Genomic DNA, 45,511 nt, shown 5'->3' on the forward strand with positions numbered 1-45,511 from the left:
ACCTGCTTTCAAACGACGATCATGTGATCTTCCCTATTATGCGGGAATAGCCCCGGGTTCCCGGAGGTATCCCAAGCTGCAGGGCAGGTGGCCCACGTGTTACTCCCCCGTCCGCCGCTAACTTGAACAGAGCAAGCTCCGTCAAGTCCGCTCGACTTGCATGTATTAGGCACGCCGCCAGCGTTCGTCCTGAGCCAGGATCAAACTCTCCAAAAAGCAGTTTGACTTGCTCATTTGTTTTCTATCGAAATGACGGGCATTTCATAATAGAAAGTTTAATTCTAAAACGTTGACGTTTTTATTGATTTTGTTCAGTTTTCAAAGATCAATTTAACTCGCTGTTTTTTGTGACAGCTATAACATAATATCACCCTTTGATTAATCAGTCAATATCCTTTACAAAAAAATATTTTCAAAGTTTCAAAGATTGATTGTCTAATGGGGAATTTGTTATCCCATCCATATCAAAGCGATCATTAATTTAACAAGCAAGTATCAATGTAACATTTCCAAAACATAAAGTCAATATGTTTTGAAGGGATAATTATTTTTCAATCAAAAAAATGAGTCTTTTCAAAACACCGACATTATTAGCGGCGAAGACTAATATAGCATGTTATTAAAAATAAAGTCAATTAAAATTTATAACCAATATAGTATCGAACTACATTATTAATGAATATATCATCACCTAATATAATATCCTGCTTGCAACAGGCACAACAAAATGTCATCTGAAGAGTCGCTGCCTGTTAAACCGACACTCTTTTTTGACGTGTATCTTCTATACAAAAGTAGTAAAAGCCATCAGCCTAAACTGATGACTTTTCTCACTAAGCCGATGCATGAGAATGAACTTCTTTTCTTACTTCCCATCCATGAAGCAGTTTGTATATAGGCGGCATCACGAGACAGATGGCGATAATCCGAAGCACCTGCACGGCAACGACAAATGTCGAGTCCGCATCGAGAACAACTGCGGTTGTTGCCATTTCAGCAACACCTCCTGGCGCAAAAGCGAGTGCAGCTGTTATAAAAGCGATTCCCGTCACCTTTGACACGACATATGCACACACAAACATCGCAGCAATAAATACGATTGTACCAATGAAGGCGACGCTTAAGGTTTGCTTTAAACCAATAAACATTTCTTTTCGGAAATGCGAGCCGATTGAAACGGCAATAATGACTTGTGATATGACCATGACGCTGTGCGGCCAAAAGGCAACCATATCATGTCCGACGAATGTGGAGCTGATCGATTGGACGATCGCAACAGCCACCATGCTTCCAATCAGCCATGGTGCGGGGGATTTTAACTTTTTACCAAGATGATAGCCCCCATACGCCATAACAGCCAAGATAGCCGTCCATAAGAGCTGGTTCCATTCAAATGGCGGAGCAGCCGTTTCAACAACAGGCTGTGCCGGCGGATGGAAAATAAGTGCGGACATAACGATCGGAATGATAAAAATGACAAGAAAAACGCGCATCGTTTGAATAATACTGACAATAGCCGTATTTGCATCAACTTCTTCCGCCATTGCCGGCATCGCGGACATTCCACCCGGTGCGGTCCCCAAAAAACTGGTCATCATATCGGTTCGACTAAACTTCCATAAGGCAAAACCGGATATTAGTGAAAATACGATCGAAAGCAATAACATGGCGACTATGACCGCCCAGTGCTGCTGAAAAACCGTTATAACAGATAAATTTATTTTTTGACCAAGCTCTATGCCTAAAATACATTGCCCGATGTACAGCCAATATTTCGGCGTTCCTTTCGCTCCCAGAAAATTTGGCTTCACGAAAGAAATGAGAGCCGCAGTGATCAATGTTCCGAGCATCCAGCCAATCGACAAGCCCGTTAACGACAACAAGAATCCGCCGGCGCTGCTCATCGCAACAAACAACCATTTATTTACTTCCATTCATCCAATCCTTCTTTCTGTTCCTTGTACAATTCACTATAATATACATATAGAAATAAATAAAATATCGTTTTAATATGATCAACCATAAACAAAATTTATGTCTAATGGAGGTATCTTTTATGGACGAACGGGACTGGCTTGTTTTACAAGCGCTTTATGAAGAGAAAAATATCACAAACGCCGCAAAATTGTTATACATTTCTCAGCCCGCTTTAACGAATCGGTTGAAACAAATCGAAAAAGAATTCGGTGTCCAAATTGTCAATCGCGGCAGACGAGGTGTTCAATTCACTCCACAAGGGGAATATTTGGCCAAAAGCGCTTATGATATGATTCACCGCATCCAGCACATAAAAGAAAACGTACTTAATATGGAGAATAAAATAACCGGTACGCTAAGACTTGGTGTATCGACTTTTTTTACCGACTATAAACTGCCGGGATTGCTGAAATTATTTAAAGACGAATATCCGGATATCGAATTTAAAGTGACGACCGAGTGGAGCAGCCATATTACTCATTTAATTCATAACGAGGATGTTCACGTCGGATTTGTAAAAGGGGATTATGGCTGGAAAGATCAAAAACGGCTTCTATTTGAAGAAAGAATTTGTATCGCCTCAAAAGAACCGATTAATATGAGCCTTTTGCCGGATTTGCCCCGGATCGATTACCGTACTGATCAAAACTTAAAAATGACTGTCGACAAATGGTGGGCTGAAAATTACGCGAAGCCTCCCCTTATCAGCATCGACGTCGACAAAGCCGGCACATGCAAAAACATGGTCGCAAACGGCCTCGGCTATGCGATTTTACCAAGCATGATTTTAGATGATCTGGAAGACTTGCACAAAATTGAGCTTACAACGCCGGACGGCGAACCTATCATTCGCAAAAGCTGGATGTTCTTTCACAAGGAATCACTGCAGCTGAACATCGTAAAAGCATTTGTCGAATTTATCGAGCGGATCGATCTTGAAGACATTCATTGAGACCAATTCACTTACATTCAACGGCACGATTTCCTCGCGAATACGAAAAGGCCTTCCTCAAAATGGAAAGACCTTTACATTTAAATATTTTTCAGCGCTTCACTTATGGATTTCCCGCCTGATATTAAGTCAAATGAGCGGTTAAAGGTGTGCGCTGTGTCGAGCGTAGTGTAAATGACCGCAGCAACGTCTTCACGCGGGATTGAACTTCTCTCTAATCTTTCACCCGCTTCTACTTTTCCGGTCCCCGGCTCGTTTAACAGTCCGCCCGGGCGGATAATCGTATAGGCAAGGGAGCTTTGCTCGACGGCACGATCAGCGTAATGTTTTGCGACATAATATGGACGGATCGCTTCATTCCAATTTTCCCGGTTATTCGCCTGCAATGCGCTTATCATAATAAACCGCTTCACGCCCGCCTGTTCTGCTGCTTCCACCGTTTTCACTGCCCCATCAAGATCAATAAGCAGTGTTTTATCCGGTCCTGTATGGCCTCCTGATCCTGCTGTAAACACAACAGCATCGCATCCAAGCATCGCCTTCGCCAGCTGGTCAACATGGCCTTCAAGATCAGCAATCACAGCCTCGACCCCTTTTTCTTTAAAAGCAGCCGCCTGTTCCTCTTTTCTCACCATGGCACGCACTTCATGTTTATCACTATTTTGTAAAAGCTCAATCAGCTTCTGTCCGATTTGTCCGTTTGCTCCAACCACGAATACTTTCATTTTAATTGAGCACCTCTTTCCAAATCATTTCCTGTCTATTATTTCAAACAAATACATAAGAAGCAAACAAGACGGCTGGCTCGAATTTGATTACCATAAACAAAAGTGATTTGGCGTTATCAAAAGTCAAGATGATAATTTGTCATTTTCTAATCCTAATCTGTTCATTTTGTCAATATCTATCTCGAATAAAAAATGGTAAAATAGAATTGTAAACCGTCTACAGTTTACAATACATAATCGGGTGGAGGAAAAATCATGGTTAATCCATTTAAAATCGCTGTCATTCCCGGCGACGGCATCGGGCCGGAAGTGATAGCGGAAGGTGTTAAAGTATTAAAGTATATTGAAAGTGTTGATGAAAATATTTCGTTTGATTTCGAATATTTCCCTTGGGGCTGTGAGTACTATGTCCAGCATGGAAAAATGATGGATGATGATGGCATTGAGCGCCTGCAGCAATTTGACGCGATTTATTTAGGAGCGGTCGGCTATCCCGGTGTACCGGACCATATTTCGTTATGGGATTTACTGCTCCGTATTCGTAAATCCTTTGATCAGTATGTAAATGTGCGTCCGATTAAATTACTGAATGGCGCGCCGACTGTGCTGAAAGATGTGACACCGGACGATATTAATATGCTGGTCATCCGCGAAAACAGCGAAGGCGAATATGCCGGAGCAGGAGACCGCCTTTTCCAGGGAAAACCGCATGAAGTCGCACTGCAGACCGGTGTTTTTTCACGAAAAGGAACCGAGCGCATTATCCGCTATGCGTTTAATATTGCACAAAAAGAAAATCGCTCCCTCACGAGCATCAGTAAAGCAAATGCGCTCAACTATTCGATGGTGTTCTGGGACGAAGTGTTTGAAGAAATCAGCAAAGAATACCCGGATGTGGAAACGCATTCGTATCTTGTTGACGCAGCCAGCATGTTTTTCGTTATGGATCCTAAGCGTTTTGAAGTTGTGGTCACATCTAATTTATTCGGTGATATTATTACCGACCTCGGCGCAGGTATTACAGGCGGCATGGGGCTTGCAGCCGGCGCAAACTTAAATCCGGAACGCAATTTCCCATCTATGTTCGAACCCATTCATGGCTCCGCACCGGACATTGCCGGTAAACAAATCGCCAATCCACTTGCGACATTATGGTCAGCCAGTCAAATGCTCGAATTTTTCGGACAAGCAGAGTGGGCGGAAAAAGTGTTAACGCTCATCGAAAAAATGCTCGTCGACAAAACCGTCCTGACACCAGATCTCGGCGGCAATGCTTCAACAAGTGAAGTGGGAGATCATATGGTGGAATTGTTGAAACAACTATAAAATCAAAGAAAAAGAGCCGCCGCCAGAAGTCTAATTCTCCTGGCAGCGGCTCTTTTATGTTGTCATTTTTTCAATAATATACGCAACGCCATGTTCGTTATTTTTCAACGTAGTCATCATCGCCTGTTCCTTTACACCATCCAGCTCATTTCCCATCGCCACACTTGTGCCCGCGATTTTAAACATTGAGACATCGTTGAAATTATCCCCGATAGCCATAACGTCCTGCTGTTCTATGCCAAATTGATCTGCTAATTTTTGCACAGCGTTCCCTTTCGATACATCGCGGTGCATAATATCAAACACGCGGCTGGCTGACGCTGTCAATGTCAGATCTTCACGATCCGCATAGCGGTCCCACGCTTTTTGCAGCTTCTCATCATGAAATGAAAAAGCAAGCAAATTATAATATTGGTCCGTCTGCTCCAAGATATCTTTATATGTAGCGACAAATTCAAACGGCTCCTGGCTGAATTGACGTTCGGCCGCTTCTTCCATTTCTGCAAAATCGGCATTTGGATTCGCTGTTTTAATACGGTCGATTTCAATATTCAATAGTTCCCGTCCATTGTTCGGCGAATACAATGTATGATCAGAAAAGACCTCATAATAAAAGCCGTGTTCGATAAAATAAGTGAGAATTTCTTCCGTGTCTTCTTTACTGATGGAAATGGACTGTACTCTTGTCCCATCCTTATCATGAATAGTCGCGCCATTCGCACTAATAATCCACGTCGACAAACCGGCATCTTTCACGAGTTTGGCAGCATCAAATTGAGCACGCCCGGTCGCAATCACAACTTCAATCCCTTTTGACTGGGCCGCTTTAATGGCTTTGATATTTTCCGGACTGATTTCATTGCGGCTGCTCAAGAGCGTTCCGTCCATATCAATCGCAATTAATTTCATTTCGATCCCCCCAGCAAGTTTTGCAGACCGGATGCCACCTGCTTTTGCCCGAACATTGTATACGGACCGGCAGCTGCCATGACACCGCCTGCTTCTGTCACAAGCAATTGGCCCGCTGCGATATCGTAAAACGCCGGACTCATATACAGTGCGGCATCCCAGCGCCCTGCTGCAATGTACGCCAGTGTGACTGCCGCTGTGCCGATAATGCGTACTCTGTATACATCATTTACAATTTTCGCAAGCAATTCAAGCCGCTGCGTATTCGCTTCTTTATTTCCATCTTTCGCAAAATCACTGTGTGATACGAACGATTCTGCCAAACTCACATCCCGTACACGAATGGGCTCGCCATCTTTGAACGCTCCGCCGCCTTTTGACGCCCAATATGTTTCGTTTAATCCAGGCAGTGAAATGACGCCAACAATCGGGTCCCCTTTGTATGTGAGCGCGATCGACACACCATACTGCGGCACCCCGATACTGTAGTTAATCGTGCCGTCAATCGGATCGATCACCCATTCAAATTCGCTGACACTCCCAATCACCCCCGCTTCTTCACTAAAAATACGGTGATCTGGATATTTTGCCTGAATACGTCCAATAATAAGTGCTTCTACCTGCAAATCCATTTCTGTTACGAAATCTTTTGCAGCTTTCAGTGTCTGACCGCCTGCTTTTCCCGCCCTCGGCAATAAAAATCTGCCAGCTTCTTTGCCAAGTTCAATCGCAAAGGACAAATATTCGTTATACAATTAACCTCTCCCTACTTGTATGTATGCTCATTCCATCATAACGCATTCAAATGGCAAGGTCATATAAGTCACTTCGCTGCCATGGTTGTTTTTGGAAGAAGGAAGCTCATGACAGCGGCACCGATCAATAAAATGATGGAAGCAATAAATGAAATCTCATATCCGCCTGTCGCATCGAACAATAGACCCGGAATAAATGAGCCGATCGCAGAACCGAATTGATGACTTAAATAAATCCAGCCGATAATAGCCCCAACCGAAAAATGCTTAAAGTATTCTGTTGCCAATTTAATGGTCGGTGCGACAGTTGCAAAATTCACCACACCGAAACTAATCGCGAAAATGATCAATAAATGAGACTGCTCAATAAAGAAACCAAATAAAGAGGCATCGTTAATAATCAGCAATAATAAAATGATTGTCAACGCGCGAACACCATATAAAAAAGTGAGTATTTTTTTACAGCTCCAGCGGTCGGATAAATAGCCGGATAAAACGGTACCCATAATATTAAAACCGGCCAATAAACTAACAGCCGCTCCGGTTACGGATGGTGAAAATCCGCAAAGCTGCGCAAACGGAATCAGATGTGTATCCATCAGCCCGGTCGTTGTGACACCGCAAATAAAAAACGGAATCATCAAAAATAAAAACTCTTTCTTTTTCAGCAGCTGCATAAACGATAGGGTTTCCTTTGTTTCAGGCTTTTGTCCGCTATATTGCGATTGTTCCCTTTCTTTCTCTCCATAGGCACGCATCTTTTTTTCAGCCGGAGAAGTCCTCATAAAGAGGAATAAAATCGGGAACACGACGATCGTTAAAAAAAGACCGAAGATCAGAACCGTATCTTTCCATCCAAATTGACCAATGAAAAATAAAGACAATGGCACGAGCAACAGCTGGCCTCCTGCTGTACCTGCTGATACTAAACCGAAAGCAAGGCCTCTTTTTTCAACAAACCAGTTAGCGACTGCAACAGAGCTGACAACGTTAGAAGCTCCGCCAAAGCCGATTGAGGCGATCACGCCATATATGATCATCAGCTGCCATGGATTTTGCACGAAAAATGTCACAATAGTCGATAATCCGATAATCAGCATGCTGAATGAAAGGACGGATCTTACGCCATAGCGGTCAACAAGTTTCCCCACGTACGGCTGCGACAATGCATAAACGACGTAACTGATAAACGCGACAAGGGAGATGATCCCTCTATTCGTCGTAAATTCTTCTTCCCACGGTTGAATAAAGGCTCCGAATGAGAGCCTGACTCCCTGTGCGGAGAGCAATGCAAAAAATGAAAGCAATAAAATGATCCACGCATAATGCACTTGAAGCTTCACAATTTCCACCTTCTTCCCAACATGATCGTATCAATATTTCGCCAAAAAGAGAAGACACCTTTGCCTCTTCAGCTGAAGGTGTCTTCTCTTTTTTGTTACATTTCACATCTTTATACAGCGCAGGCTGCGTGATTGCTTAGACTCTACCATCAAACTTTTGACAGTTTAAATTTATCGACTGTCCTTCTAAGTGCAGCTGCAACAAACGAGCTTTGTTCCGAATCGAAACGGACTTCTTTTATAAGACCGGCCATTTTATCGGTGGACTGATCGACATTTTCAACAGTCCGTGCATTTTGTTCATTAATAACCGCAATATTACCGATAATGCTCTTCATTTGATCTGTTATATCCGGATGGGAGTCGGATGATTTCGCCATCGACACAAGTACATTTTGCACGCTGTGAACCACCTCTACCCCACTCTCTACTTCGCCGCTGCTTTCTTGAATCGCCGTGCGGACGAACGTTGAGCTGCTTTCAATTTGATCGAGCGTGTCACTTATTTCTTTCGTCGCCAGCGTTGTCTGATCGGCCAGCTTTCGAATTTCGAGTGCGACGACACCAAATCCTTTTCCATATTCACCGGCACGCGCCGCTTCAATCGCGGCATTTAGCGCCAGCAGGTTCGTTTGATAGGCAATCGCATTAATCGTTTCGACTATCGTACTAATATTATTGGAAAGTTCTTTAAAGTCATCTGTCAGCATTAATGCTTCATTTACTTTATTGACGATCACTGTCATTTTTGAATCAATACCGGCCACTTCACTTTGAGCATGTTCAACCTGTTCCTGCGACAGCTGCTCCAGTCCGGTCAGTGTATGACCTACTTCATCAACCTGCCTCATTGCCTGCTGAACATCTTTTAACTGAAGTTGAATGGCCTCCAGCATTTCACTCATCTGTTCAATTACCGCAACCGAATCACGTTCAGCCAGCATTGTTTTTTCACGGAGAGACTGATTGGTCTCTTCCACATCCAGTGCCGCGGCCTTTACTTTGCTCATTAACTCATCCTGACTGTCAATTAAGTTGTTCACCCACCGGCCGAGCGCACCTGTTTCATCAGGAAATAATAACTGGGAATCCAGGCGGTTTGTTAAATCACCGCCCCCTTCCGCTATTTCCCGGGTAATATCCGTCATTTTTTGAAGCCGTTCCACAATCGGTTTCAATCCCTGTTTATAAAAAATAACAGAAGCAAGTGCCCCATAGGCAAGATCGATAATAACCGTCGTCCATCCAGGAATAAACGAAGCCGCTGCAATGGTATGCTGAAGAATGATCCCCACCAGTAAAAAGAACATAAAATGTTTCAAAAGCCGCCAGCTGATCGAACGCGTACGGTAAACCTCTTCCAGGTCCCCTTCACACATCATGCCCCATATGTCTGGGGAACCAGGCATTTGAAATGTGACCCCTTTGCCGATGACCGGAATATGCCGGTAATCCGAGTAGCCGGGAAACTCCACAAACAAATTGCTTCCGTTTTGAATCGTGTTCGCGACTCCCGGATGAAGTTCTTTTGTCGCCGGGTCGGTAAAACGAATTTCAAATTCTGTATGCTTCTGAATTTTCACCGTTCCCCATTGCTTCGTATGAACGCCGTCCTTTAAATTTTCACCAAACGTAAATGTCCTGTCTTCAAAACGGCTGCGTGACAATGCTGTCCCCGGCGCGATCGCTGCATCCATATTTGACTTTGCCATAAATAAATAATTATCGCCTGAATCCGGATAAATATGACCCGCTTCACGCTGGATCAAATCACCGAGCACATCGTTTGGAATGCGGCCGGCCAAAAGTGACACAACCCGGCCCCCATCCATAACCGGCTGTAAAAATAAAAGCGTCACTTCATCATGAAAAGACGATGTTCGCGGCCCGATTTCTTCCGTGATGTCATCTGTATACGGCCCAACCAACAGCTTTTCTTTCCTGTCAAATACATGAACAGCGGCTCGCTGCACCTTGTCATTTCCATAATGACCGATTTGTTTTGCGTATGTAGAATGTGTAATTTGCCCATCTGGATTAATCAAAAATAACTCTGTCAGGTAACGATTTTTTTCCCATTTTTTCATTAAATAGCCGCTTACGTGTTCATCCGAAGTGAACAATAATTCCTGCGCCGCCTTCTCCAAGAAATCCCACTGTTCATTTGCCCATTCCGTCAGCAGCATCACCCTCGTTCTGGCAATCCCTTCAAACACTTCTTCAACCGACCCTTTTGTATGCCGATTTAATCGATACGACCACCAAAGAGGCAGTCCTTCCCGCACATCAAGCCATCCAAATACACCCATTTCCCTCACCACTTTCAATCCTTGTAATAAAATATAACATGGATTTGTTATAAAAATTATTATATTCTGAATTCTCTTTAATTTCAAGACTTTTCACAACTTTTTTCCTATAAAAACGGACAATCCAGTGACGCAATACTGAATTGTCCGTTTTTATCGTTAAAATGATACTTTAAATGATCAATTGAGCGTATTCATTAACCCGCTTGCATCAACATTCATTTGGATTACTCAGGAAACTGGTTCTGCCATTAAAAATGGCGGAAGCGGATCTGCGAATGTTGACCAGTCCATGTTCATTTCTTCATCCGTTAATATACAACGATCAAGTGATGCTTCAATTGCTTCTTTGTCCATATCAAGACCAATCATGACGATTTCAGTGATACGGTCACCATGCTCGTCGTCCCACCGTTCCAACAATTCCGGTTCTTCATTTAACATCTGTACGCGCTGGTCCTCAGGATAAGCAGCGATCCATTCGCCGGCACCTTGAATCATTAAGGAAGGACCTGCCTGGGAAATCATGCCGGTCATATCATTGCGCGTCGACAGCCAAAAGAATCCTTTTGCCCTGACAACATCCACCGGCCATTCTTCCAGCCATTCCATCCACCTTTCTGCATGAAACGGGCGGGTTCGGCGGTACACGAACGATGAAATACCATACTCATCTGTTTCCGGCACATGCTCTTCATTTAACTCTTTTATCCAGCCCGCCCCCTCGCTCGCTTTATCAAAATCAAATAGGTGTGTATCGAGTACGCGGGCAAGCGGTACTTGACTGAACGAACTTTTGATGATTTGCGCATCGGGATTTAATTTGCGAAGGACCGCATATAACTCATCAATGTCTTCTTCTTCCAGTAAATCGGTTTTATTCAGTAAAATGACGTTTGCAAATTCAATTTGATCAATTAACAAATCAACCACTTCACGCGTATCCGTTTCATCCGCTGCTTCTTTCCGGTCCAGCAATGATTCTCCCGAAGCGAAATCATGCCAGAAACGGTTGCCGTCCACGACTGTCACCATCGTATCAAGGCGGCAGTAATCCGATAAGTTAATGTCCAGTTCTTCATCAACATACGTAAACGTCTGCGCCACCGGAATCGGCTCCGAAATGCCGGTCGATTCAATTACAATATAATCGATGTCTCCATTTTTCACGAGACGCTCCACTTCTATCATCAAATCTTCTCGCAAAGTGCAGCAAATACATCCGTTTTGCATTTCCACCAACTTTTCATCTGTCTTTGAGAAACCGCCTTTTTTGACAAGGGCTACGTCAATATTGATTTCGCTCATATCATTGACGATGACAGCAATTCGCTTATTTTCTTCATTAGCTAAAATATGATTTAAAAGCGTTGTTTTTCCTGATCCTAAATATCCACTTAAAACCGTAACCGGTATTTTTTTCATTATTCCTTCTCCTCTTCTGAAAATCATTATCATTACGATTATAAACTTGTCGCAATTCGTTCTGCCGCATGCCGGACCCCGGAAATGTTACGGGCAATCGGTCCGATTTCCAGTTCAGCGAGCGGCCCTGCCATAAATAAATGCGGACACCATTCCAACGATTCGTTTACAATTGGATAACCGCATTTTGCACAATTCAGTTTCTGTTCCATTATCAATTTTTCAAGCCACGACTGGGCGGGCAATGCCGGCTGAAATCCTGTTGCCAATATGACCGTCTTCGCCTCAAGCTGTGAGCCGTCCTTAAGATCAATGGTGCTGTCTGTCATAGTAGCAGGCTCTCCGTCCAAGATAAGCAGCTCTTCGTTTTTTTGAAGAAGCATCAGCTTATGAAACAGCTCTTGCGTAATCGAGCCTTTATGGCGGGCGTCTTTGATGATTTCACGCCGTTTTTTATAATCCTTTGATGCCAAGCTTTTTTTATATCGAAGTCACGCAGTACAGAATCGGAATGCTCGTTAAATAAATCAAGCTTCGGGCGTTTGTAGTAGCCGTAAAAATCCCTGCTGTCACCTGATGTGCTGTATTTTTGCAGACTGAACGGATGAATATCGATATGATGAACGACCGGAGAGCGCAAATATTCCATGCCAATCCGGTTCGTGTTACGCTTCCACCTGGCCATCGGTTCTGCGTGAGGATCAATGAGACGAATATCATCGATCACCGTTTTCCCGCTTTTCACTAAAAAGTTCGCGACTGTGCAGCCATGAATACCGCCGCCAATAATGACCCATTCGTACACAATGACACCTCCCTTTTCTTAAATCGTAATAATTACGATTTATAGTATAGATCATTTGTATTCATAGTTCAAGATAAATTGACTTCTCTTTCCTGCAGAGTGAGAAGCTATTTTTCTCTTGAATAGTGTATAATTTATAAAATAGAAGGCAGATAAACGGAGATGAACGCATGAACACGATTGCAGATATAGCACGGCTTGCCGGCGTTGCGAAAAGTACGGTTTCCCGTTATTTGAACGGCGGCTCGGTCAGCGAAGAAACAAAAAAGAAAATTGAAATCGTCATTGCAGAAACCGGATACGCGCCGAATGCATTTGCACAGAGCTTGAAGGCGAAAAAAACAAATATAATCGGCACGATCATTCCCCGCCTCGATTCTTATGCGACTTCGCGGACATTGATCGGCATTGATGAACGGCTTCGCGAACTCAATTTTCATATGCTGGTTTCGAATACGAACCAGGATTTAGAGCGGGAAATTGAAAATATTTATACATTGGCGAAACAAAAAGTGGCCGGAATCATTTTGCTGGCAACACAAATTACCGATGATCATTTAAAAGCATTCAAACAAATTAACATTCCCGTTCTACTTGTCGGTCAGCAGCACGATGATGTGTACAGCCTCGTTCATGATGATGAAACGGCCGGCTATGCGATCGGAAAGTATATCATTCAGCGCGGCCATAAAAATATCGCTTTTCTCGGCGTCGGGGAACACGACATTGCGGTTGGCGTCAATCGCAAAAAAGGGGTTAAAAAGGCTGTGGCGGATCATGATGATATTGACGCCCGCTTTTTTGAAACCACTTTTAATATGAGTGAAGCGGCCATCCGCGCGCAGTCTTTATTCGATGAATTCTCTCCTTCAGCACTCGTCTGTGCAACGGATAACATCGCGATTGGCGCGGTCAAAGCGGCCTACCAAAAAAATCTGCGGGTGCCGGAAGATGTATCCATTACCGGATTTGGCGGCTATGAAGTGACAGCGATGATGCACCCTTCGTTAACAACTGTACAGATTCATTTCGTCGATGCCGGGCGCACAGCAGCCAGCCATATTGTCAAACTGGTAAACGGAGAAGACATTCCAAAGCTGACTTACTCAAATTTTGAAATTATTTTGCGGGAGAGTGTTGACATTCGAACAGATCATCCAATATAATCAATGTGAAATCGGTTCCTAAAACCGTTTTCACTTTTATATCAATTTGGAACCGGTTCCTAAAGTGCCGGGTTTTTATTTAGTTATTTCCGGAACCGGTTCCTTTCATCGATACTTCACTAAATTCTTTGTGAAAAACGCTTAAATACAAAGGAGGATTACTCATGAATTACAATGAAATTGCCCGTGAAACACTGGAGGCGATCGGCGGTAAAGAAAACGTAGCTGCCGCAGCCCACTGTGCGACCCGCCTTCGTCTTGCCTTACATGATGAATCAATCGTCGATCAGGAAAAATTAGATAAAATGGACAGCGTTAAAGGAACATTCTCGACAGGCGGCCAGTATCAAATTATTTTCGGCTCCGGCACGGTCAATGAAGTCTATAAAGAATTTGCCAAAATGACTGGTACAGATGGCATGTCCACAACGGATGTGAATAATGCCGGCGCGAAAAAAATGAATCCCCTGCAGCGTTTTGTCAAAATGCTGTCTGACATTTTCGTCCCGATTATTCCGGCCATCGTAGCCGGCGGTTTATTGATGGGGATCAACAACCTGTTAACCGCGCAAGGATTGTTTATCGACGGCAAATCACTCGTTGAAGCATACCCGGACATGGCGGATCTTGCTGCCCTGATTAACACATTCGCGAATGCCGCATTTGTCTTCCTGCCTATCTTGATCGGTTTCTCGGCCACACAGCGGTTTGGCGGTAATCCGTATCTTGGTGCGACACTTGGTATGCTGATGGTCCACCCGGATTTATTAAACGGCTGGGGCTACGGCGGCGCGCTTGTCAGCGGCGAAATTCCAGTCTGGTCTATTTTCGGATTTGAAATTGAAAAAATTGGTTATCAAGGAACTGTATTGCCGGTTCTAGCAGCATCCTTTATTCTCGCTAAAATTGAAACATCTTTACGAAAAGTCGTTCCATCTGCACTCGATAACTTATTAACACCGCTATTAACGATTTTCATTACAGGGATTTTAACATTTACACTAGTCGGGCCGATTACACGTGCAGCAGGTAACCTCTTGTCTGACGGTATGATCTGGATGTATGATACAACCGGCTTTATCGGCGGGGCCATTTTTGGTCTTCTTTACGCACCAATTGTTATTACAGGAATGCATCATAGCTTTATCGCAGTGGAAACACAATTGCTTGCTGACATGGCGAAAACAGGCGGTTCATTCATTTTCGTTGTCGCAACCATGTCAAACGTGGCACAGGGTGCCGCCACTCTTGCTGTTTTCATGCTGACGAAAAACAAAAAATTAAAAGGAACAGCTTCTGCTGCCGGTATTTCCGCCCTTCTTGGCATTACAGAGCCCGCTATGTTCGGAGTGAACTTAAAACTGCGCTATCCGTTTATTGGTGCTATCGTCGGTTCTGCTGTCGCAACAGCCTATGTTACCTTCTTTAAAGTAAAAGCGATCGCACTCGGCGCAGCCGGACTTCCTGGTGTCATTTCTATTCATCATGAAGGGCTCCTTCAATACGTGATCGGAATGGCCATCTCCTTTGCCGTCGCGTTTGTGGTCACAATGATTCTCGCAAAACGTGATGCCAAAAAAGAAGCTGTTCAAGAAGCTGCTTAAAACAGTCAATGGTGGAGAGGGTCCAGGATACGGGCCCTCTCCACCTATTTATCTTTAAAGGAGCGATTCACCTTGGAATGGACAACGGAACAACGCTATAAACGCATTGAAGAGGTTACGCCGGAAGAGCTGCAGGCGCTGGCAAAGCAGGTTAATGAAAGCCCGTGGCGGCAGACGTTTCATATACAGCCGGTAACCGGTTTATTAAATGACCCGAACGGCTTTTCTTTTTATAACGGAGAATATCACTTATTTTATCAATGGTTTCCCCTCGGTCCTGTACACGGATTAAAATATTGGTACCATACGAAATCAACAGACCTTGTCCACTGGGAAAACGTTGGCATTGCCATTCATCCGAACGCGGAGATCGACAGTCATGGCGCGTATTCAGGCAGCGCGATTGAACACGAGAATAACCTTTACTTAATGTACACAGGCAATACACGTGATGAAAACTGGGTTCGCCATCCTTTTCAGAATATCGCGGTGATGAACGAGGATGGTGTAATTACTAAATGTGATAAGCCGGTTATAGATCATGTACCGGACGGATATACCGACCATTTCCGTGACCCGAAAGTGTGGAAAGAAAACGATACGTTTTATGCCGTGATCGGCGCGCAGCGGATAAATGAAACAGGCTGCATTGTCCTGTACAGCTCTCCTGATATGAAAAACTGGACGTTTGAAGGAGAAGTAAAAAACGACTTAGGATCGTTTGGATATATGTGGGAATGCCCAGACTATTTTATGGTGAATGGACAGGGTGTGCTCGTTTTTTCACCGCAGGGCATTGCGCCAAATGGAGACCATTATCATAATATTTATCAATCAGGATACGTGATTGGCGAGCTTAATGTTCATGGGAACACAATGACACACGGTGAATTTTCGGAACTGGACCGCGGTTTTGATTTCTATGCCCCTCAGTCAATGGAAGCGCCAGATGGACGACGCATTATGGTTGGCTGGATGGGACTTCCCGAAGTAGCTTATCCTACTGATCAATACGGCTGGGCACACTGTTTAACACTGCCTCGCGAAATGACGATTGAAAATGGGAAGCTGATGCAGCGTCCGGTACGGGAACTTAAATTAAAACGCGGTGTGAAAATGGAAGTGCACGATGTGCTGCAAAATGAAACGAAGACATTTGACAGCTTCAGCGGAACTGTATTTGAACTGATGACCGAGTTTCACAATGTCGATGCGGAGTCGTTTGGAATTGAATTTCGTGTCAGTGAGACAGAAAAAACGGTGCTGCTGTATGATGCCGTGCAGAAAAAGGTCGTGCTGGACCGTACTCATTCCGGTACCGCCGTTGGGACTGAGTTTGGAACGGTGCGGCAATGTGCGCTTGATGCTGAACAGGTGAAATTTCATTTGTTTGTCGATACGTCATCGGTCGAAGTTTTTGTGAATGACGGCGAAGAAGTGTTTACGAGCCGGATTTTCCCGGGCAGCGAAAGCACTGGCATCCGCTTTTTTGCAAACGACGGAAATGCGTCGTACAGCGCAGTGAAATGGACGATTGGAGGATAATGAAATGGGAACTCTCTATTCAATTGGTGAAGTATTAATAGACTTTATACCTCTTCAAAAAGGAAGGGCATTAAAAGACGTTGTATCATTCGAACGTGCTCCAGGCGGCGCACCGGCCAATGTGGCGGCGGCTATTGCCAAACTCGGCGGCCGCTCCGCCGTGCTCACGAAGCTTGGCGAGGATGCATTCGGTGATTTTTTACTGGAACAATTAGAAGAAGCCGGTGTGGACACCGGCCATGTCATTCGCACAAATGAAGCCAACACAGGGCTTGCTTTCGTTTCGCTTCGTGAAGACGGTGAGCGTGACTTTTCCTTTTACCGGAATCCCTCTGCGGACCTGCTTCTCACAGAGGATGAAGTGAATGCTTCCCTTTTCAAATCAGGTGATATTTTGCATTTTTGCTCTGTCGATTTAGTCGACAGCCCGATGAAACAGGCCCATGTAAAAGCGATTCAATCTGCTAAAGAACGCGGGGCTTTAATCAGTTTTGATCCGAATGTACGCCTCCCGCTCTGGGACAGTCCGGATGTGTGCCGTGAAACGATTCTCGACTTTATTCCAAAGGCGCACATTGTCAAAATTTCCGATGAAGAGCTTGCGTTTATAACCGGTATTGAAGACGAAAAAGAAGCGATCGATTTGCTCTTTTCCGGTGACGTTCAGGCGGTTATTTATACAAAAGGGGCAGCCGGTGCCTCTATCTATGTAAATAACAAATCCATTGACGCCAGCGGCTTTTCTGTTGATGTCCAGGATACAACCGGTGCCGGGGATGCCTTTATTGGCGCTTTGCTGTACCGTTTATTGGACACCGGTGCTGATCAACATGAGCTGAAGGCTGTATTGGAACGTAACGCCCTGTCCATTTTAACATTCGCCAATGCAGCAGGTGCGATTACGACAACCGGCAAAGGTGCGATCTCCTCATTGCCGTCAAAAAAACAGATTGAAGACATGATGAACACCCCGTGAGCGATTGCTTGCGGGGGTTCTTTATAAATGACACTCTACACACATTGCGCCAGTATTTTATGCGTTCAAAATTCAAATTAATCCATGCACCTCTTCTCCTCAACTAAAAATAAACCCAACATACATACCGAACAAAATCATTGTTGCTGTGATAATACCAGTAAGGGCAAGGATACTGTTTTTCTCCGGTTTAAACGTTTCGCTGTCGATCGTTTTCATTTTTCCAAAGTAGCTGTATGTCGAAAAACCGATCACAAGAAGGCCAGCGATCACTGCGGCACCGCCAATAATATTCGCCATAAGATCCGCACCTGCCGAATGCTGAGGTAAAAAATTAAAATGAAGATTGATGACAAGAAACCCGATGCCAATGATCGCAATAGCCGTTCGCACCCAAGCGAGATAGGTCCGCTCATTGGCGAGATGCTGCTGAATGAATTTGGAGCTTGTCGTTTTTTCCATGTATATCACCTTTCAAAATAAAATGTAAAGTGAACTTGACATCTGATATTTTGTAAAGTACACTTTACGTAAAGTTAGCTTTACAAAAAATGGGGGTCCCAATGCAAAATGTCATTAAAGAAAAGCGCACCTCATTCCATATTACCCAGGAGGAGCTTTCTCAAAAACTGAATGTGTCACGGCAGACGATTATTTCGCTCGAAAAAGGAAAATACAAACCGTCCCTCGTTCTGGCGCATAAATTAGCCCAAATTTTTGGCTGTACGATTGAAGATTTATTTATATTCGAAGGGGATGAGAACATTGATGGATAATTTAATCGCGGTTTCCGGATTACTGGGCGGAATCATCATTTCTGTCATCGTGTACTTCATTACTCGTAAAGCCGGCGCAAAACGACGCTGGTTTGACGAACGGCAAAAACAGGTGAGTTCACTTGCACATGCGGCTTCTTGGAATATTACATTCGCGGTGCTGCTCATCGCTTGGGCAGTCGTGATTTTAGTAGAGGGCATTTCCTTTTCATTCTTTTTAATGACCGCACTTTACGCTGCCCACTGCATGGGTTTTTTATTCACGTCCATATACTATTCACGGGATCATTAATTTGGAGGAAACCACCACCATTATCAGCATTACCAATAACAAGCATTGCACCGTCTCCAAAATATCCGACCTTAATATTTCTTATTACGTGTCCGAAGAACGGTTTGAAGAATCGAATATCACAACCCAGGTTCCCGTTGTATATATACTTGAATCGCTTGCCCGGGAAGTATATCAGCTAAATATATAAAGCGGTTTTTCCACTTTCTTTGTCAATCACACCGCTTTGCCATGATTATGAGCAAACAGAAAAGGAGATGTCTCAAAAATTTGTCGAGACATCTCCTTCTTATTTTGATGGACGGAATCAGCAGCTTAGGGAACAGCCCTTTTCTTTTCTTATAACTCTTCCCCGTTTGTTTCAATCACTTTTTGGTACCAGTAAAAGCTGTCTTTTTTACTTCGTTCAAGCGTCCCATTTCCGTCATCATCGAGATCGACGTAAATGAAACCGTACCGTTTGGACATTTCTGATGTCGAGAAGCTGACGAGGTCGATTGGTCCCCACGCGGTGTATCCCATCAAGTCAACACCATCCCCAACCGCTTCTTTCATCGCCTCAATATGACGGCTTAAATAATCGATCCGGTATTCATCATGAATGCGTCCATCTTCTTCCACTTTATCAAATGCTCCTAATCCATTCTCAACAACGAAAAGCGGTTTTTCATAGCGCTCGTAAAACATATTCAGCAGCGTGCGCAGTCCTGTCGGGTCAATTTGCCAGCCCCAATCAGATGCCTCAAGATAAGGATTTTTCAAATTCGTTAAAATATTGCCGGCTGCCTGCTCACCCGCTGTTTCCGGCCGCGCTGAAACGGTCGACATGTAGTAGCTGAGCGAGACAAAATCAACCAGATTTTGTTGCAAAATGTCCGCGTCTTCGGGATGCGTCTCAAGAACAACATTGTGCTCCTTGAAGAAACGATTCATGTACGTTGGATAATGCCCACGTACATGTACATCCGTAAAGAAGAAGGTTTTATGCTGATCCTGAAGTGCCGCCAGCATATCTTCCGGATGCGGGCTGTTCGGATAGTTGATCATACCAAGCACCATGCAGCCAATTTGACCGTCCGGCACAAGGCGATGACATGCCTCGACCGCTTTCGCACTGGCCACCAGCTGATGATGAGCCGCCTGGAACGTCGCCTGCAGCACATTTTTATCTTTTACCTGATCCCGTAAAATACCGCCGCTAATGAACGGGCTCATTAAAATAGAATTAATTTCATTGAATGTAATCCAGTATTTTACCTTATCTTTATAACGGTTCATAACCGTTTCCGCGTAATGCGCAAAGAAGTCAATCACTTTCCGGTTTGTCCACCCGCCATACTCCAATGAAAGATGCAATGGCATCTCATAATGAGACAGCGTCACGACCGGCTCGATGCCGTTTTTGCGCAATTCATCAAACAATGCATCATAATAGGCAAGCCCTGCTTCATTCGGCTCCGTTTCCGTTCCATTTGGAAAAATACGAGTCCACGCAATCGATAAACGGAATACTTTAAAACCTAGATCTTTAAACAGCGCAATGTCTTCTTTGTATCGGTGATAAAAATCAATGCCATAACGTTTCGGAAAATGCCGGTTCGCCTGATCGCGCAAAGCTTCTTGTACCTCCTCCGACGTCGGAAAAGGGAGATGCAATTTTTTCCGGTCTTCCGGTTTGATCCGTTCTATCACATCGTTATTGGAGAGCCCTTTCCCATCCTCATCAAAGGCTCCTTCAATTTGATTCGCTGCAACAGCGCCGCCCCATAAAAAACCGTTCGGAAATTTTATTTCATTCGTCATCACTTTGCACTCCTTTTTATTCAATTTCTGTTTTCATCGTAGCGCAAGATGATTTCCCGGTAAATGAATAAGCGATGTTCTGTTCTTTATCACAACGATTGGGATTTGTTACAAAGATGTAACAGCATGTTATCCCCAGAATATTCTCCGTCATGCATTTACATTTCTTCATTTCTATAGCCGGATTTTCTGATTTTGGGCCGGTTTTCTTGCACTTTTGGCCGGATTCCCCTTGAATTCGGCCTTTATGAAGCAGAATCCGGCTGTAGTATCAATAAATCGGCCTATACGACAGTCATTTCCCGGGTAATACGGAGCGTCTTTTTCAGGAGATAATATTAAATCGGATAATCGCGATACCCTTCCTGCACACTGATCCATTTCACTGTTGTGAATTTTTCAATCGCCCATTCCCCATTAAAACGTCCGACGCCGGATGCTTTTTCGCCCCCGAACGGTACATGTGCTTCATCGTTAACCGGCTGATCATTGATATGAATCATACCGGTTTCAATTTTTTTCGCCATTTCAACACCGAGGTGACGGTCTTCCGTAAAGATGGAGCCGCTCAAACCGTAATTAGAATCATTGGCCAAGTCGATCGCCTGCTCCACACTTTTTGCTTTCATAATCGGTGCAACCGGTCCGAAGATTTCATTTTTGACAATCGGCATACCCGCTGTCACATTGGTCAGAACGGTTGGATACATGAGCGCTCCATCTGTTTTCCCGTTTAATTGAATATGTGCTCCCTGTTCGACGCTTTCTTGTATTTCTTTTTGAATACGCTCAACCTGCTTTTGATTAATAAGCGGGCCCACAAACGTCTTTTGGCCGGCAGGATCTCCGACTTTAAGTTTCTCCACAATGTTCATAAACGCCTTCAAAAATTCATCATGCACGCTTTCATCCACAATGATTCGATTCAGCGCCATACAAATTTGACCCTGATGCAAAAACTTCCCGAACGCAGCTGCTTTTGCCGCCCGCTCGATATTTGCGTCTTTCAATACAATCATCACATTATTTCCGCCAAGCTCGAGAGCCACTTCTTTTAACTGTTTGCCTGCCAGTTCACCAATTCTGCGCCCTACCTCTGTTGATCCGGTAAAGGAAATAATCTTCGGAATAGGGTGTTCCACAAACATGTCTCCGATTTCAGAACCCCGTCCAACGACAACATTGACCAAACCATCAGGAAAACCTGCGTCTTGAAAAAGTTTGCCGATGAGAAGTCCGGATGTCACCGGCGTTTCGGATGCCGGTTTTATGACTGCGCTGTTCCCCGTTGCAAGAGCCGGTGCGAGTGAACGCAACGTTAAATGAAATGGGAAATTCCATGGACCGATCGCGCCGACAACGCCTTTTGGACTGCGGTACACTCGATTTTCTTTTCCAGGTATATAAGACGGTAAGAGGACACCCGCGATCCGTGTAAGGAAAGAAGCGGATTCTTTCACGACCGCAACGGCCGCTGCAAACTCACTATCCGCTTTCATACGCGTACTGCCCGCTTCTTTAATAAGCCAGTCAATGATCGTCTCCTTTTCCGCCTTCATTTTTTCTAAAAGCCGATCAAACAGTGCCTGTTTTTCATGAAGCGGGAGGGCCGCCCATTTTACCTGTGCTTCCTTCGCCGCTTCGTATGCTTCATCTAAATCCGATTGATCCGCTGATCGAATGGTAAATAATAGTTCATCATTATACGGATTTTTATTTTCTATTTCTTTTTCACTCGACCCTTTTTTCCACTGGCCGTTAATCAACTGATTGGTAAACTGCGTCATGTTTTTTTCCTCCTAACAAAATACACTCCTTTCTGGTTTTCCCTTTTTTCCGCTTTTTTAAAATAAAAAACCACCTCATTTAAAGAGATGGTTCATGATATCTTTCAGCGATTGATTCGCCAATTCCTTTTCCATTGCTGTTTGGGCACGATGAAATGTAACATCGAGTGTTGATTGTATATTTTGGCCGACCGGACAATTCGGGTTCGGTTTCTCATGCATGGCAAACAGCTCATCTTTTGGCTCCACTGCTTTAAAAATATCCAGCAATGAAATGTCAGCTGGATCTCTCGTTAATTCAGATCCCGTTATGCCGGCCCGCGACGTGATAAGCCCCGCTTTTCTCAACATACCGCTAATGCGCCGGATCACGACCGGGTTCGTATTCACACTTCCCGCCATGAGTTCTGAAGACAACGGCGCACCCGGACTTGATGCGACCAGTACCATTATATGAATCGCTACGGCGAGACGACTATTAATCATTTTTTCTCCACCACCATTTGTCATTATTTTAGTTACCACTTCAGTTTCTGTCAAATGGGCAAGCAGGAGAAAAGCGGGGTGATTGACTTAATGTACCCGCTGAGTGCCAAAATAAGGGGCGGACGGAGGATCATATTCACATAAAATCCGAATTTATAAATGAAAAAGGAGGATGTCTCGATGATTGTTTGAGACATCCTCTTTGTTTACTTTTTCACTTCAATCATGATCGCGTCACCCTGTCCGCTTCCGGAACAGATGGCGGCGATGCCGATTCCTCCGCCGCGCCGGCGAAGTTCGTATGCCAGTGTCAAAATGATGCGGGCACCGCTCGCGCCGATCGGGTGGCCCAGTGCAACGGCCCCGCCATTCACATTCACCTTTTCCGGATCAATCCCGGCAATCTTATTGCTGGCAAGCGCGACCGCCGCAAATGCTTCGTTTATTTCAAACAAGTCAATGTTCTCAACGGATTTGCCTGTTTTCTTTAATAGTTCATTAATGACAAGGCCTGGTGTTTGCGGAAATTTTTCTGCTTCAACGGCTATTTCTGCATGGCCGATCACTGTGGCTAAAACCTGCTTTCCTTCTTTTACCGCCCGCTCACCGCTCATTAAAACAAGGGCAGCGGCGCCATCATTGATCCCCGGTGCATTGCCTGCTGTGATGGTGCCTTCTTTACCGAATGCCGGCTGCAGCTTTTTAAGCGCGTCTATCGTGGTACTTTTACGCGGTGCTTCATCCGTATCGACGACAATCGGATCTCCTTTGCGCTGAGGCACTTCCACCGCCGTAATTTCTTCCGCCATTTTGCCGCTTTCGATGGCCGCAACCGCTCTCTCATGACTGCGAACCGCCCAATTGTCTTGTTCTTCGCGTGACAATTGAAGCTCCTCCGCCGTCGCATTTCCGTATGTTCCCATATGTAAACCGGTGAAACTGCATGAAAGTCCGTCATGAATCATTAAATCGATCATCGGTGTATCGCCCATGCGCGCACCCCATCGTGCTTTAAAAACAGCATATGGTACGTTCGACATCGATTCCATGCCGCCTGTCAAAATAATCTCTTCATCACCTGAGCGAATAATCTGATCCGCAAGTGTAACGCTTCGAAGACCGGACGCGCATACTTTATTGATCGTTTCGGTTTTAATATCCCACGGAATGCCGGCTTCCCGTGCGGCCTGACGCGACGGAATTTGTCCCTGTCCAGCCTGCAGCACGTTTCCGAAAATGACTTCATCCAATTCTTCCGGTCGCACATTCGCCCGTTTCAACGCTTCTTTCATCGCAATGCCGCCGAGCTGTGAAGCTGTTAATGACGCAAGCGATCCGCCAAATTTGCCGATCGGCGTACGTGCACCGTCTAAAATGACTGTTTTCACCATTATATCTCCCCCTCAAATTTCCTCCGGCAGAAAAGATCGCTTCTGCATTCTGCTGACGACAGTTCAATCATCCGCATCATCCTAAATTTATGAAACCGTTTTCTTTTTTGGGCATTTTAATTATAAACCATCTATCTTTATTTTTCTCTTACAGTCTTGTAAGTGAAATGCAAAAGAGAATGGGGATGCCGCAAACATTTGAGGTATCGCCTTCTTATTTTTCAGGGCCGGATTTTCAATGAATCCGGCCTTTCATCATTCTGTGAAAGAAGAGCCCTTTTCGTATTGCTCATACAACGCATCCAGCGCATCATCGATCACATCCTGCACTTCAGTGGCAAAATGGATAAAAATAAACTGCATGGCTTCCGCTTCTTCCAGGAACCGTTCTCCATCCGGTCCGAAGCTGCTGAAAAATGGGATGCTGAAATGCACATCTATTTCTTCGTTGGCATCTTCCCGCCCGAATCCTTTCACGACGAAATAAATGTCCAAATCACCAATGTGCTCATCTTCCCTATCCTTGAAGCTGATGGTGATACGATGTGTATGATTGTGATCCGCTTCAATTGCCGCTTTGGCCAGCTCGCCTGTTACAAATGGCTTTATCCCGCTTGCTGACAGCATATTCTATCCCTCCCGATTCCGTTTTTTTGTTTATTCTTCCCGCCCGATTAATTCCAGACTGAATTCACCGACTGCGTTCTCTTCATATAAATTCGTTACGGACGTGGAATAGGCATGAATCGTTGCGGGAAAATCGAGTTTTTTTTCCGGGACTTTCACATGGAAATCCATTTCATAAAGAAGCGTTGTAATATCGTGATACGCTTCACTTGTCACTTTAAATTGAAACCCGATTTTCGGTACAGCTTTACCCGTCTTTTCATCCAGTATCGTTTCTTCTTGAAAATCTGTTACTTCGATCGGCGTGTCATTTAAAATAACCGTTTTCACCATTGTTTCTTCAGCTCCATTCCTTTATTTGCTGTAGAGCCATTATAGCGCTATTTTGGGATACATCAATTATTTTGACTTACAAAAATAAGCCGGAGACCTTGTATGATCTCCGACTGTTTGTGCCGATTATGCAACCACGGCATTGTTTAAAAAATGGTCTAACGCTTCCTGAAAACCTGCTGTTCCGACACGTAAATAAAAGGCGTGGAACGATTCGTCTTCAAGACGGTTTTCTTTAAAATAGTTTGCGATGTGCGCGAGTGCCGGCGCAACAGAATCAGCGATCACTTTTCCTTTCAGCTTTTCATTAAACTGCGCACCCGGACCGAGAATACCGCCAACATACAATTCAAATGCTTCTTTCATACCGTCCGGTGTTTTGAGCAGCACGCCCTGAAGACCGATATCGGCAATTTGCTTTTGCCCGCATGCATTCGGGCAGCCGACGAAATGAATACGGATGTCTTCATCAAGCTTAACATGCTCATCCAAATATTGAGCCACTTTGCGCGCTCTCTCTTTCGTTTCTACAATCGCAAGGTTACAAAATTCGATGCCTGTGCATGAGACAGTCCGGCTCATAAAACGGGATGGATTTGGTGAAAATTTATTAAAAATCGCATGCTTCAATAATTCATCTACTTTTTCAGCAGGGACATTTGGAATAATGATGTTTTGAGAAATGGTTGTACGGATGGACCCGTTTCCATATTGGTCCGCCAGCTCCGCCAGTTCAAGAAAATCGTCTCCGCTCAGACGGCCAACCGGGACGTTTAAGCCGATATAGCGAAGGCTCTCTTGTTTTTGCGAGTGCACGCCGTCAAAATAAGCGGCCTGCCAGCCGGCCGTTTTATCTTCACCGCGTTCCGGCATTTTCCCGATTAACTTTTCAAGCTCTTCCTGGAATTTCTCCGCTCCCCAGTCATCGACAAGAAACTTCAGACGGGCACGGTGACGTTTCGCGCGGTATCCATGGTCGCGGAAAATCGTTGTCACGCCAATCGCCACTTTTAATACCTCTTCCGGGCGGACAAACATATTAAGCGGCTGCGCCAAATATGGTTTGGCAGAAAGTCCGCCGCCGACTTGAATATGGAAGCCAATAACTTCTTCACCATCAATTACTTTAACAGCCGGTGTAAACGCTAAATCTTGAATTTCTGCATGTGCGTTATTATACTTATTGCTCGAAATCGACATTTTGTACTTTCTTGGCAGATTTGAAAAATCACGATTCATGACGAAGAAGTCGTTCACTTCATTGACAAGTGCTGTCGTATCCATCAATTCATCAGGGTCGATACCTGCAAGCGGATTACCGACAATCGTCCGCGGGCAATCACCGCATGCTTCATATGAGTACAGCCCGACCGCCTCAAGACGATTGTAAATATCCGGAATATCTTCAATGCGCAGCCAGTGGAACTGAATCGCCTGGCGTGTCGTCACGTCCGCAAGATTACGTCCATAATCCTGTGCAATTTTACCAAGAGCGCGTGCCTGCTCAGATGTCATAATCCCCGATGGAATACGTATACGCATCATAAAGTAACCGTCATTCGGTCTTTGCTGGTACACACCCGCCCACTTAAACCGGTTAAATTCATCATCTGGAATCGATACATACCCTTCTTTTGAATACTTCTCAATAATGGTTCTGATCACGTCAAGACCATCTTTTTTCATTTTATCAAATTCCACTTTATGCAATTCTTTCGGATCCCGGTCCATCCATATTGCTTCATAAGCCACGTTGCTTTCCCCCTTAGTGCAAATATTCTTTCTATTAATACTAAAGGAAATAAACAAAAAGAAACCGGCCAATTACATAGTAAATTGACCGGCCACTTATACATTATCGTTTTTTTGACAAACAGCGAGCGCATCCGCAAATCGAGCAATTCCTTCACCGATAACGTCCGTTTCTTCTCTTCCGAATGTAAAGCGGACATAGCCTTTTTGCGAACCAAATACACTTCCCGGCAGAAACGAAACGCCGCGCTTCATGGATTCCTCCAGCAGCTGCTGCTCATTGACCGGATGTGTCAGCCTGCACCAGATGTGAATGCCGCCTTCTGGAATAAAATAGGCCGTATTATCTTTTAAATACCTCTGAAAACTCGTAACAATTTCATCGCGCCGTTCTTTTAATTCTTTGCGGATCATATGAATATGCTCGTCAAAGGATGAAGATTTTAAAAATTCATTCGCGGCCCATTGCGGAAAAATACTATGGCCGAAATCAACCTGCTGTTTCGCATCGGCGAGCCGTTCGATGACATTGGACGGACCGATCACCCAGCCAATCCGCAAACCGGAAGCCACAATTTTCGATAAAGAGCTGATATAAAGCACGTTCCCGTTCTCGTCCATCGACTTCAGCGTATCACTTACGTTTCCATTAAAAGACGTCAATGAATACGGATCATCTTCAATAATGGGAATACCGAATTCAGACGATATTTCTAAAATTCGTTTTCGGCGTGCCGGACTCATTTTCAGCCCCGTTGGATTTTGATAATCCGGATTTAAAAACAGCATCCGAATGCGGTGTTTTTTGTGCAGCGCAATAACATCATCCGGATTGATTCCATGCTGGTCGACCGGTAATAGCAGTGTATTCAGGCCCGCTGATTGAAAAACGGGCAGCGAATAACAATATGATGGATCTTCAATGGCAATGGAATCCCCCGGTTTCAGCAAACATTGAATAATTAAATGAAGCGCCTGCTGTGCACCGGATGTGATTAAAATCGACGACGGCGCAGCATGAATATTTTTATATTCCCTTACATGCTCGGCAATCGTTGTCCGGAGCGCGGCATTTCCCTGTGGATGATCGTATCCGAGATGATCAAGAAACGGAATAGTGGCCATAATCGTCTTAAATTGTTCCCGCGGCAAAAGCCCCGGCGCCAGTTCGCCGCTGGATAAATTAATGACGTGCCGTTTTTGATTTTCGGTACGGATGCGCTGCACGAGCGGCAAATTAGGCAAAAAGGAGCCGTCTTCCATGTAACGGCCCCAGTTCGGAATACGCTTATGCGAAATCCCCCAAATATCCGTGCTGATGCGGGTGCCGCTTCCCTTTTTCCGCTCAACTATGCCGAGCGACTGCAGTTCTTCATACGCAGCTACAACTGTGCTTCGGTTCACACCGAGCTCTTTCGCCAGAAGCCGTTCCGATGGCAGTACACTTTCCGGCGAAAAAAGGCCCGTTGAAATCCCCTCTTCAATATACTCCGCAATTTGTTTGTACACCGCTTTTTTGGCGGCCCGATCCGGTCTCCATTCCATTATGTCACCTTCCCGCTTAAATAACGGACACAATATACCATATGACACCAACTGCCAGGACAACAAATAAAATAATGTAAATAACCGTTAAGTTAATGGTGTTCCGCTTCGTGGATTCTCCGTATTTTACATCTTCGCTTTTCGTGACCATGAAGGTCCCAACAAGCGCAAGAACAAGAACAACAATGACCAGCGCCATCGCAATTTTCATCCTGTCTCCTCCTTTTTCACAAAAAATAGCTAATGATTAACGGAAGTATAAAACTGGCGGCAAGTCCGGTTATAATCATCGTTACCGAACCGATGGCCGCTGCTTCCTTTTCATTTTTCACCAGCTGGCTTACGCCGACAATATGCGAAGCGAAGCGCAGCCCATTCCGATCCCTCTGCCGACCGGGCTTTTCACACGAAGCCCGTTTAAAACAAATGGCCTGAATACCCCCCATGGTACACTGGCAATCACAACAAAGGCAGCTGTCACCGGTGGGATACCGCCGATTTCTTCCGATAAAGCAAGGGCAATCGGCATCGTTGTCAGCTGCGGCATCACTGACAAAATAATCGATTCATTCAGCCCAATCCATTTTCCGGCAAGTACAGCGAGCACAAATGTCACCAAAATCCCGCTTCCAGCGCCTATTATGATAGAAGAAACGTTTCTCATAAAAAGCTGGCGCTGGTTATAGAGCGGAACGGCAAGCGCCACAATGGCCGCATTTAACAGCAGTGACAGCCATTCCGCACCACCCTAGGCATAGTCAATGTGCGATGTACCGGACAATAAAAACAAGCAAATGAGAAAGACCGTTGTCGTCAAGACAGGAATAGTAACAGGCGATGAAACCCTTTCATTTAATTTTACCGCCAGTGTTAACAGCGTGCTCCCTATAATGAGCAGGACCAGTCCCATTCCTTCTTCTTTAAAAAAAGGACCATAGTTGATAATTCCAGTCGTTGCTGGTATTAAAAACAGCGGCATAAACGCAATCAGCTTGACCGCGCCCATCTCCACCCACTTTGCCGGAACAACACCGGACATGAGCAAGCCAAACAGGATCAGCATACCTGCCAAACTGCCTGGTATTGATAAATGAAGCCAGACGGCTAGCTGATTTCCGATTGCACTAATAACATATATAACGCCCGCCTGGAGCGCTGTCACCATCCACTTCACTGCTGTCCCCCCATCCTTTTATCATAGAAAAGATCTCAAAAAAAGGACCATCCAATTTCACTGGATTTTACTCATCCAATTTAAAAAGCCTTTCCTTCATCATAGCAGGAAAGGCTTCTTGAAATATTACAAATTTCCGAACTGTGCCTCGTGCAGACGGCGGTAATGTCCATTTCGCTCTAACAGCTCATCATGACTTCCCTGCTCTTCAATACCGGACGGCGTTACCACAATAATCCGATCCGCATGTTTAATAGTGGCAAGCCTGTGCGCAATAACAAGAGTCGTGCGGCCGATTGCAAGTTCCGCCAACGCCTGCTGAATCGCCAGCTCCGTCTCCGTATCAAGGGAGGATGTCGCTTCATCTAAAATTAAAATGGGGGGATTCTTTAAGAAAATACGCGCAATCGCCAGCCGCTGCTTTTGCCCGCCGGACAGCTTCACGCCCCGTTCCCCAATGACCGTGTCAAGCCCTTCAGGCAAGGACAAGACGAATTCCTCTAAACGCGAGCGCTTCAAAGCATCCATAATGGCTTTATCAGAGGCACCAAGATCCCCGTATAAAATGTTTTCCCGAATCGAACCGGAGAATAAAAATACATCCTGCTGTACAATGCCAATCTGACGGCGAAGTGAGGCGAGCGTCATTTTTTTCGTATTTAATCCATCGATGGAGATAAATCCTTCCTGTGCATCGTAAAACCGGGGCAACAAGCGGCACATCGTCGTTTTCCCCGCACCCGATGGACCGACAAAGGCAACCGTCTCTCCCGCTTTAATCGACAGGCTGATGTCCTTTAAAACCGGTGTTTTTCCTTCATAGCCGAATGTTACATTATAATAACGAATATTGCCATTTACCATACCCACCTCAATCGCATCCGGTGAATCTGCCACATCCGGTTCCGTTTCAAGCAGTTCCACATATCGTTTAAAACCGGCAATGCCTTTCGGATAGCTTTCAATAATCGCATTTATTTTTTCAATCGGGCGGAAGAAAATGTTCGACAGCAGAATAAAGGCGATAAATTCGCCGTATGTAAGCTCATCGTTCATCACGAAATAGGTGCCGCAAATAAGAACAAAAAGTGTCACCACGCGCATCAGCATATAACTGATCGACATATTTAACGCCATAATTTTATACGATACGAGTTTCGTCAAACGAAAACGATTGTTATTTTCTTCAAACTGTGCTTTTTCATGCTTTTCATTCGCAAATGCCTGAACGACGCGAATGCCTCCCATGCTGTCTTCAATACGGGCATTAAAATCGGCAATATCACCGAATAACTGGTGAAAAGCGCCGGTCATTTTTTTATTAAAGTACACAGCGAGCCATAAAATGATTGGAATAATAATAAATGTCAGCACCGCCAGCTTCCAGTTAATATAAGCCATCATGGCAAACGCGCCGGTCAGTGTCATGACGGCAATAAATAAATCTTCCGGACCGTGATGCGCCATTTCACCGATTTCCATTAAATCGCTCGTCATCCGCGAAATCAAATGACCGGTTTTCGTATTGTCAAAGAATCGAAATGACAGCTTTTGAACGTGGGTAAACAGCTTTCGCCGCATGTCCGTTTCTATGTTAATGCCAAGCATGTGTCCCCAGTATGTCACAACATATTGCAGACCTGCATTAAACATGTAAATGAGCAGCAGCCCGATGCAGGCGGCCAAGATCAAATTCCAATCCCCGGACGGCAGCAGTTTATCGATAAACTGATTGACGACAAACGGAAAAGCGAGCTCAAGCAGCCCTGCCAGCACGGCACAGAAAAAATCCACGAAAAATAGCTTTTTATAAGGACGATAGTAAGAAAAAAAACGTTTCAGCAACATCTCACTCCTTTTCAAATTTTAATGCGTTTCCTGTTCAGCATAAAAAGAATGCGATTGATAATCAATTTCAACAAAAAACGTAGCACATCCATTTACAGATTGTCTATACCTTTTTGACAATAAAACAGGCATCATCTCTTATAAACGAGATGATGCCTGTTTTGCAGATAGGTTTTTCATAAATGTTCGCTATTATCAAGATCTTCTGTTATTTAGACATGAATCCTTTCAGCGCAAAAGACACATTTTGCGGCCTTTCTGCCAGGCGGCGCATAAAATAGCCAAACCAATCATCGCCAAACGGAACGTAAACGCGCACGTTGCAGCCTTCACGGACAAGGCTTAATTGTACATCCGTGCGGAACCCATATAATAGTTGAAATTCAAACTGATCAAAAGGAATCGAATGCTCTTTGACCAGCTCTTTGACCCGCGCGATGATATGATGATCATGTGTGGCAATCGCCGTGTAGCTCCCGCTCAGCAAATGTTCTTTAATAATGACCAAAAAGTTGTCATCCACATCCCGTTTATCTTGATATGCTACTTTGGCGGATTCTTTATACGCCCCTTTCACAAGACGAAGAGGGATTCCTTTCAACGATTTCACATCTTGCCCGGCACGATGCAAATACGCTTGAATGACGGTGCCGACATTGTTATAGCCATATACGTCCCGCAGCTCCTTTAAAATATCAAGTGTCAGCTGATAATGAGCGTAATCTTCCATGTCAATTTGTACAAAGTTGCCGTGCCATTTAGCCGCTTCTAAAATCCGGCGCATATTTTCCACGCAAAAGGCGCGGTCCACATCGAGGCCGATCTGTGTCAATTTTACGGACAATTGGCTGTCTACACCCGCCTCCGCCATCGCTTCAAGCGTTTTTACATTATATTCCGCCGCCTGAGCCGCTTCTTCTTTACTCGAAACAAATTCGCCAAGATGATCAAGCGTGCAGGCAATCCCTTGCTGATTCAGTTCTCTTACTATTTTGACCGCACTTTCAATGTTTACACCGGCCACCACCTGGGAAGCGCCAAATTTCAGCCCCCACTTTTTCGCCGCATGATTTAATAATCCGTTCCGGGAGGCATAAAGAAACACATTTTTTGAAATGGAAGCCATCATCATGATCTCCCCCTCCGCTTTTATATTCCTTTAATTCCCCCTCTTCTATAATGTGATGCTTCCGACATGCGTTCTGTAACAACATTTTTTCAGCTACATGCTGATTCTTGCGTTTACGGAGTAAAGACCCGGTTAATTTTTTCAATTCCCCAGTCCAGTTCTTCTTTCGAAATAATAAGCGGCGGTGTAAAACGAATCATGGTCCCATGTGTTTCTTTACATAAAAGGCCTCCCTGCTTTAATTTTTCACAATATGGGCGGGCAGTCTCTGTTAATTCAACACCGATAAAGAGCCCGCGGCCGCGCACTTCTTTAATGGAGGGATGAGTGATTTTCATTAATTCCTCTTTAAAGTATTGTCCCAGCTCGAATGAACGAGCCGCCAGCCCCTCTTTTTCAATGACGTTAACCGAAGCCATGGATACAGCGCAGGCAAGAGGACTGCCGCCAAAGGTCGAACCATGCGAACCGGCGTTAAAGACACCTAAAATCGTTCGATTCGCGGCAACACATGAAATCGGGATCACGCCGCCGCCGAGCGCTTTTCCAAGAATGAACATATCCGGGTCCACTTCTTCCCATTCACAGGCGAACATTTTTCCAGTCCGCCCTAACCCTGTTTGAATTTCATCCGCAATGAATAATACGTTATTCTCTTTGCAAAGCGCGGCCGCTTCTTTTAAAAAGCCATCCGGGGGCAAAACAATGCCCGCTTCTCCTTGAATCGGTTCGGTAATAAATGCGGCTGTATTTGGGGTAATCGTTTCTTTTAACGCCTGAATATCACCGAATGGAATCAGCTTAATGCCCTGCAGCATCGGGCCAAATCCCCGCTTGTATTCCGCTTCCGATGAAAGAGAAACGGCTGTCATTGTCCGGCCGTGAAAATTGCCGCTGCACGCAATGATCTCCGCCTGATCTCTTGGAACTCCTTTTACTTCGTACGCCCAGCGGCGGGCTGCTTTCACCGCGGTTTCAACCGCTTCGGCGCCCGTATTCATCGGCAGCACCGTTTCTTTGTTCGTTAATGTACACATTTTTTCGCACCATGGTCCGAGCTGGTCATTATAAAAAGCGCGTGACGTTAAAGTGACCCGATCTGCCTGCTGTTTTAATGCCTGAATAATTTTGGGATGACGATGACCTTGGCTGACTGCCGAATATGCACTCAGCATATCCATATATCGATTGCCTTCCGGATCTTCCACCCACACTCCCTGTGCTTCTGAAATAACGATCGGCAGCGGCTCATAGTTGCGGGCGCCAAATATTTCGGTCTGTTGAATCATTTTGTCCGTTTCGGTCATGGAGAATGTCATCGCAATTCCTCCCCGGAAAATAGTGAATGAATGGTTTTAAAACGCTTCTGACGTTGTTTTTCCCTGCAAATGCAAAAGGAGATAATCCGGGCTCCCCGCTTTCGAATCGGTTCCCGACATATTAAAACCGCCAAATGGCTGGTAGCCGACAATCGCTCCCGTACATCCTCTATTAACGTATAAATTGCCGACATGAAATTCTTTTCGGGCCCGTTCAATGTGATCACGATTGTTAGAGATCAAAGCTCCTGTTAATCCGTACTCCGTATTATTCGCAACAGCCAGCATATGATCAAAATCATCCGCCCTGCAAAAAGCAACGACTGGTCCAAATATTTCTTCCTGCATGATCCGGGCATTTTCGTTCACATCTGCGAAAATAGCCGGCTGAATGAAAAAGCCCGCTTTTTCACTCCCTTCTCCCCCCGTTACGAGACGTCCTTCTTGTTTGCCGATTTCGATGTAACTCATAATTTTGTTGTACGCTTTTTCATCAATGACCGGTCCCATATACGTATCCGGATCTTCCGGATTGCCCATTGTCAGCGTATTCGTTAAAGCGGCCGCTTTTTCAAGCACGGTATCGTATACATCTTTATGAACAACCGCGCGGGAGCAAGCCGAGCATTTTTGGCCGGAAAATCCGAATGCAGAGTATACAATAGAAGAAGCCGCCAAATCCAAATCAGCCTCTTTATCAACCAGAATGGTATCTTTCCCGCCCATTTCGGCCATAACGCGCTTCAGCCAAATTTGCCCCGGATTTACTTTTGCCGCACGTTCATAAATGCGGCAGCCGACCTCGCGTGATCCCGTAAACGAGACAAAACGGGTTTTCGGATGATCGACAAGATAATCCCCGATTTCAGTCCCGCTGCCGGGTATATAATTCAAAACACCCGCAGGCAGACCGGCTTCTTCCATCACTTCCACAAACTTCGCGGCAACGACCGGCGTTGATTCGGCCGGCTTTAGCAGCACGGTATTTCCGGTCACGATGGCCGCAGCGGCAGTTCCCGCCATAATAGCAAGAGGGAAGTTGAATGGAGAAATCACAATACCGACTCCAAGCGGAATATAGTGAAACGTATTATGTTCGCCTGGACGGCTGTTTACGGGCGCACCGTCTTTCAATTCAAGCATTTGCCGGCCATAATATTCAAGAAAATCAATCACTTCAGCTGTATCTCCGTCGGCTTCTTTCCAAGGTTTACCTGCTTCCGTAACGAGCCAGCTTGAAAACTCATGTTTCCGCCGCCGAATGATCGCAGCGGCACGGAATAAAAGATTGGCCCGGTACCCCTCATCCGTCATTTTCCATGTTTCAAATGCCTGCAGTGCGGACTGCATCGCTTTTTCCGCCAATGCTTGATCCGCCAGGGAGACAGTGCCGATCAACTCTTCTTTTTTAGCAGGATTCGTCGATGCTGCTTTTGAATGTGAAATGATCTTTTCACCGCCAATCACTAATGGATACTCTTTTCCTAATTGTGTATTCACGTACGCCAGCGCTTCTTTAAATTCACTCTTATTTTTTTCGATCGTAAAATCGGTAAATGGTTCATGCTTATACTCAACAACCATTTGATCTCCCTCCTCATTCAGGTTATCTATCATTAATGATGAATGACGGACACTTTTTTACAATCATATGAGTTGAGATGCAAAAACATTTTGAGCATCTGAAAAATAATGGCTTTATTTTCATATTCATTTGCTTTATATTGTTTGAAAACGCATTCATTTAAAAGAAGCCAGTAATATGAGCGGGAAGAAAAAAAACACGCAGCGAATTAAATATAGATAGATTTTTAAGAAATGGTGTTCAATGAAAGCGGGAACCGGGTTTTGTTCGGTTAGTGAAGACAGCGTTAATAAAGAAAGATAGAGGAACGGTTCATCGGACAATAAAACATTTGTTTGTATTATAGCATGAACGGGGTAATTTGAACAGCCAAAAGAGTCTTCTTCTCTACGCCGATAAGACAGAATGATAACGATGCAGGGGGAATGAAAGGATGAAGAGAAAAAGTGTATCCATCATTGGTGTACCAATGGATTTAGGGCAGACAAGACGAGGCGTGGATATGGGGCCGAGCGCCATACGTTATGCCGGCGTAAAAGAATGTCTTGTAAAGCTTGGGTATTCTGTTTATGACGAAGGGAATATAAAAGTCGAAATTCAGGAACGGACCATTCTTGATCAAAAAACGAGTCTGAAAAATTTAACTGCGGTCGCGGAAGGAAATGAGCGTCTCGCCCACAAAGTAGAAGAAGTGATCAGCCAGAGAAGATTTCCGCTTGTACTAGGCGGTGATCACAGCATCGCCATCGGTACGCTTGCCGGAGTGGCAAAGCATAGTCAAAACCTTGGAGTCATTTGGTATGACGCACATGGTGACTTAAATACAGCCGAAACATCCCCATCCGGAAATATACACGGTATGCCGCTTGCGGTCAGCCTTGGAATAGGCCATCCCGCACTCACAAACATTGGCGGCTACGCACCAAAGATTAAGCCTGAAAACATCGTCATTATCGGAGCGCGTGACCTCGATACTGGTGAACGGAAACTGATTAAAGAAAAAGGCATTAAAGTATATACAATGCATGAAATCGACCGGATCGGCATGACTAATGTGATGAAAGAAACGATTGACTATTTAAAAGAACGGACGGAACACGTTCATTTATCTCTCGACATGGATGGACTCGATCCAACCGAAGCACCGGGCGTCGGTACACCTGTCGCCGGCGGAATCAGTTATCGTGAAAGCCACCTCGCTATGGAAATGCTCGAGGAATCAAAACTCATTACCTCTGCCGAATTTGTTGAAGTGAATCCCATTCTTGATGAAAAAAATAAAACCGGTGCCGCGGCTGTCGCGTTAATCAGTTCATTATTCGGTGAAAAATTGCTTTAATTCATTTGAGTGCTCCAAAAAAATAAATTGCGCCGGTTGTAACAACACACATTGTCCAGGCGGGGCTGTCTCAAAAATTCATCGGGACAGCCCCGCCTTTTTTCATCCATTGATCGTAAAGAGTCAATCTATTGGTTGAATTTAGCCGGGATAAAATGTTACCATTGATTACGAAATTCGATATTGATATCCGATATAAGGAGGTGCTTATTTGGAAGATAAGGTGCTGCGGAAATTATTTCTCGGATTTATTCATATTCACATTTTACATCATGCAAAAGAACATCCCATTTTTGGCGCATGGATGCTCGAGGAATTACGGGAACATGGCTATGTGATCAGCCCGGGCACTCTGTATCCAATCCTTCACACAATGGAAGAAGATGGACTGCTTACGCGTGAAGACCGGAATGTGGACGGGAAAATCCGCAAATATTATACGACAACGAAAAAAGGAAATGACATTTTAATCGAAGCGCGCAAAAAAGCGTATGAACTATTTAAGGAAATTAAAGAATAAGGGGACGATTATGCAAAAAATCAGTTTTAAAACGTTAATGGAGATTTTGCTTGTATCCACCAAGCTTGGCTTAACATCATTTGGAGGACCTGTTGCCCATTTAGGCTATTTTCATGAAGAATATGTACGCAGACGGAAATGGATGGATGAAAAAAGCTATGCAGATTTAGTGGCACTCTGTCAGTTTTTGCCGGGACCGGCCAGCAGTCAGGTCGGCATGGGCATCGGGATCATGCGCGGCGGCGTGATCGGCGGTATTCTCGCTTTTATCGGATTTACGATGCCATCCGTCATTGCACTGATCCTTTTTGCACTCGTGCTCCATGGCCTCGATATCGGAGACGCCGGCTGGATTCATGGATTGAAAATTGTCGCTGTAGCCGTTGTCGCCCATGCGATTCTTGGAATGGCACAAAAATTGACGCCTGATTTACAGCGAAAAGCGATTGCGCTTGCCGCCCTTACCATTACATTGCTCTGGCAGACCGCATTTACACAAGTCGGGGTCATTATTTTAGCTGGTGTGATCGGGTTTCTTCTGTACAAAGAATATGCGGCGGATACGTCTGATTCATTTTCTTTTCCTTTATCACGCCGATTTGGGGCCATTTGTCTCGCGCTCTTTTTCGGGTTGCTTGCTGCACTGCCGATTTTACGTGAAGTGACTTCATTGAATTGGGTTGCGATGTTCGACAGCTTTTACCGCGGCGGCGCACTCGTTTTTGGCGGCGGCCACGTTGTCCTTCCACTGCTGGAGCGGGAATTTGTGCCGACCGGCTGGCTGAATGCGGAACAATTTCTGGCCGGATACGGAGCCGCTCAGGCTGTGCCGGGACCGCTCTTTACATTTGCGGCTTACATCGGTGCCGTCATTAACGGCTGGCAGGGCGGTCTACTGGCGACATTTGCGGTTTTCTTACCTGCCTTCCTGCTCATTCTCGGTGCCCTTCCATTCTGGGATATGCTTCGTCACAATCCGAAAATTCAAGGTGCGCTTATGGGTGTGAATGCAGCCGTTGTCGGCATTTTAATCGCCGCGTTTTACACACCAATCTGGACAAGCTCGATTTTGGCACCAATCGATTTTGCGTTTGCGGCGATTTTGTTCAGTATGCTTGTGTATTGGAAGCTGTCACCATGGGTTGTGGTACTGACCGGTGCTATTGGCGGCGCACTGCTTTCATCGATCTTGTAAATGAAAGCGGGCTGTTTCACAAAAAATGGCCTGCTTCTTTCTCATTTTTCAAACCGTTCTATTTTCATTCCCTGTGAGTAAGACCGTTAAATAAAAATTCTTTTGGATGTCTGGACAATGACCTCTTTCAAATCTTCGGGTAATTCCGCATTTAAATAGAGGTAAATTGGTGTCGGCGGCAGCGATTTACTGAGAGGAACTTTTTTTAACTTTCCACTCTTTAACTCCTCCTGTACAATGATTTCCTGTAAAAATGCGATGCCTAACCCTTTCCGCACCATCATTTTCAACCAGCCGACATTGTTAATCTCGACTTCTTTGTATTCTTTTAATTGGTTTTTATCAAGAAAGCTTTCTATGCTTTTCGTTGTGATAAATTCCCGGTTATAAATGATGATCCGCTCATTTTCTAAATCAGATGGCGACACTTTATTAAATTTAGCGAGAGAATGATCAGGCGCGCAAACAAGGATATTTTGTTCATCGGCAATTTTAGTCACGGAAAGATTGGAATGTGTCTCATCCGAATGAACATAAGCAAATCCTATATCCATTTTCCCCGCGCGTATGTCATCCGTGATCTGTTCAGCCGTTCTGATTTCTAAAGGAAATTCAAAGCCTGGAAAGCGGTCATATAAGATTTTTAAAATCTCCGGCATGATTTCGACGCCCATATGGTTCATGCAGGATATTTTTATCTTTTTCGGCATTAACGGCGGTTCTTGAAGGATATTCTGGGCTTTTTCAATAAACTGAAATGCTTCATGAAAGTATGGGTACACTTTCAAACCGGCGGATGTCAGGGTCGTTTTCTTTCCATTTTCTCTTTCAAATAGCGTACAGTTTAATCCTCTTTCAAGCTGTTGAATCCGGACACTGATCGTCGGCTGGCTAATAAAGAGCGCTGCTGCCGCCGCTGAAAAACTCCCTTTTTCAACCACCATTAAAAATGCTTCAATATTTTTCAGTTCCATTCGTCCGACTCCTATGCTTTATTTAAAAATTTACCACCTATTAACAATATTAATACACATTATATAAATAATCAATTTGAGTTTTCGGTTTGTTAATAATAATCTTAACTATAAGAGTAAATAATTTAAACTTTCTAAAAAATTTAAGGGAGAAAGGATTTGAAAAAAAGACTTTATATTTATTTCATGTCATTTGTAAGCGTTATCACTTTGTGAGCCTGAAGTCAAACATCCGGTCAACAACAAGAAGAAACTCCTGGAACATTTACGTTTAAAGTAACGACTATTGTTCAGACAAGCCATGTATGGGCAAAGACAGCTGAAAAGGTCAATGATGAGCTGCAAGCACGTTCCAATGGACGAATGACCTTAGACATTTATCCAGTCAGTCAGGGAAAAGATATGCTGCAGCAATTAGAGTCTGACGCTTGATGATTTCTGCTTTATTACGAATGCTTACATGTCGACGAGAGCACCATATCTTAACGCCCGGTTTTTGCCGTTCCTATTTAATGACACGGAAGAAGTCATTGCCATGAGAGAATCTGAAACAGCAAGAGAAATGCTTGATAAAATACGCGAACAAAGAGTCCTCGGAATGGATTATTTATTTACAGGAAACCATTCACAACTTTCACCGGAAGATCAGAAAGTTGTGAATGAAGCCATGAAGGCAGCCGTTGACTGGGCTCTAAAGGAAGCGATTACAGATGATAATAGGGATTTATCTAAACTCGAAGAAGAAGGACTAAATGCCCATCATGTAGAAAATATTGAAGTATTCAAAAATGAAGTTAAGGGAACTTATGAAAAATATTCAGAACAGGACCCATTAACCGCAGAGTTTGTTAAAGAAGTACACAAAAATCAAGGGGGGAATGGGATTTATCAGCCGCTTAAGCGATCTTATCATTAAGATCGAGAAATTTTCAGTCATCCTTTTAGATATAGGGATCCAACATGTTACAATCTACAGAAGTTGAATGTAAACGCTTTAAAAATATCACTAAGGGGTTTTGAAAATGAAAAAATTAGTCATGTTATCCTTGTTGATTTTATCCTTAATATTAGGAGGTTGTTCACAAACTCAAACGGCCTCCTCCGAAAATAATGAAGGACAAGCTAATAGTGATTTTCCTAAAAAGCCGATACAATTAATCGTCCCTTATGCCTCAGGCTCTTCTACAGAAATGATTGCCCGTGTACTTGCAAAGGGAGCTGAAAAATACATTCCTAATGGACAATCTGTTGTAGTTGTAAATAAACCAGGTGGTGCCGCTACAATTGGAGCAACAGAAGTACACGGAGCAAAACCAGATGGCTATACACTCGGCATGTTAACAGTGTCTCAGCTCTCACTTCAGCCACTTTTTGGGAAAACAGTATTTACTCATGATAGTTTTCAACCTATCTTAAAAGCGACTGTTGTCCCTCAATTTTTGACTGTAAAATCGGATGCTCCATGGAAAACATTTGAAGAGTGGCTTGAGTATGTTAAAAAGAACCCAAATAAGTTTACCTACGCAACAGTGGGTGCTGGCAGTACTGTGCATATTAGTATGGAAGCTCTAAACGCAGCTGCAAACATAAAAACGAAGGCCGTTCATTTTGAAAGCGGCGGCGAGACCGTTACAGCTGTGTTAGGTGGACATACGCAAGGGGCTAGTTTACTACCTCAAACAGCAAAAGAATATGTTAAATCCGGTGATTTTCGTATATTAGCAAATTTAGGGAGTTACAAACCTGAAGGCCATGAGGATATCCCCTTGTTAAAAGAAAAAGGTTTAGATGCAGAAGTGGATGTATTTACTGGTGTTGTTGCTCCTAAAGGTCTGCCAAAAGATATTCAAAAAGTTATACATGATGCTTTTAAACAAGCATTAGAAGATCCTGAGGTACAAAAACAACTAAAGGAAATTGATGTTGATCCTAAATATGCAGGACCAGAAGAATTTCAAAAAGAGATCACAGAGAGTTATAACGAATATGGGGAAATTTTGAAAAATATCGGTTTGATTCAATAACATAGTCCATGCTAGGCATAGATAAAACTATGCCTAGCTCATACTTTGAAAAAGGGAGTGATTTCATATGAAAAAATGGAAGGCAGAAGTTTGGTTTGGACTAGTTTTTTTGATTTTTTCTTTAACTTTTTTCATCCAATCACTTACGTTGTCTTATTCAGGAGCAGATGGATTGGGACCAGGATTCTTCCCGCTTTGGCTATCCGGAATTTTAATTTTCCTTTCTTTGTGCTATATCTATAACACTTTTAAGTCGGAAGAATCTCAAAGTGAACCGATGCCGAGAGGTACAGAATTGAAAAATATCGTATTTGTTTTAGCTAGTTTGTTAATTTATCTTGGTGTAGTTCCACTTTTAGGATTTGTTTTGTCCAGCACTATTTTCTTGTTTGCTTTGCTCTATCGATATTATCGATGGCATCTCAACATCGGAATTTCTGTTGGGGCCTCACTTTTTTTATTTTGGATTTTCGCTAAGGTTTTAAGTGTCACATTACCTGTAAATGAATTTGGCTGGTAAGGAGGAGCTGTCATGGAATCACTATCTTTGCTATTACATGGATTTGAAAGCGCACTTTCCTTAACGAATGTAATCTACTGCGTTATTGGTGTATCTATTGGAATGCTTGTAGGAATATTACCTGGTTTAGGCCCTGTGTCAGGAACCGCTTTGCTGATACCAGTCACGTTTGGACTGGAACCCGTAACAGCTATCATTATGCTGTCAGGTATTTATTATGGTTCTATGTACGGAGGAACCATTACATCCGTTTTGATTAATACTCCCGGAGAATCCGCATCGGTTATCACCTGTATTGATGGACATCAGTTAGCCAAACAAGGCCGTGCAGGTACGGCCCTTGGCGTGGCTGCGATTGGTTCTTTTGTAGGCGGTATAGTGGCTGTCCTTGGATTAACATTTTTAGGTCCTCTTTTAGCCCAGTTTGGTACCAGATTTGGTCCTCCAGAGTATTTCACACTCATGTTGCTTGGTTTGCTTATGTTAGTTGGATTAATGGGAAAATCCTTGATTCGAGGTTTAATTGCTGCAATATTCGGACTCACTTTATCACTAATTGGAATGGATCCCGCATCGGGAGCGATACGTTTTACCTTTGGCCAGCCAGAATTACTTGGAGGAATTGATTTTACGGTCCTAGCAATCGGACTTTTCGGGATTTCTGAGATTTTATCAAATGCTGGAAACCCAACAAAAATGGAAAAACCCGCAAAAATACAAGGACTTCTACCGAAGCGAGAAGAGTTGTTGCCCACTTCAATGTCAATTGGCAGAGGAACGGTTTTAGGCTTTCTTATTGGTCTCATTCCCGGGTCCAATGCTGCTATTTCGTCTCTGATGTCTTATTCGCTAGAAAAAAAGCGGGCTAAGGATCCTTCGCGTTTCGGTAATGGGGCAATAGAAGGAGTGGCTGGACCAGAAACAGCAAATAACGCTCATAGTGGTGCTTCCCTCATTCCACTATTCACTCTAGGGCTTCCAAGCTCCCCTACGATTGCAGTCATTTTGGGAGCGTTTATCGTACATGGTCTAACACCTGGCCCCGCTCTTTTTACGAGTAACCCTGATTTTATCTGGGCCATTATTGCAAGTATGTTTATTGGAAACCTTGTCCTTCTCATCTTTAACTTGCCCCTAGCAGGTGTGTGGGCAAAAGTCGCATTAATTCCTTATCAATTGCTCTTTCCGATTTTATTATTAGTTTGTTGTGTAGGCACATATACTATTAATAATAGTTTGTGGGATGTTGGTATAATGGTTCTATTTGGAATAATAGGATATTTTATGAAAAAATTTGACTTTCCAATTGCAGCAACGGTTTTGACTTTCGTATTAGGGGCTCAACTTGAGACTTCCTTGATCCAATCTCTTGCAATCTCTCAAAATGGTATACTCACTCTATTCTTAAGACCGATCTCCGGGACTTTAAGTGTTTTGTGTATCCTTATCTTAATCTTGAGTATTTTTAGTGCGATGAAGAAAAAAAGATCGTACTTAGTAAGTGACGTTGAAGTGTAAAAGAAATTCTTAAATATTTTTTTGGACACGGAAAATAGAATAGAAATAAAAAGCGGGGGTGTCTCATAAGCCCCCGCTTTTTTTGTTTAGAGGGGCTTATGAGACACCCCCAGTTGTTTAACAATGTCTACTTGGAGGTATCTTATCATCATTTTTCATTTTGAATCATAGCTTGAGCTGTTGCTATACGTGCCATCGGAACCCGGTTGGGTAAACAGATTCCGTAATTCAAGCCTTCTCTATAAAAGTATTCAATAGAGCTTTTTTCTCCTCAAATACCTGTTTTTAAAGCTGGTTTCGTTTGTCTACCAAGCTTACTCCCATTTTTTTGATCAATTTTCGCAGCCTACTTGGTCTAGAGCCACAAAGGGATTATCCGTCAGGACGTTTTCATCCTACTCCGAAGACTTTGGATCTGTAATTTACAGTTTCGTTTCGTTACCTCACCGATCAAGTGCTCCTTACTTGTAGGCAATAATCAAATCCACATCACGCACTAACAAATACCTTTAAATGGTATTAGGACTATTTTTTTGTTGGTGCAAGTAATAATACAATACATAAATCAAGAGCATAAAAACAGCACATATGACATAGATGAAGCTATAATTTGTATGTGACGAAATAACACCAAGCACAAACGACCCTACCGCCACACCTAAATCAAAAAACAGGTAAAATGTAGATGTCGCTAAGCCTCTCCGATAGTTGTCAACGGATTGCACCGTAAGTGTTTGGAAAGAAGGGTGCAGGGCACCATATCCAAGTCCTACGAGCGCCCCTGCGCTCAAAAAAAACAATGGGGTATGTGCTTGACTTAAAGTCATCATTCCAATGATATAAATAAGGACGAATGGGTAAACGACCATGTTAGTGCCTTTGCGATCATACAGCTTTCCTACAAAAAGTCGAGATAGTATGATGAAGACTGCAAAGATAACAAAGAAATAACCAGCTAAAGGTTCCATGCCTATTTGCCTCGCATAAATCGGTATAAAGGTAGCAGTTCCTGCGTAAACAAAAGCAAGAATAAAAGTCATTAAACCATAAGGAACAGCTTTGATCTCGATAAAGTTTCTCCAACTCAATGGTTCCACACTCTTCGCTTTTTCTTTTTTTTCAAAAACCCCCACTAAGCTTCCAAAAAGAAAAGTAAGGAAAGCAAAAATAGCACAAACAATAAACAATACCTCATAGCTATAGTGTCCAATAATGGCAAGCCCAGTAAAGGGGCCCAGAACCATTGCTAAACTCATAAACATCCCAAAGTATCCCAGTGCTTCTCCTTTACGTTTATCTGGAGAAACATCGATCGCAATAGTTGCCATTGTCGTAGACAGTGTTCCAAAGGACATCCCATGAAATAGTCGAATTAGAAGTAAAAGTAAAATACTCTTAACTCCAAGATAAACAAAACAAATACCTACAAATAAGATTAATGATACCTGCAGAACCCTTTTTCTTCCGATTTCATCCAGCCACTTCCCTGTCAATGGTCTTAATAGAATGGCACCGAGTGCATGTAAAGTTATGACAAGACCTGCTTGAAGACTAGTTCCTTGTAAAGAATCCAAAACAAACATAGGGAGGGTAGAGAGCATAGTATAGAAGGTCATAAACTGAAAAAAACTACTAATCGAAACTAATATAAAGTCCTTGTTCCATATGCTTTGATCCTGCATCTTTTATCCCTCGATTTCGTCCGGAAAGATAGTAAATAAAAGTTTATTGTTCTATCACGCGTGTTGATTAAC

General features: G+C 43.9%; 43 protein-coding genes, 1 rRNA gene and 1 pseudogene. 16 read left to right on the top strand and 29 right to left on the bottom strand.

Going from position 1 to position 45,511, the window contains the following annotated elements; genetic code table 11:
• Together BTO30_RS17490 and BTO30_RS11310 are read right to left on the bottom strand one after the other, a co-directional pair.
• A 16S ribosomal RNA gene (locus tag BTO30_RS17490) occupies window positions 1–216 on the bottom strand; the annotation flags it as partial.
• A gap of 617 nt (window positions 217–833) precedes the next feature.
• Complete coding sequence (locus BTO30_RS11310) at window positions 834–1,934, bottom strand: AbrB family transcriptional regulator (RefSeq protein ID WP_075398839.1); 1,101 nt, start codon at window positions 1,932–1,934, stop codon at window positions 834–836.
• Between the two features lie 122 nt (window positions 1,935–2,056).
• On the opposite strand from BTO30_RS11310, the gene BTO30_RS11315 reads away from it, so the two are divergent.
• The gene (locus BTO30_RS11315) at window positions 2,057–2,929 is read left to right on the top strand and encodes a LysR family transcriptional regulator (RefSeq protein WP_075398840.1); all 873 of its coding nucleotides are present in this window, start codon (window positions 2,057–2,059) and stop codon (window positions 2,927–2,929) included.
• Window positions 2,930–3,009: 80 nt separating this feature from the next.
• Here BTO30_RS11315 and BTO30_RS11320 read toward each other — a convergent pair whose 3' ends face one another.
• Complete coding sequence (locus tag BTO30_RS11320; protein ID WP_075398841.1) at window positions 3,010–3,654, bottom strand: SDR family oxidoreductase; 645 nt, start codon at window positions 3,652–3,654, stop codon at window positions 3,010–3,012.
• Window positions 3,655–3,912: 258 nt separating this feature from the next.
• Between BTO30_RS11320 and BTO30_RS11325 the strand changes: the two genes are divergently transcribed.
• Window positions 3,913–4,983: a tartrate dehydrogenase gene (locus BTO30_RS11325; RefSeq protein ID WP_075398842.1), complete on the top strand. Its 1,071-nt coding sequence runs from the start codon at window positions 3,913–3,915 to the stop codon at window positions 4,981–4,983.
• Window positions 4,984–5,037: 54 nt separating this feature from the next.
• On the opposite strand, the gene BTO30_RS11330 is transcribed toward BTO30_RS11325, so the two are convergent.
• The 7 genes from BTO30_RS11330 to BTO30_RS17680 all read right to left on the bottom strand — a co-directional run bounded on the left by BTO30_RS11330 (window position 5,038) and on the right by BTO30_RS17680 (window position 12,529).
• Window positions 5,038–5,892, bottom strand: a complete 855-nt coding sequence (locus BTO30_RS11330; RefSeq protein ID WP_075398843.1) for a Cof-type HAD-IIB family hydrolase — start codon at window positions 5,890–5,892, stop codon at window positions 5,038–5,040.
• The gene (locus BTO30_RS11335) at window positions 5,889–6,647 is read right to left on the bottom strand and encodes an inositol monophosphatase family protein (RefSeq protein WP_075398844.1); all 759 of its coding nucleotides are present in this window, start codon (window positions 6,645–6,647) and stop codon (window positions 5,889–5,891) included. Before BTO30_RS11335 ends, BTO30_RS11330 begins: the two co-directional genes overlap by 4 nt.
• 68 nt (window positions 6,648–6,715) lie before the next feature.
• Window positions 6,716–7,990: an MFS transporter gene (locus BTO30_RS11340; RefSeq protein ID WP_075398845.1), complete on the bottom strand. Its 1,275-nt coding sequence runs from the start codon at window positions 7,988–7,990 to the stop codon at window positions 6,716–6,718.
• Window positions 7,991–8,139: 149 nt separating this feature from the next.
• The gene (locus tag BTO30_RS11345; RefSeq protein WP_075398846.1) at window positions 8,140–10,299 is read right to left on the bottom strand and encodes a methyl-accepting chemotaxis protein; all 2,160 of its coding nucleotides are present in this window, start codon (window positions 10,297–10,299) and stop codon (window positions 8,140–8,142) included.
• Between the two features lie 231 nt (window positions 10,300–10,530).
• The gene (locus BTO30_RS11350; RefSeq protein WP_169829352.1) at window positions 10,531–11,724 is read right to left on the bottom strand and encodes a GTP-binding protein; all 1,194 of its coding nucleotides are present in this window, start codon (window positions 11,722–11,724) and stop codon (window positions 10,531–10,533) included.
• A 38-nt stretch (window positions 11,725–11,762) separates the two neighbouring features.
• On the bottom strand, window positions 11,763–12,074 hold the full coding sequence (locus BTO30_RS17675; protein ID WP_245796440.1) for an NAD(P)/FAD-dependent oxidoreductase: 312 nt from the start codon (window positions 12,072–12,074) through the stop codon (window positions 11,763–11,765).
• A gap of 32 nt (window positions 12,075–12,106) precedes the next feature.
• Complete coding sequence (locus BTO30_RS17680; RefSeq protein WP_075398848.1) at window positions 12,107–12,529, bottom strand: Rossmann-fold NAD(P)-binding domain-containing protein; 423 nt, start codon at window positions 12,527–12,529, stop codon at window positions 12,107–12,109.
• A 170-nt stretch (window positions 12,530–12,699) separates the two neighbouring features.
• On the opposite strand from BTO30_RS17680, the gene BTO30_RS11365 reads away from it, so the two are divergent.
• The 4 genes from BTO30_RS11365 to BTO30_RS11380 all read left to right on the top strand — a co-directional run bounded on the left by BTO30_RS11365 (window position 12,700) and on the right by BTO30_RS11380 (window position 17,820).
• Entirely contained in the window at window positions 12,700–13,695 is a 996-nt protein-coding gene (locus BTO30_RS11365; RefSeq protein WP_075398849.1) for a LacI family DNA-binding transcriptional regulator, read from the top strand.
• 164 nt (window positions 13,696–13,859) lie between these two features.
• The gene (locus BTO30_RS11370; protein ID WP_075398850.1) at window positions 13,860–15,299 is read left to right on the top strand and encodes a sucrose-specific PTS transporter subunit IIBC; all 1,440 of its coding nucleotides are present in this window, start codon (window positions 13,860–13,862) and stop codon (window positions 15,297–15,299) included.
• Window positions 15,300–15,371: 72 nt separating this feature from the next.
• Window positions 15,372–16,844 (top strand): glycoside hydrolase family 32 protein, encoded by a 1,473-nt coding sequence (locus tag BTO30_RS11375; protein ID WP_075398851.1) that lies wholly within the window; start codon window positions 15,372–15,374, stop codon window positions 16,842–16,844.
• 4 nt (window positions 16,845–16,848) lie between these two features.
• Window positions 16,849–17,820 carry a carbohydrate kinase family protein gene (locus BTO30_RS11380; protein WP_075398852.1) on the top strand — a complete coding sequence of 324 codons (972 nt, stop codon included), beginning with the start codon at window positions 16,849–16,851 and terminating at the stop codon, window positions 17,818–17,820.
• 99 nt (window positions 17,821–17,919) lie between these two features.
• Here BTO30_RS11380 and BTO30_RS11385 read toward each other — a convergent pair whose 3' ends face one another.
• Window positions 17,920–18,282 carry a YidH family protein gene (locus BTO30_RS11385; protein WP_075398853.1) on the bottom strand — a complete coding sequence of 121 codons (363 nt, stop codon included), beginning with the start codon at window positions 18,280–18,282 and terminating at the stop codon, window positions 17,920–17,922.
• Between the two features lie 101 nt (window positions 18,283–18,383).
• Between BTO30_RS11385 and BTO30_RS11390 the strand changes: the two genes are divergently transcribed.
• The 3 genes and pseudogenes from BTO30_RS11390 to BTO30_RS17685 all read left to right on the top strand — a co-directional run.
• On the top strand, window positions 18,384–18,596 hold the full coding sequence (locus tag BTO30_RS11390) for a helix-turn-helix transcriptional regulator (RefSeq protein WP_075398854.1): 213 nt from the start codon (window positions 18,384–18,386) through the stop codon (window positions 18,594–18,596).
• A complete protein-coding gene (locus BTO30_RS11395; RefSeq protein ID WP_245796442.1) occupies window positions 18,589–18,888 on the top strand; it encodes a DUF2178 domain-containing protein in 300 nt (99 codons plus the stop codon). The genes BTO30_RS11390 and BTO30_RS11395 overlap by 8 nt, the downstream gene beginning before the upstream one ends.
• Window positions 18,889–18,892: 4 nt before the next feature.
• Window positions 18,893–19,078: pseudogene (locus BTO30_RS17685) on the top strand (phosphoheptose isomerase family protein); the annotation flags it as partial.
• A gap of 149 nt (window positions 19,079–19,227) precedes the next feature.
• Here BTO30_RS17685 and BTO30_RS11400 read toward each other — a convergent pair.
• From BTO30_RS11400 to pruA, 16 genes are all read right to left on the bottom strand, one after another.
• Window positions 19,228–20,691, bottom strand: coding sequence for a glycoside hydrolase family 1 protein (locus BTO30_RS11400; protein ID WP_075398856.1), 1,464 nt, complete (start codon window positions 20,689–20,691; stop codon window positions 19,228–19,230).
• Window positions 20,692–21,029: 338 nt separating this feature from the next.
• On the bottom strand, window positions 21,030–22,478 hold the full coding sequence (locus BTO30_RS11405; RefSeq protein ID WP_075398857.1) for an aldehyde dehydrogenase family protein: 1,449 nt from the start codon (window positions 22,476–22,478) through the stop codon (window positions 21,030–21,032).
• A 75-nt stretch (window positions 22,479–22,553) separates the two neighbouring features.
• Window positions 22,554–22,964, bottom strand: a complete 411-nt coding sequence (locus tag BTO30_RS11410; RefSeq protein WP_075398880.1) for an Rrf2 family transcriptional regulator — start codon at window positions 22,962–22,964, stop codon at window positions 22,554–22,556.
• A gap of 206 nt (window positions 22,965–23,170) precedes the next feature.
• A complete protein-coding gene (locus BTO30_RS11415; RefSeq protein WP_075398858.1) occupies window positions 23,171–24,355 on the bottom strand; it encodes an acetyl-CoA C-acetyltransferase in 1,185 nt (394 codons plus the stop codon).
• Between the two features lie 255 nt (window positions 24,356–24,610).
• Window positions 24,611–24,982, bottom strand: coding sequence for a hypothetical protein (locus BTO30_RS11420; protein ID WP_075398859.1), 372 nt, complete (start codon window positions 24,980–24,982; stop codon window positions 24,611–24,613).
• Between the two features lie 30 nt (window positions 24,983–25,012).
• Entirely contained in the window at window positions 25,013–25,315 is a 303-nt protein-coding gene (locus BTO30_RS11425) for a DUF3219 family protein (RefSeq protein ID WP_075398860.1), read from the bottom strand.
• 126 nt (window positions 25,316–25,441) lie between these two features.
• Complete coding sequence (locus BTO30_RS11430) at window positions 25,442–27,067, bottom strand: nitrite/sulfite reductase (protein ID WP_075398861.1); 1,626 nt, start codon at window positions 27,065–27,067, stop codon at window positions 25,442–25,444.
• A 96-nt stretch (window positions 27,068–27,163) separates the two neighbouring features.
• Window positions 27,164–28,612, bottom strand: coding sequence for a MocR-like pyridoxine biosynthesis transcription factor PdxR (gene pdxR / locus BTO30_RS11435; protein WP_075398862.1), 1,449 nt, complete (start codon window positions 28,610–28,612; stop codon window positions 27,164–27,166).
• 16 nt (window positions 28,613–28,628) lie between these two features.
• Complete coding sequence (locus BTO30_RS11440; protein WP_075398863.1) at window positions 28,629–28,823, bottom strand: hypothetical protein; 195 nt, start codon at window positions 28,821–28,823, stop codon at window positions 28,629–28,631.
• A 16-nt stretch (window positions 28,824–28,839) separates the two neighbouring features.
• Complete coding sequence (locus tag BTO30_RS18030) at window positions 28,840–29,058, bottom strand: LrgB family protein (protein WP_075398864.1); 219 nt, start codon at window positions 29,056–29,058, stop codon at window positions 28,840–28,842.
• Window positions 28,953–29,345, bottom strand: a complete 393-nt coding sequence (locus tag BTO30_RS11450; protein ID WP_083632388.1) for an LrgB family protein — start codon at window positions 29,343–29,345, stop codon at window positions 28,953–28,955. The genes BTO30_RS18030 and BTO30_RS11450 overlap by 106 nt, the downstream gene beginning before the upstream one ends.
• Before the next feature lie 15 nt (window positions 29,346–29,360).
• On the bottom strand, window positions 29,361–29,777 hold the full coding sequence (locus BTO30_RS11455; RefSeq protein ID WP_425429461.1) for a CidA/LrgA family protein: 417 nt from the start codon (window positions 29,775–29,777) through the stop codon (window positions 29,361–29,363).
• Between the two features lie 135 nt (window positions 29,778–29,912).
• Window positions 29,913–31,631 carry an ABC transporter ATP-binding protein gene (locus BTO30_RS11460; protein ID WP_075398881.1) on the bottom strand — a complete coding sequence of 573 codons (1,719 nt, stop codon included), beginning with the start codon at window positions 31,629–31,631 and terminating at the stop codon, window positions 29,913–29,915.
• A 211-nt stretch (window positions 31,632–31,842) separates the two neighbouring features.
• On the bottom strand, window positions 31,843–32,763 hold the full coding sequence (locus tag BTO30_RS11465) for a proline dehydrogenase family protein (protein WP_075398867.1): 921 nt from the start codon (window positions 32,761–32,763) through the stop codon (window positions 31,843–31,845).
• A 113-nt stretch (window positions 32,764–32,876) separates the two neighbouring features.
• Window positions 32,877–34,070 carry an ornithine--oxo-acid transaminase gene (locus BTO30_RS11470; RefSeq protein ID WP_143331953.1) on the bottom strand — a complete coding sequence of 398 codons (1,194 nt, stop codon included), beginning with the start codon at window positions 34,068–34,070 and terminating at the stop codon, window positions 32,877–32,879.
• Between the two features lie 48 nt (window positions 34,071–34,118).
• Complete coding sequence (gene pruA, locus BTO30_RS11475) at window positions 34,119–35,666, bottom strand: L-glutamate gamma-semialdehyde dehydrogenase (RefSeq protein ID WP_075398869.1); 1,548 nt, start codon at window positions 35,664–35,666, stop codon at window positions 34,119–34,121.
• 434 nt (window positions 35,667–36,100) lie between these two features.
• On the opposite strand from pruA, the gene rocF reads away from it, so the two are divergent.
• The 3 genes from rocF to BTO30_RS11490 all read left to right on the top strand — a co-directional run bounded on the left by rocF (window position 36,101) and on the right by BTO30_RS11490 (window position 38,721).
• Window positions 36,101–37,006, top strand: coding sequence for an arginase (gene rocF / locus BTO30_RS11480; protein ID WP_075398870.1), 906 nt, complete (start codon window positions 36,101–36,103; stop codon window positions 37,004–37,006).
• A gap of 211 nt (window positions 37,007–37,217) precedes the next feature.
• Entirely contained in the window at window positions 37,218–37,526 is a 309-nt protein-coding gene (locus BTO30_RS11485; RefSeq protein WP_075398871.1) for a PadR family transcriptional regulator, read from the top strand.
• Between the two features lie 10 nt (window positions 37,527–37,536).
• Window positions 37,537–38,721: a chromate transporter gene (locus tag BTO30_RS11490; RefSeq protein ID WP_075398872.1), complete on the top strand. Its 1,185-nt coding sequence runs from the start codon at window positions 37,537–37,539 to the stop codon at window positions 38,719–38,721.
• An 86-nt stretch (window positions 38,722–38,807) separates the two neighbouring features.
• Here BTO30_RS11490 and BTO30_RS11495 read toward each other — a convergent pair whose 3' ends face one another.
• Window positions 38,808–39,695: a LysR family transcriptional regulator gene (locus BTO30_RS11495; protein ID WP_075398873.1), complete on the bottom strand. Its 888-nt coding sequence runs from the start codon at window positions 39,693–39,695 to the stop codon at window positions 38,808–38,810.
• Between the two features lie 535 nt (window positions 39,696–40,230).
• Here BTO30_RS11495 and BTO30_RS11500 point away from each other — a divergent pair.
• From BTO30_RS11500 to BTO30_RS11515, 4 genes are all read left to right on the top strand, one after another.
• Window positions 40,231–40,611 carry a type 2 periplasmic-binding domain-containing protein gene (locus tag BTO30_RS11500; RefSeq protein WP_075398874.1) on the top strand — a complete coding sequence of 127 codons (381 nt, stop codon included), beginning with the start codon at window positions 40,231–40,233 and terminating at the stop codon, window positions 40,609–40,611.
• 106 nt (window positions 40,612–40,717) lie between these two features.
• Entirely contained in the window at window positions 40,718–41,719 is a 1,002-nt protein-coding gene (locus BTO30_RS11505) for a tripartite tricarboxylate transporter substrate binding protein (RefSeq protein ID WP_075398875.1), read from the top strand.
• A gap of 67 nt (window positions 41,720–41,786) precedes the next feature.
• Window positions 41,787–42,239, top strand: a complete 453-nt coding sequence (locus BTO30_RS11510) for a tripartite tricarboxylate transporter TctB family protein (RefSeq protein WP_075398876.1) — start codon at window positions 41,787–41,789, stop codon at window positions 42,237–42,239.
• A 12-nt stretch (window positions 42,240–42,251) separates the two neighbouring features.
• The gene (locus BTO30_RS11515) at window positions 42,252–43,757 is read left to right on the top strand and encodes a tripartite tricarboxylate transporter permease (protein ID WP_075398877.1); all 1,506 of its coding nucleotides are present in this window, start codon (window positions 42,252–42,254) and stop codon (window positions 43,755–43,757) included.
• 509 nt (window positions 43,758–44,266) lie between these two features.
• On the opposite strand, the gene BTO30_RS11520 is transcribed toward BTO30_RS11515, so the two are convergent.
• Entirely contained in the window at window positions 44,267–45,439 is a 1,173-nt protein-coding gene (locus BTO30_RS11520; RefSeq protein ID WP_075398878.1) for an MFS transporter, read from the bottom strand.
• Window positions 45,440–45,511: the final 72 nt, after the last annotated feature.

It is taken from the genome of Domibacillus antri (genome assembly GCF_001936625.1).
GTDB classification, from domain to species: Bacteria; Bacillota; Bacilli; order Bacillales; family Domibacillaceae; genus Domibacillus; species Domibacillus antri.

What these genes read in the sequence shown, in the direction of transcription:
- BTO30_RS11390 (WP_075398854.1), top strand. Translation starts at nt 18,384, where the DNA reads ATGCAAAATGTCATTAAAGAAAAGCGCACCTCATTCCATATTACCCAG.
- BTO30_RS11350 (WP_169829352.1), bottom strand. Translation starts at nt 11,724, where the DNA reads ATGAAAAAAATACCGGTTACGGTTTTAAGTGGATATTTAGGATCAGGA.
- BTO30_RS11440 (WP_075398863.1), bottom strand. Translation starts at nt 28,823, where the DNA reads ATGAAAATTGCGATGGCGCTGGTCATTGTTGTTCTTGTTCTTGCGCTT.
- pruA (WP_075398869.1), bottom strand. Translation starts at nt 35,666, where the DNA reads ATGGTTGTTGAGTATAAGCATGAACCATTTACCGATTTTACGATCGAA.
- BTO30_RS11320 (WP_075398841.1), bottom strand. Translation starts at nt 3,654, where the DNA reads ATGAAAGTATTCGTGGTTGGAGCAAACGGACAAATCGGACAGAAGCTG.
- BTO30_RS11380 (WP_075398852.1), top strand. Translation starts at nt 16,849, where the DNA reads ATGGGAACTCTCTATTCAATTGGTGAAGTATTAATAGACTTTATACCT.
- BTO30_RS11515 (WP_075398877.1), top strand. Translation starts at nt 42,252, where the DNA reads ATGGAATCACTATCTTTGCTATTACATGGATTTGAAAGCGCACTTTCC.
- BTO30_RS11365 (WP_075398849.1), top strand. Translation starts at nt 12,700, where the DNA reads ATGAACACGATTGCAGATATAGCACGGCTTGCCGGCGTTGCGAAAAGT.
- BTO30_RS11400 (WP_075398856.1), bottom strand. Translation starts at nt 20,691, where the DNA reads ATGACGAATGAAATAAAATTTCCGAACGGTTTTTTATGGGGCGGCGCT.
- BTO30_RS11310 (WP_075398839.1), bottom strand. Translation starts at nt 1,934, where the DNA reads ATGGAAGTAAATAAATGGTTGTTTGTTGCGATGAGCAGCGCCGGCGGA.
- BTO30_RS11490 (WP_075398872.1), top strand. Translation starts at nt 37,537, where the DNA reads ATGCAAAAAATCAGTTTTAAAACGTTAATGGAGATTTTGCTTGTATCC.
- BTO30_RS11455 (WP_425429461.1), bottom strand. Translation starts at nt 29,777, where the DNA reads ATGGTGACAGCGCTCCAGGCGGGCGTTATATATGTTATTAGTGCAATC.
- BTO30_RS11385 (WP_075398853.1), bottom strand. Translation starts at nt 18,282, where the DNA reads ATGGAAAAAACGACAAGCTCCAAATTCATTCAGCAGCATCTCGCCAAT.
- BTO30_RS11510 (WP_075398876.1), top strand. Translation starts at nt 41,787, where the DNA reads ATGAAAAAATGGAAGGCAGAAGTTTGGTTTGGACTAGTTTTTTTGATT.
- BTO30_RS11410 (WP_075398880.1), bottom strand. Translation starts at nt 22,964, where the DNA reads ATGATTAATAGTCGTCTCGCCGTAGCGATTCATATAATGGTACTGGTC.
- BTO30_RS11420 (WP_075398859.1), bottom strand. Translation starts at nt 24,982, where the DNA reads ATGCTGTCAGCAAGCGGGATAAAGCCATTTGTAACAGGCGAGCTGGCC.
- BTO30_RS11415 (WP_075398858.1), bottom strand. Translation starts at nt 24,355, where the DNA reads ATGGTGAAAACAGTCATTTTAGACGGTGCACGTACGCCGATCGGCAAA.
- BTO30_RS11325 (WP_075398842.1), top strand. Translation starts at nt 3,913, where the DNA reads ATGGTTAATCCATTTAAAATCGCTGTCATTCCCGGCGACGGCATCGGG.
- BTO30_RS11470 (WP_143331953.1), bottom strand. Translation starts at nt 34,070, where the DNA reads ATGACCGAAACGGACAAAATGATTCAACAGACCGAAATATTTGGCGCC.
- BTO30_RS11505 (WP_075398875.1), top strand. Translation starts at nt 40,718, where the DNA reads ATGAAAAAATTAGTCATGTTATCCTTGTTGATTTTATCCTTAATATTA.
- BTO30_RS11465 (WP_075398867.1), bottom strand. Translation starts at nt 32,763, where the DNA reads ATGATGGCTTCCATTTCAAAAAATGTGTTTCTTTATGCCTCCCGGAAC.
- BTO30_RS11405 (WP_075398857.1), bottom strand. Translation starts at nt 22,478, where the DNA reads ATGACGCAGTTTACCAATCAGTTGATTAACGGCCAGTGGAAAAAAGGG.
- BTO30_RS11500 (WP_075398874.1), top strand. Translation starts at nt 40,231, where the DNA reads ATGAGAGAATCTGAAACAGCAAGAGAAATGCTTGATAAAATACGCGAA.
- BTO30_RS11315 (WP_075398840.1), top strand. Translation starts at nt 2,057, where the DNA reads ATGGACGAACGGGACTGGCTTGTTTTACAAGCGCTTTATGAAGAGAAA.
- BTO30_RS11395 (WP_245796442.1), top strand. Translation starts at nt 18,589, where the DNA reads ATGGATAATTTAATCGCGGTTTCCGGATTACTGGGCGGAATCATCATT.
- BTO30_RS11370 (WP_075398850.1), top strand. Translation starts at nt 13,860, where the DNA reads ATGAATTACAATGAAATTGCCCGTGAAACACTGGAGGCGATCGGCGGT.
- BTO30_RS18030 (WP_075398864.1), bottom strand. Translation starts at nt 29,058, where the DNA reads ATGGGGGGTATTCAGGCCATTTGTTTTAAACGGGCTTCGTGTGAAAAG.
- pdxR (WP_075398862.1), bottom strand. Translation starts at nt 28,612, where the DNA reads ATGGAATGGAGACCGGATCGGGCCGCCAAAAAAGCGGTGTACAAACAA.
- BTO30_RS11495 (WP_075398873.1), bottom strand. Translation starts at nt 39,695, where the DNA reads ATGGAACTGAAAAATATTGAAGCATTTTTAATGGTGGTTGAAAAAGGG.
- rocF (WP_075398870.1), top strand. Translation starts at nt 36,101, where the DNA reads ATGAAGAGAAAAAGTGTATCCATCATTGGTGTACCAATGGATTTAGGG.
- BTO30_RS11345 (WP_075398846.1), bottom strand. Translation starts at nt 10,299, where the DNA reads ATGGGTGTATTTGGATGGCTTGATGTGCGGGAAGGACTGCCTCTTTGG.
- BTO30_RS11330 (WP_075398843.1), bottom strand. Translation starts at nt 5,892, where the DNA reads ATGAAATTAATTGCGATTGATATGGACGGAACGCTCTTGAGCAGCCGC.
- BTO30_RS11425 (WP_075398860.1), bottom strand. Translation starts at nt 25,315, where the DNA reads ATGGTGAAAACGGTTATTTTAAATGACACGCCGATCGAAGTAACAGAT.
- BTO30_RS11520 (WP_075398878.1), bottom strand. Translation starts at nt 45,439, where the DNA reads ATGCAGGATCAAAGCATATGGAACAAGGACTTTATATTAGTTTCGATT.